Source organism: Paenibacillus cymbidii (assembly GCF_004764705.1).
In the GTDB taxonomy this organism is placed as follows: Bacteria; Bacillota; Bacilli; order Paenibacillales; family NBRC-103111; genus Paenibacillus_AN; species Paenibacillus_AN cymbidii.
Genome location: NZ_SHLX01000022.1, coordinates 115,343 through 157,619, shown reverse-complemented (window position 1 = coordinate 157,619; position 42,277 = coordinate 115,343). Strand labels below are relative to the sequence as shown.

General features: G+C 58.5%; 30 protein-coding genes (1 of these 30 only partly in view). 26 read left to right on the top strand and 4 right to left on the bottom strand.

Annotated features, from left to right (window positions below; translation table 11 throughout):
• Nucleotides 1-1,033 precede the first annotated feature (1,033 nt).
• From EXY20_RS26310 to EXY20_RS26260, 11 genes are all read left to right on the top strand, one after another.
• Nucleotides 1,034-2,056: an ATP-binding cassette domain-containing protein gene (locus EXY20_RS26310; protein ID WP_135555105.1), complete on the top strand. Its 1,023-nt coding sequence runs from the start codon at nt 1,034-1,036 to the stop codon at nt 2,054-2,056.
• Nucleotides 2,053-2,862 carry an ABC transporter permease gene (locus EXY20_RS26305; RefSeq protein WP_135555104.1) on the top strand — a complete coding sequence of 270 codons (810 nt, stop codon included), beginning with the start codon at nt 2,053-2,055 and terminating at the stop codon, nt 2,860-2,862. Before EXY20_RS26310 ends, EXY20_RS26305 begins: the two co-directional genes overlap by 4 nt.
• A 154-nt stretch (nt 2,863-3,016) precedes the next feature.
• Nucleotides 3,017-3,904: a fructose bisphosphate aldolase gene (locus tag EXY20_RS26300; RefSeq protein ID WP_135555117.1), complete on the top strand. Its 888-nt coding sequence runs from the start codon at nt 3,017-3,019 to the stop codon at nt 3,902-3,904.
• 739 nt (nt 3,905-4,643) lie between these two features.
• Entirely contained in the window at nt 4,644-5,831 is a 1,188-nt protein-coding gene (locus EXY20_RS26295) for a PQQ-dependent sugar dehydrogenase (RefSeq protein WP_167859537.1), read from the top strand.
• A gap of 98 nt (nt 5,832-5,929) precedes the next feature.
• Nucleotides 5,930-6,529 (top strand): TetR/AcrR family transcriptional regulator, encoded by a 600-nt coding sequence (locus tag EXY20_RS26290; RefSeq protein WP_135555102.1) that lies wholly within the window; start codon nt 5,930-5,932, stop codon nt 6,527-6,529.
• Between the two features lie 210 nt (nt 6,530-6,739).
• Nucleotides 6,740-9,850: an ATP-binding protein gene (locus EXY20_RS26285; protein WP_135555101.1), complete on the top strand. Its 3,111-nt coding sequence runs from the start codon at nt 6,740-6,742 to the stop codon at nt 9,848-9,850.
• 3 nt (nt 9,851-9,853) lie between these two features.
• Nucleotides 9,854-10,213: a LytR/AlgR family response regulator transcription factor gene (locus EXY20_RS26280; protein ID WP_135555100.1), complete on the top strand. Its 360-nt coding sequence runs from the start codon at nt 9,854-9,856 to the stop codon at nt 10,211-10,213.
• Between the two features lie 17 nt (nt 10,214-10,230).
• Nucleotides 10,231-13,293, top strand: coding sequence for an ATP-binding protein (locus tag EXY20_RS26275; protein ID WP_135555099.1), 3,063 nt, complete (start codon nt 10,231-10,233; stop codon nt 13,291-13,293).
• A 3-nt stretch (nt 13,294-13,296) separates the two neighbouring features.
• Entirely contained in the window at nt 13,297-14,259 is a 963-nt protein-coding gene (locus tag EXY20_RS26270) for a response regulator (RefSeq protein WP_135555098.1), read from the top strand.
• Nucleotides 14,260-14,656: 397 nt separating this feature from the next.
• A complete protein-coding gene (locus EXY20_RS26265; protein ID WP_167859536.1) occupies nt 14,657-20,029 on the top strand; it encodes an Ig-like domain repeat protein in 5,373 nt (1,790 codons plus the stop codon).
• A 118-nt stretch (nt 20,030-20,147) separates the two neighbouring features.
• Nucleotides 20,148-20,525: a LytR/AlgR family response regulator transcription factor gene (locus EXY20_RS26260; RefSeq protein WP_135555096.1), complete on the top strand. Its 378-nt coding sequence runs from the start codon at nt 20,148-20,150 to the stop codon at nt 20,523-20,525.
• Between the two features lie 145 nt (nt 20,526-20,670).
• On the opposite strand, the gene EXY20_RS26255 is transcribed toward EXY20_RS26260, so the two are convergent.
• Together EXY20_RS26255 and EXY20_RS26250 are read right to left on the bottom strand one after the other, a co-directional pair.
• Nucleotides 20,671-21,306 (bottom strand): response regulator, encoded by a 636-nt coding sequence (locus EXY20_RS26255; protein ID WP_135555116.1) that lies wholly within the window; start codon nt 21,304-21,306, stop codon nt 20,671-20,673.
• 49 nt (nt 21,307-21,355) lie between these two features.
• The gene (locus EXY20_RS26250) at nt 21,356-22,501 is read right to left on the bottom strand and encodes a sensor histidine kinase (RefSeq protein WP_167859535.1); all 1,146 of its coding nucleotides are present in this window, start codon (nt 22,499-22,501) and stop codon (nt 21,356-21,358) included.
• Between the two features lie 220 nt (nt 22,502-22,721).
• On the opposite strand from EXY20_RS26250, the gene EXY20_RS26245 reads away from it, so the two are divergent.
• The 3 genes from EXY20_RS26245 (at nt 22,722) to EXY20_RS26235 (ending at nt 25,160) form a co-directional block, all read left to right on the top strand.
• Complete coding sequence (locus EXY20_RS26245) at nt 22,722-23,234, top strand: hypothetical protein (RefSeq protein WP_135555094.1); 513 nt, start codon at nt 22,722-22,724, stop codon at nt 23,232-23,234.
• 43 nt (nt 23,235-23,277) lie between these two features.
• Nucleotides 23,278-24,138: a helix-turn-helix domain-containing protein gene (locus EXY20_RS26240; protein ID WP_135555093.1), complete on the top strand. Its 861-nt coding sequence runs from the start codon at nt 23,278-23,280 to the stop codon at nt 24,136-24,138.
• A 110-nt stretch (nt 24,139-24,248) separates the two neighbouring features.
• On the top strand, nt 24,249-25,160 hold the full coding sequence (locus EXY20_RS26235) for a haloalkane dehalogenase (RefSeq protein ID WP_135555092.1): 912 nt from the start codon (nt 24,249-24,251) through the stop codon (nt 25,158-25,160).
• Nucleotides 25,161-25,162: 2 nt separating this feature from the next.
• Here EXY20_RS26235 and EXY20_RS26230 read toward each other — a convergent pair whose 3' ends face one another.
• A complete protein-coding gene (locus EXY20_RS26230) occupies nt 25,163-25,969 on the bottom strand; it encodes an alpha/beta fold hydrolase (protein WP_135555091.1) in 807 nt (268 codons plus the stop codon).
• A 149-nt stretch (nt 25,970-26,118) separates the two neighbouring features.
• Between EXY20_RS26230 and EXY20_RS26225 the strand changes: the two genes are divergently transcribed.
• The 11 genes from EXY20_RS26225 (at nt 26,119) to EXY20_RS26175 (ending at nt 41,459) form a co-directional block, all read left to right on the top strand.
• On the top strand, nt 26,119-26,802 hold the full coding sequence (locus EXY20_RS26225; RefSeq protein ID WP_135555090.1) for a response regulator transcription factor: 684 nt from the start codon (nt 26,119-26,121) through the stop codon (nt 26,800-26,802).
• A complete protein-coding gene (locus EXY20_RS26220; RefSeq protein WP_135555089.1) occupies nt 26,795-28,180 on the top strand; it encodes a sensor histidine kinase in 1,386 nt (461 codons plus the stop codon). The genes EXY20_RS26225 and EXY20_RS26220 overlap by 8 nt, the downstream gene beginning before the upstream one ends.
• 85 nt (nt 28,181-28,265) lie before the next feature.
• The gene (locus EXY20_RS26215) at nt 28,266-31,346 is read left to right on the top strand and encodes an efflux RND transporter permease subunit (protein ID WP_167859534.1); all 3,081 of its coding nucleotides are present in this window, start codon (nt 28,266-28,268) and stop codon (nt 31,344-31,346) included.
• Between the two features lie 92 nt (nt 31,347-31,438).
• Entirely contained in the window at nt 31,439-31,918 is a 480-nt protein-coding gene (locus EXY20_RS26210; RefSeq protein WP_135555087.1) for a DUF6530 family protein, read from the top strand.
• Nucleotides 31,919-31,947: 29 nt separating this feature from the next.
• Nucleotides 31,948-32,337, top strand: coding sequence for a GIY-YIG nuclease family protein (locus EXY20_RS26205; protein WP_135555086.1), 390 nt, complete (start codon nt 31,948-31,950; stop codon nt 32,335-32,337).
• Nucleotides 32,338-32,552: 215 nt separating this feature from the next.
• The gene (locus EXY20_RS26200; protein WP_135555085.1) at nt 32,553-34,409 is read left to right on the top strand and encodes an assimilatory sulfite reductase (NADPH) flavoprotein subunit; all 1,857 of its coding nucleotides are present in this window, start codon (nt 32,553-32,555) and stop codon (nt 34,407-34,409) included.
• A 28-nt stretch (nt 34,410-34,437) separates the two neighbouring features.
• Entirely contained in the window at nt 34,438-36,162 is a 1,725-nt protein-coding gene (gene cysI / locus EXY20_RS26195) for an assimilatory sulfite reductase (NADPH) hemoprotein subunit (protein ID WP_135555084.1), read from the top strand.
• Between the two features lie 152 nt (nt 36,163-36,314).
• Complete coding sequence (htpG, locus tag EXY20_RS26190) at nt 36,315-38,195, top strand: molecular chaperone HtpG (protein ID WP_135555083.1); 1,881 nt, start codon at nt 36,315-36,317, stop codon at nt 38,193-38,195.
• 355 nt (nt 38,196-38,550) lie between these two features.
• Nucleotides 38,551-39,687, top strand: coding sequence for a DGQHR domain-containing protein (locus EXY20_RS26185; RefSeq protein ID WP_135555082.1), 1,137 nt, complete (start codon nt 38,551-38,553; stop codon nt 39,685-39,687).
• Nucleotides 39,687-40,856 carry a DNA sulfur modification protein DndB gene (locus EXY20_RS26180; RefSeq protein ID WP_135555081.1) on the top strand — a complete coding sequence of 390 codons (1,170 nt, stop codon included), beginning with the start codon at nt 39,687-39,689 and terminating at the stop codon, nt 40,854-40,856. The genes EXY20_RS26185 and EXY20_RS26180 overlap by 1 nt, the downstream gene beginning before the upstream one ends.
• 177 nt (nt 40,857-41,033) lie before the next feature.
• Entirely contained in the window at nt 41,034-41,459 is a 426-nt protein-coding gene (locus tag EXY20_RS26175) for a flagellar protein (protein WP_135555080.1), read from the top strand.
• A gap of 93 nt (nt 41,460-41,552) precedes the next feature.
• On the opposite strand, the gene EXY20_RS26170 is transcribed toward EXY20_RS26175, so the two are convergent.
• Complete coding sequence (locus EXY20_RS26170) at nt 41,553-41,813, bottom strand: hypothetical protein (protein WP_135555079.1); 261 nt, start codon at nt 41,811-41,813, stop codon at nt 41,553-41,555.
• 140 nt (nt 41,814-41,953) lie between these two features.
• Here EXY20_RS26170 and EXY20_RS26165 point away from each other — a divergent pair, with 140 nt between their 5' ends.
• A protein-coding gene (locus tag EXY20_RS26165) for a tetratricopeptide repeat protein (RefSeq protein WP_135555078.1) crosses the window boundary here: on the top strand, nt 41,954-42,277 show its 5' portion. Its footprint extends 342 nt past the window's final position; only the first 324 of its 666 coding nucleotides appear in the window; its start codon is at nt 41,954-41,956; its stop codon lies off the right edge, out of view.

Genomic DNA, 42,277 nt, shown 5'->3' with positions numbered 1-42,277 from the left:
CGCGGATGTGGACACGAAAGCCGCGCTCGAACAAATGTTCACCGCGCGCTACGGAGCAAAAAAATAACCTCCCGCGCCTTCGCTTGGGCTACGGCCGCCCACAACCTTTTACACCAAACAAATGACCCCCATCGTCCCGATGGAAGAACCTACTACACAAACTACTTGACGGCACCGTGAAAACACTGGTTATTCCCGCCAATCGGCGCTAAAACAGCTCTTTCCCAAGGAATAGCCAGCGATTTCACTGGCTATTTTTTGGTGGGCGGCCAATTTTAGCGGAATAGCCAATAAAATAAGGTTGTCGATTAACTGTGGATCGATTGGCGAGAACGAATGGATGCGGAGATTATAGATGATTTTTCACATATAATTTCGAAAATGAGGCTAAAATCGCGAGTTGTGTATGAAATTTCGCATATAATCGCTGGAATTGGCAGGTCCAACCTTTATTATAGATGATTTTTCGCCTATAATTTCGTGCGCCTCGCAGATTTCACAAGTGATAAAAAGTTAATCGACAGCTATAAAATAGGGCTTATTTCGATACGCTCCTTTTCGAAAACAGAATTGGGGGCGTCTTTTTTAACTTATCACTTCGTTCTGGTCCCACCGCCGGCGAGTGGTGGGCGAAGGCTGAAATCAGCCTTGAAGTGGCGTTTCGGCGAGTGGTGGGTAAAATAAGGCTGAAATCAGCCTTGCAGCGGCGTTTCGGCGAGTGGTGGGCGAAATAAGGCTGAAATCAGCCTTGCAGCGGCGTTTTGGGTGCGTGGTGGGTGAAATAAGGCTGAAATCAGCCTTACAGCGGCGTTTTGGTACGTGGTGGATGAAATAAGGCTGAAATCAGCCTTACGCTCCGCCGCTGCAGCGCATGAAACATGCGCTAAACGCCCGCGAGAGCCCCCGCACCGCCGCTGCAGCGCCTGTGGCGGAAATAATTTCCTCCCGCTTGCGATGCCGTTTAAATTGAGTTTACATACGTAAGCTACCATACAACATGTGAACGACAAACGGCACGCAAGGAGGAACCACAATGGAACAACCATACAGAAAAGACATGAAACCGGCTAACGGGGACTGGGCCGTCGAAGCGAACGGCCTCGTCAAAACATTCGGCGACAACCGCGCCGTCGACGGCGTCGATTTGCGCGTGCGGGCCGGCTCGATTTACGGCGTGCTCGGCCCGAACGGCGCCGGCAAAACGACCACTATCCGCATGCTGGCGACATTGCTGCGGCCGGATGCCGGATCGGCGCGCATTTTTGGCCGCGATGTCGTCAAAGAGTCGCAGGTCGTGCGCCAACTGATCGGCGTTACCGGCCAGTACGCCTCCGTGGACGAATCGCTCAGCGCGACCGAAAACCTGATTATTTTCTCGCGGCTGCTCGGACTCGGCCGCGCCGAAGCGAAGCGCAAAGCGGCGGACCTGCTCGAGGAATTCGGGCTGTCGGAAGCCGCGCGGCGGCCGCTGAAAAATTTCTCCGGCGGCATGCGCCGGCGGCTCGATCTTGCGGCGAGCCTGATCGCCCAGCCGCCGCTCATTTTTCTCGACGAGCCGACGACGGGGCTCGATCCGCGCACGCGCGCGCAGATGTGGGAGACGATTCGCCGGCTGGTCAAAACCGGCTCGACCGTGCTGTTGACGACACAGTATCTCGACGAGGCGGACCAACTGGCCGACCGGATCGCGGTCATCGACCTTGGCCATGTTGTCGCCGAAGGCACCGTGGACGAACTTAAGGCGTCCGTAGGCACCTCTTCGCTGCATCTTCGGGTGCAGCGAACGAACGATGTGGCGGAAGCGCGGCGGATCATCGAGCGGGTGCTGAACGTCGCTTCGAGCGTAACGTCGGAAGCCGCCCAAATTACCGCTCCGATGGCTAACGCCGATCTGGTTACCGATCTGCTGATCGCCTTGCGCGCGGCGAACATTCCGCTTGCCGAACTGAGCGTGCAGAAGCCGACGCTCGACGAAGTGTTCCTGACGATTACCGGACACGGCGTGAAGGAAGCCGAAGAGTCGAACGCAAACGCGATGGAGGAGGTCAAACGATGAGCCGATCAACCGTACACCCGGGCGCCCAATTGAAAAATCATACGAGTTTAACCCAATCGATTCGCCACTCGTTTACAATGGCGTACCGCGGTTTGCTGAAAATTCGCCGCACGCCGGAGCAACTGTTTGACGTCACGCTGCAGCCGATCATTTTTACGCTGATGTTTACGTATATATTCGGCGGCGCCATTTCGGGCGACGTGCAAAGCTACTTGCCCGTCATCATTCCCGGCATTCTTGTACAAACCGTTATTACCACTTCGATCGTGACCGGAGTTCAATTGCGGGAGGATATGGACAAAGGCGTCTTCGACCGCTTCAAGTCGCTGCCGATCGCCCGCATCGCCCCGCTTGCCGGCGCGCTGCTCGCCGACACGATCCGCTACACGATCGCGACGACGCTGACGTTCGCCATGGGATACATCATGGGCTACCGGCCCGGCGGCGGCTTCGGCAGCGTGGTGCTCGCCGCGGTGCTTGTCATCGCTTGCGCCTGGGCGATAAGCTGGATCTTCGCTTTCTTCGGCGTCATTGCCCGCACGGCTTCGAGCGTGCAAGGCATTTCGATGCTGGTGCTGTTCCCGCTCACGTTCCTGTCCAACGCATTCGTGCCGGTCGACACGATGCCGAACTGGCTGCAATGGTTTGCCAAAATCAATCCGGTCTCGCACCTCATCTCCGCCGTCCGCGAATTGGTGAACAACGGCAATGTAGGCTCGGATCTGGGCATTTCGCTGATCGGCGCCGCCGTTGTGGTGCTCATCTTCGCACCGATTACCGTACGCGCTTATATGCGCCGGACGTAAGACGCTCGCCCCTGGATCGCCCCTCCGCATCGGCCCGTTCGGCCGGCAGAGGGGCGATTTTTCATATGGACGTGTGCTTTGAAGACGAAATTGGTGTACAATAAAGAACATTCAATCCGCATTCATTCCACGAATCAGGAAGGGGCTAATGGTGTTGAATCAGGAACAATTGACACGCATCCGCACGGGACAAGGGTTTATCGCGGCGCTCGACCAAAGCGGCGGGAGCACGCCGAAGGCGCTGCTGCAGTACGGCATTGCGGAAAACAGCTATTCGGGCGAAGAAGCGATGTACGCGCTGGTGCACGAAATGAGAACGCGCATTATCAAAAGTCCGGGGTTCGACGCGGCGTCCATTTTGGGCGCAATTTTGTTCGAGAACACGATGGACCGGACGATTGACGGGCTGTTCACCGCCGACTACCTCTGGGAGAAGAAAGGCATCGTGCCGTTTCTGAAAGTCGACAAGGGGCTGGCGAACGAAGAGAACGGCGTGCAGTTGATGAAACCGATGCCCGATCTGGACAGCTTGCTGACGCGGGCGGTGGAGCGGCATATTTTTGGCACGAAGATGCGTTCGGTAATTAAAAAAGCGAGCCCGGAAGGCATCCGCGCCGTTGTCGACCAGCAGTTCGCCGTCGGCAAACAGATCGCGGCCAAAGGACTCGTGCCGATCATCGAGCCGGAAGTCGACATTCACAGCGCGGATAAAGCGGCTTCGGAGCAATTGTTGAAGGCCGAGCTGCTGAAGCAGTTGACCGCCCTGGACCCGGGCGTCATTGTAATGCTGAAGCTGTCCATCCCGACGGAGGACAATTTCTACCGCGAATTGATCGAACTGCCGAACGTGGCGCGAGTGGTCGCCTTGTCGGGCGGCTACGACCAGGCGGAAGCAAACGAGAAGCTCGCGCGCCATAGCGGCCTGATCGCCAGCTTCTCCCGCGCTCTGGCCGAAGGGCTGTCGGCGCAGCAGTCGGACGAGCAGTTCAACGCGACGTTGTCCCGCTCGATCGCTTCCATTTACGAAGCATCCATCGCCTGATTGGCGCCCGCAGTTCTGCTGCGACAACGGAAAGCTGTCCCGTTCATGCGGTATCCCGCTGCCTGGGCGGCTTTTTTGTTTATCATGCCGGGCCGGGAACGAAAATAGCCCTTAAAAAATGGCCTATTTTCCCGATTTGGCCTGCCGCCTCGGAAATAGCCAGTGAAAACACTGGCTATCTCGACCCTGAAGCCCCAAAATCGACCTTTTCAAAGAAATAGCCAGTGATTTCACTGGCTATATTGGTGAGGCTGCCCTTTTTTGGCGAAATAGGCCATAAAACATGGCCTATTATCAGGATGCTTCATCGGAGCGGTACAAAAAGCGAATTTGTTAGTTGGCGGAGGGGAGAATGCCCGATTTGTGCAATGTGTCTGCTTGGAGATGGTTCAAACAGGGCAAGGGACGGGAGCGGAGAGCGGGGGGTGGTATGGAGAAGCGGCAGCGTTCGCCTTTGTTTTCCGGATTCCCCCTTGGATTAATCGTTCGAAGAATCCGGAAAACAAGAAGCGATCGGAATACCACCCCCCGCGCGCAGCGGGAGCCGGTTTCGCCGGTTGAGGTGACTTTCCAATAGGCAGGAGAAGTTACCGCTAAAGCCGGCCGGGCCAGCTTTTCGCATTGCAGTTTCCGGAAACGGCGGCGGACGTCGAAAGCGAATCCGTAGCAGCAAGGCGATGGAGCAGGCTTGTCCTGCCGCTTATCCTGTGAGATGATCGGGATAAGGAGGTTGATGACGATGAAACTTTACAGCGCAGCCGCAATCGGCTTGATTCTGGTGCTGCTGCTCAGCGCCTGCTTCGGCTCCAAGGACGCCGCGCCTTCGCCCGCTCCCGGAGCCGGCGCAAACCAAGGAGACCTTCAACAAACCGCCCTGATCTTGTTGGACGTATTCAAACCGATCGCGTTCGAGAAACCGATCGGCATCGAGCATCGCTCCGGCGATCCGGACGCCGTTTATGTGGTCGAGCAGCCGGGGCGAATCGTCAGGGCCAATCTGACCAAGCCGGATGCCAAACCGAAGCTCGTCCTTGATATTGCCGATCGCGTCAACGACAAGGGCAACGAACAAGGGCTGCTCGGGCTTGCTTTCCATCCGAAGCGTCCCAATCAGGCGTACGTCAATTATACGACCGACACGCATACTGTGATCGCCCGGTTCGATGCCGATCCGAACGATCCCGAACGGCTCGATCCGGCCAGCGAGAAGGTGCTGTTGACGTACAAGCAGCCGTATACGAATCATAACGGCGGGCAGCTGGCGTTCGGTCCCGACGGGTATTTGTACATTGCGTCCGGCGACGGGGGCAACGGCGGCGATCCGCAAAACAACGCGCAAAACCTGCAATCGCTGCTGGGCAAAATCCTGCGGATCGACGTGGACAAAGAAGCGGACGGGCGCGCTTACGCGATTCCGCCGGACAACCCGTTCATCGCTTCCGGAGCGCCGGAAATATACGCCTACGGGCTGCGCAATCCGTGGCGGTTCAGCTTCGATTCGGCGACCGGCAAGCTGTGGGCCGCGGATGTCGGGCAAAGCACGCTGGAGGAAATCGATCTGATCGAAAAAGGAAAAAACTACGGCTGGCGGGTCCGCGAAGGAACGGCTTGCTACCAGCCGAAGACGGGCTGCGAAACGGCCGGGTTGACCGAACCGATCCACACGTACGGCCGCGACCTCGGCATTTCCATTACCGGCGGTTATGTCTACCGCGGCAGCAAGCTTCCCGCGTTAACCGGCTGGTACCTGTATTCGGATTACGGCACCGGCACCTTGTGGGGGCTGATGCAACGCAGCGACGGGACGGCCGACAACCGCACGCTGCTCGAAACCGGCGAAAACATCACGTCCTTCGGCACGGACGCAGCCGGGGAGCTGTACATCTGCACGCAATCCGGGCGTATTTTCAGACTCGCGCAAGCGTGAATCCGGTCGAAAGTCGCCTCGTTTCCTGCTATAATCGGGGAAGCCGGGAACAGGCGCCCCACCCGGGCGCCTGCGGCTTGCGACGGGGGCGAGAGCGGATGACGGTCAAGAACAAGTTTCAATTGAAGCGGGAGGCCACGTACCGGAAGCTGCTTGAAGCCGGCATGGCTAGTTTTGCGGAGAAAGGGTACGCATCGACGACCCTGTCGGATATCGTTGCCCGCACGGGACAGACGAAAGGCGCGTTTTACGGCCATTTTCCAAGCAAGGAACAGCTGTTTCTGCATGTGCTAGATTACCAGATGCAGCTGACCGCCGGTTGGATGAACGTTCCGAAACAATACGATCCGCGGGAAACGACGCTCTCGGAAGTGCTGGCGATTACGCTGGAGCGGCTTTCACAGATGCTCGGCGGCGCCGAGAACTGGATTCTGGTGCTGATCGACTTTCATTTGCAGACCAAACAGGATCCGGAGATGCAGGACAAGCTGAAAGCGAAATACGGCGAATGGCTTGGCGGCATCGAGGAACTGATTGCGGTGCTGCAGGAGAAAGGCTGGGTGGCGCCGGACAAAGATGCCCGGGAGATCGCCATGCAAACGATTGCTTTTAACGAAGGGTATACGATCTTCTCGGCGTTGTTCGGCGGAACGAACAGCCATGCGCTTATACAAGGGCTCGTCAAGCTGATGGAGTGAGGCCGGCCGCATACGGCCCGGAACAAACAAACAAACAACCATCCCAGACCGGGATGGTTGTTTGCTTTGGGTAGAATTCGCTGCGGCCCTAAAAAGTGGATGTCAAAGCCGGGGGCGGGATGATATAGTGAAGAAGCGTCAATAAGAACGATTCGTCATGCGGCGATGCCGCATTGGCATGAGTAGATTTGCCGGGAAGGAGCCGATCGGGTGCTGAAACGACATTTGCTGCTTGGTCTGATCGGACTGGTTTTCTTTTCGTTCCTTCCGCTCTCCTTTGTGATGGACCGCCTGGAGCGAAACGACGGGCTGCGCGTGCAAGCCGGCGTGCTCGATCTGGCCGCCCGGGAGAATGCCTTGCAGCAGCGGATCGGACTGGACGGAGAGTGGGAATTTTATTGGGACCGGCTGCTTGATCCGGAAGATTTTCGCCAGACGGGCGCCGGCAAGCCGAGCCCTTCAAGCTACATGCAAGTGCCTTCGCAATGGAACGGCAAGCTTGTGGAAGGCATCACGCTGCCCGCACACGGCGCCGCCACCTACCGCATGGTGATCCGCAACTTGCCGGCAAGCGGCGTATACGCGCTCAAGAAAACGAACATTCGGTTCGCGAGCCGCATCTTCGTTAACGGGCAGCCGCTGTTTGCGGACGGTGTCCCTGCCTTGTCGCGATCGTCGTACAAGCCCGGGAACGTGCCGCAGATCGGGCTCTTCAGCGTCGAGCGGGGCGATGTGGAAATTATTGTGCAAGTCGCGAACTACGATTACGTAAATGCCGGCATCCCCGTATCGCTTTATTTCGGCACCGAGTCCGCCATCCTGGAGAATCAGCAGAAGGTCATGGCCCGCGAATTTGGCACGCTTGCCGTTCTTGGCACACTGGCGATGATGTATGTGATCTGCTTCGCCGCAACGGCCCTGTACCGCAGAAGGGATTATTCCTTGCTGCTGTTCGCGCTGTTCTGTTTCCTTTACGCGGTATACCAGGGCCTGTACGGCGAGCGGGCGCTTGCGCTGCTGCTGCCGAGCCTGTCGTTCGAGCTGCTGTACAAAACGAAGGATGTCGTTTCGATCGCCGCCTTTATCGTCCTTGCCGTGCTGCTGCGCCAAGTTCAGAACAATATGCTGTCGCTTCGTCTGACCCGGATCATCGGCGTCGGACTCGGCATCGTGCTGCTGGCGATTGCGGCGGTGCCGATTCATTTCTACACGTATTTCCAGCCTGTCGTCGCGGGGTTGTTCGAACTGCTGCTGCTCGGCCTGTTGTGGCGGTCGGCACTGCTTTACTTGCGGGGCGAGGCGGCGGACCGGTGGAAACATTTGCTGCTGTTTCTGGCGATCCTGTTCATCAACCTGTATTCGGTCGATTTGCTGCTGTTCGGTTTGGCGTTGAAAGAGAGCTTGTGGCTCGGCCAGCTGTATTTTGTCGTGTTCAACCTGATTATGATGGCGGTGATCGTGCTTCGTTTCTTCGAATCGTACCATTCGATGGATGCGATGAAGAACCAACTGCTGCAGCTGGACAAAATCAAGGACGATTTCCTGTCCCATACGTCGCACGAGCTGAAGACGCCGCTGAACGCGATCGTCAGCATTACCGAATCGCTGCTGAAAGGCGTGGCCGGGGAAGTCAACGACAGGCAGGCGCACAACCTCGCCGTCGTGCTCGGCAGCGGCCGCAGGCTGACCCACCAGGTCAACGAACTGCTCGATTATTCGAAAATGAAATATGGCGACATCTCGCTGCATCGCAGCAGCACGGACTTGAAGGCGGCTGTCGATTCGGTCATTCGCGTGCAATCGTTTCTGCTTGGCGGCAAGCCGGTCGCGCTGCTGAGCAAGGTGCCCGAGCCGTTCCCCGCGGTATACGCGGACGCGAACCGGCTGGTGCAAATTTTGCACAATTTGATCGGCAATGCCGTCAAGTTTACCCGCCAGGGCAGCGTGACGATTACCGCGAAGGTACAGCGGTCGATGGTGGAGGTGCGGGTGGAAGACACCGGCATCGGCATTGCTCCGCATCTGCACGACCGCATCTTCCGGGCGTTCGAGCAAGTGGACGACGAGACGCACGCGCATAGCGGCGGCACGGGGCTCGGCCTCAGCATCACGAAGAAGCTGGTCGAACTGCACGGCGGCACGATTCGCGTCGAATCGTCCGAGCGGGAAGGGGCGGCGTTCCTGTTTACGGTGCCGCTGGCGGAGGAGTCGGCAGCGCAAACGGCGGCAGCAAGCGCGCATCGGCCGGAGGCGCCGGGAGCTTCGATCGTGCCGGCGCAATACCCGCTGTATATCGATGGGGAGATCGGCGAGCCGATTCTTGTCGTTGACGACGATCTGGCCAATCTGCAGGCCATGATCAATTTGTTCAAGCTGGAGCGCCATTCGATTGTCGTGGTCAATCGCGGCCAGTTGGCGCTGAAGGAGATCGTTCGCAATCCGGGTTTTTTCCTGGTCATTCTCGATATCACGATGCCGGACATGTCCGGCTACGAGGTGCTGCGCGATATTCGCGAACGGTTCTCGCCTTTCGAACTGCCGGTTCTGATGCTGACGGCGCGCAACAGCGTGGCCGAAATGCAGCATTCGATGGAGAACGGCGCCAACGATTTTGTCGGCAAGCCGTTCGAGTCGGAGGAGCTGCTGGCTCGGGTACGCAGCCTGACCCAGCTGAAGGCGTCGGTAAAAAACGCGCGAGACGCCGAAATCGCCTTTCTGCGCTCGCAGATCAATCCGCATTTCCTGTTTAACGCGCTGAATTCCATCGCCGCCCTGTGCGCGGAAGCGCCGGAGGAAGCGGAGGAACTGACGCTGCAGCTATCGCTCTATTTGCGCAGCAGCTTCGACTTCAAGCACCTCGATTCGCTCACGACGCTGGCCAGCGAGCTGGAGCTGGTCAAGGCGTATCTGAACATCGAAAAAGTCCGGTTCGGCGACCGGCTGCAGGTGGAATTCGATGTAGACGCCGACCTGCACACCCGTATCCCGCCTCTGGTGCTGCAGCCGCTCGTGGAAAACGCGATCAAGCATGGCCTGATGGCCAAACGACGGGGAGGCACCGTGCGCATTTCCGTACGCAAAGACGCGTCGGAAACGATTCGTTTTACGGTGGAGGACGACGGCGGCGGCATGAGCAAGATGCGGCTGAAAGACGTGCTGAAGGCCGACGCCAACAAGATGGGCGTCGGGTTGTGGAATATCAGCCAACGCCTCCGGCTGTTGTACGGCAGAACGATATCGATTGAAAGCGAGCTTGGGGCGGGAACGAAAGTATCGTTCAGCATACCGCCGCAGCTTGCAATGCTGAGAAATGGGGAATAGTCCATGCAACGTGCCATCATCGTTGACGACGAACCGCTTTCGGTGAACCGGCTGAAGCGTTTGCTCGAGGAAAGCGGCAAAATCGACATTTGCGGGACGTTTCTGCACCCGCTCGACGCGATCGATTACGTCCGGGAGAATCCGATCGATATCGCCTTCCTCGACATTTTTATGCCGGACATGAACGGCATTCTGCTTTCCGGCATGCTGCGCAAGCAGGATGAGGCGATCGGCGTCGTATTCGTGACCGGATATGACGACTACGCGATCGATGCGTTCGAAATGAGCGCCATCGATTATTTGCTCAAGCCCGTCACCGCGCAGCGGCTGGCGATTACGCTGAGCAAGCTGGAGATGATGTGAAGGCGGGGCAAGGTGCGATGAACCAATGGTTTGGCCGACTCGGATTGGCCGTCGTCATGGTCGTTTTTTTGCTGATCCAGCTCGCGATGCTGCTCGATTCGGAAGTGACGAAGCCAACGCCGCCCGTACAGGACGGGGTGCTCGATGCGACGGCATGGAATTTTGACGACAACGGGATGATGCGCCTGGACGGGACGTGGCGGTTTTATCCGAATGTGCTGGCGGAACCGGACCGTTTGCAGGCAAGCGGCGGCAGCTATATCCGGGTGCCGGACAACTGGGCGAACAAGGAGCTCGGCCAGCCGGTTTACGGGAACGGCACGTACGAGGCGGTGGTGCGGCTGTCCCCTGCCGCTCCGCCGGTCATCGGCATCAAGGTGACGAACATCCGCATGTCGCACCGGCTCTACGTCAACGGCCAGCTCGTTCACGCAAGCGGTGTTCCCGCGGAAACGAAAGCGGCGCATCGCCCGGGCAACACGCCGTATACCGCTTATGTGCCGGTCGTCAATCACGAGCTCCATTTTGTCATCCAGGTGTCGAATTTCAAATATTACCAGGGCGGGATCGCCCAGCCGATTCTGATCGGCACGACCGAGCAGGTGACGCGTTATGCACTGCTCAGCTTCGGCGTCGGGCTGGTCGATTTCATGATGACCGTGTCCTTCGGCCTGTACTCGCTCGCCATCTACCTGATGCGTTCGCGGGACAGCATGTATTTGTATGCCGGCCTGTTTTTCCTTGCGGTGTCGCTTGTCGTCGCTTGCGCCGACGAGAAGGTGCTGATGGTCGTGCTCGACTGGCTGCCGTTCGATCTTGCGTACAAGCTGCAGGACTTGACGCTCAGCGGCTCGCTGCTTCTGCTGCTCGCTTTTTTCCGCCAGGTGGAGCCGGCGTTTGCGCCTAAGAAGGCGTACCTCGCCATTACGCTGCCGATGCTGATTTATTTTACCGCCGTGCTGGTTATGCCTTACGAATCGTACATTTATGCCAAAATGTTGTTTTCGCCTTACCAACTGATCGTTTGCCTGATATCGATCGTGCGCTGGTCCTTGCTGTTGTTTCGGGCCCGGACGCGGGAAAGCCGCGGCGAGCGGGCGTTGATGCTGGCGACGGCGCTGTTCCTGACCGGCAGCCTGCTGTTTCAGTACTTGTACCTGGATCAGATCATGTCCAGCAAAATGCTTTCCTTCGTGTCGTATTTCTCTTTCATCTTCACGATGAACTTGTATCTGGCGTTCTGTTCGACCAATGCGATGAGAAGGAGCGAACAACTGTCGAATCAGCTGTGGCAAGCCAACGTGGTGAAGAACGAGTTTCTGCAGCGCACGTCGCACGAGCTGAAAACGCCGCTTCACGGCATCCACAACCTGGCGGAGCACGTGCTGCGTCGAACCGACCCGCTGCCGGAAGAGTCTCGCCGCCATCTTGGTTTCGTTGTCGATACGACGCAGCGGCTGTCCTACATCGTCAACAATTTGATCGACGCTACGCAGCTGCGCAACATGTCGCTGCAAGTGAAGCTCGCTTCCGTCGATTTGGCGGCCGTCGCCGAGCATGTGTTCCGGATCATTTCGCTGCAGATTGGGCTCAAGCCCATGGCGCTCGTCAACCGGGTCGCAGACCGCACGTTTGTGGAGGCGGACGAGCAGCGGCTGTCGCAAATCATTTACAACGTGCTGTCCAATGCGGTGAAGTATTCGAACGCCGGCAGTGTCGTCGTTTCCGCAACAAGGGAGAACGACCGCGTGACGCTGCAGATCGCCGACGAAGGCATCGGTATCGCGGGCGAGGAGCGGGAGTCGGTGTTCGAGGACCGCTACCGCTCGGATACGCCGGGCCAGCCGCCGGTCGACGGTTTGGGCCTCAGCTTGTTCATCAGCCGCGAGTTGGCGCGCCAGATGGGCGGGGAGCTGTACATCGCCACCACGGAAGTCGGGCGAGGCACCGTGATGGCGCTCGAGCTGCGAACGGCGGCGGCGCCGCCCGCGAACCCGCAGCCGTCCGTCCGGCGAGAAGCGATGCACCAGGTTGCCGCCGCGCTGGCGCCTCCCGAGAAGGAGAGGGAACGCGGCGGCCGCCGCTCGATTCTGCTCGTCGACGACGACCCCGCCAATCTCGAAGTGCTGCGGCTGATTCTCGAGGACGACTATGAGCTTGCCGTCGCCTACGGCGGCGAAGAAGCGCTCCAGCTCGTCGATGGGCGCCGCTTCGACCTGATGATCGCCGATTTGATTATGCCGGGCATGTCCGGCATGGAGCTGACGAAACGCGTGCGCGAGCGGTTCGCCGCCATCGCTTTGCCGATCGTTATTGCGACTGCGGCTTCGCGCGACTCCGATATCCAGCTTGGCTTTCAGGCCGGAGCGACGGATTACATCGCCAAACCGTTCTCGACCGACGAAATCCGCAAGCGGGTGCAGCTGCTGCTGCAGCTGTCGGGCACGATGGAGACGGCGCTGCAGCACGAGCGCGCATTCCTGGCTGCGCAGATCAAACCGCATTTTCTGTACAACGCGCTGAACAACATCATTGCCGTCTGCTACGAGGAGCCGGCGCAGGCCGCCGAGTTGCTGACGCTGCTGAGCCGCCATCTGCGGCGCATGTTCCAGCAGGAATCGACGGCCCATACGATCCCGCTCAAGCACGAGCTCGATCTTGTCCGCGACTATGTAGAAATCGAAAAGCTGCGCTTCGGCGACCGCCTGCAGTTTGCGGTGGAGATCGACCCCGGCTTGCCCCTGGAGAAGCTGCACGTCAAAACGCTGCTGATCCAGCCGCTGGTCGAAAATGCGATCGGCCACGGCGTGTTCAACAAGAAGGGGACGGGGACCGTTACGCTGCGCATTCGGCAGGAGGAGCATCAGCTGCGGATCGAAGTGGAAGACGACGGCACGGGCATGGAGCCGGATACGGTCAAGAAGCTGCTTGGCGGCGAAGGCGGGCGGGGCGTCGGCCTGACGAACGTGCGCAAACGCGTCGCGTCGGTGGCGGGCGCGGAATTCCGGCTGCACTCGCAGCCGGGACGAGGTACTTTGTGCACGGTCATACTGCCGCAGCAATTTACGGCCTGGGGGTAAACGATGCGTTATTCCGTGATGATTGTCGAGGACGAGAAAAAAATATTGTCCTACATGAAAAACAAGCTTGCCGGATACGCCGAGTTTGACGTGCTCGGCTGCTACGACGATCCCGAAGATGCGCTCGACGCATTCGGCGGCTTGCTGCCGGACGTGGCGTTTCTCGATATCCAGATGCCGCGAATGACCGGGCTGGCGCTGGCCGAACGGCTGCTGGCGATCAAGCCGGACGTCAACATCGTTTTTCTAACCGCATTCGAGCAGTATGCGCTTGACGCGTTCCGCGTCGAGGCGATCGACTATTTGCTCAAGCCGATCCGCAGCGACGACATCGACCGGGTGCTGCAGCGCTTGCAGAAGAAGCGGCCGAAGCCGGCCAAACCGTCCTCTGAGCCGTTCAAACCGCTGATTCGCTGCCTCGGCACTTTTGAAGTGGCCGGACCGAACGGTGAGCCGGTCAAGTGGCCGACGAAAAAAACGGAAGAGCTGTTCGCCTGCCTGTGGATGAATCGCGGCCATTCGCTTGGCAAGTGGGCGCTGGTAGAGCTGCTCTGGCCTGACGTGCCGGAGGATCGCGGCGTACATAATTTGTATACATCAATCTATCGTGTCAAGCAGGTGTTGCAGCAGCTGCCGGGCGCGTTCGTGATCGAACGGAGCAATACGATGTACCGGCTGCTCGGGCCGGAGCGCATATCGGATCTGGAGGAATTGCGGCTGCTCGGCGCCGACCAGAAGGAAGTGGAGGCGCACCCGGAGAGGGCGGAACAGCTTTATTTGAACTATCGGGCGCCGCTGTTCGGCGACCGCGGCTACGCCTGGAGCGTACCGGCTGACGCCGCAGCGGAGCGGCTGCTGGAGCGGCTGGGCGACATGCTGCTGGAGTGGTGCCGCAAGACGGGGAACGACAAGCTGGCGCAACGTTTGCGCGAGACGATGGAGGCCCGGCAGCAGGAGGCGATCTAAGGGGGGGTTGAAAAATAGCCTATGAAAAATGGCTTATTCGCTTCTTTTTGCTTGGTTCATCGAAAATAGCCAGTGAAAACACTGGCTATTGTGATTAAATCCCCCCCCCAAATCGGCCTTTTCTGCGAAATAGCCAGTGATTTTACTGGCTATTTTGTTGTTGGAGGCCATTTTGGACGAAATAGCCAATCAAACATGGCTTATTTGGAAATGCTCCTTTTCGAAACAGGCAAGTCCCCGCATGCTCCCGCCGGTACCCGACAAAGAAAGGTATAGTTGTGGCGGTATTTGGTCGGCTTTTGTCGCTTGGTGTCGGCTTGTGAAATTTTTGTGAGGTTGGCTTGTTATAATTCCTCTCGGTGCAGGTTTAGGAACGAAGCGACGGGAGGAATTTATGATGAGGAAAGCTAAAAAACCGGTTGCGGCGCTGCTGGCGCTTCTTCTTCTGCTGCTGGCGGCCGTAATCGTCGGTCCGCGGCAAGCAAACGCAGGCGGGCCGAACGAGTTTGCAGGCGGTGCCGGTACGGAGCAGGATCCGTATCAAATCGAATCGGCCGAGCAGCTGGACAAGGTGCGAAATTACCTGGAAAACAGTGCGGTATACTTCAAGCTGACGCAAGATATCGATTTGACCGATTATTTGTCTACGAACGGAGCCGGATACAACACCGGCATGGGCTGGGAACCGATCGGTCACGAAACGATGGAGATGGTTGGCACGATGATAACCTTCGTGAAGCATCCGTTCATCGGCCATTTTGACGGCGACGGACATACCGTTAAAGGGTTGAAGATAACCAATAGAACCACTTCCAATCAGGGGTTGTTCGGCGTCATCGGCTACGAGGGCAGCATCAGCAATGTGGCGCTCACGGATGCATCGATCGCGACGGGGAATGTCGGCTACGCCGGCGTTTTGGTCGGCTTCAATAGCGGCACCATTAAAAACAGCTTTGTTACGGGTTCTGTTGCAACACAGGGCATGAGCATAGGCGGGATGGCCGGCTTCAGCAGCGGAACGATTCAGGATTCGTATGCCAACGTTTCCGTTACCGGAGCCAACTGGGTCGGCGGGCTCGTCGGCGACTTCGAAACTCCCCCTCCCAATACGCTGAATTCGCCCGATACGCTTATATTGCGGGCTTATGCCGTCGGACATGTTACGGCAACAACGATGGAACCTGGCGGATTGGTCGGAAGAACGATCGGGCAAGTGACGGTCACTGATTCCTATTACGACAAAATGACAAGCGGGCAGTCGGATACCGGCAAAGGCACGGGGCTGACGTCGGCGAACATGAAATTGGCCGCTACCTACACCAACTGGGATTTGTTGAATCTGTGGGTGATCGATGCGTACAACAACGGCTACCCGCGGCTGAGAATGTTCGATACGGCGCCGATGGCCAGTCCGACCATAACCGGTACGATGAAGGTCGGTGAAACAATCACGGCGACGTCCGGCTACGCGGATGCGGAGAACGATCCGGAGGCCGGTACGACCTATGCGTTCTACCGATACGACGATGCGGCCGGTACGGTGAACGAGACGGTGGCAAAAGCGGCATCGGCGGAAAATACATATGTCCTTAAAGGGGCGGATGCCGGCAAATATTTGCGGGTCAAAGTCGTGCCGAAAAACAGCAAGGGGACGGGGATGCCGGCAAGCAGCCAACCGACGCAGCAAATCGCGCGCATGTGGACGCTGATCGGCACGCTCAGTCACGGCGGCTCCCTGCAATATTCCTTTTCCCGCTTGCAATCTTTTCAAAATTCGATTTACGCGCTCTGGTATGAGAACGATCAAAATTCGGATGTAAAAACATACCTGAGCCGGTATGCCGGATCGGGCACGAGCTGGGATTCGGTAACCGACGGCGGCGACAATGCGATCAACGCGCTGAAGAGTCCCTATACCGCGTATACGCCCACCTCGGCAACGTACGATAACAAGCTCATTATTGCGTATGCCGGCGACAAACTCAATGTTTCGGATCCGAACCAGATTCATGTCAGGCAGTTCGACGGCCTTTCATGGGAGACGATAGATGGCGGCGGCTTGAACTACAATCCCGGCAAATCGGGCCTGACGCCAAAGCTGGCCGTGCTTGGCAACGAGCTTTATGCCGTCTGGTCGGAATCGAACAATAACAGCAAGACGCAAATCCGGGTCAAGAGGTACAAGGGCAACAACGAATGGGAGCAGGCAGAGAAACCCGGCGGCGTCACTGCTGACGTGTATGGCATCAATTACAACACGGGCAATAACGTGGTCTTCATGCCATACGTCGCCGTGTATCAAGGCCGCCTGTATGCGGCCTGGTCCGAAATCGACAGCACGGACAACTATAATTACAATTTGCGGGTGAAATCCTTCGATTCGGCAACCAACGAATGGCGCAACGAAAACGACGGATTGAAGCTTAATGGCAGCGACACGAGCGCGCAATTGTTCGATTTGACTGCGGATGCTCAAGGGCTGTATGCGGTATTTGTCGAAACCAAAGGAGCGAAAACCCTCGTTCGTGTCATGCGGTACCAAAACGGCAGCTGGGCGGCGATTGACGAAACGGGAGCGAACAGCGGCACCTTCGGCCTGAACCTCCAACAGTCAGCGCCTGTAACTTCGGCGACGGCAGCTTTTTACCATGGCGCGTTGTACGTCGTCTGGTCGGAAAAGGAGAACAACACACAAGTTTTGCACGCCAAAAAGTATAAATCCGGCACATGGACGATAGCGGACGGCGAGGTCGGATTGAACGCATCGCTCACCGTTGATGCCAACAACCCGGTTCTGGCCGCTAACAACGGCAGTCTTTACCTCACCTGGATCGAAAACAGCCTCGTGCAGAATGCGGTGTATTGGGAGAAAGAACCGACAACGACGACGCTTGCCGTTACGGCCGGTGGCCAGTCGGTTACGGAAATCGTCTATGGCGGACAAGTGACGCTGACAGCGACCGTAACGCCGGACAGCGGCAGCGGAACGTTGGCGGGAGGCATCGTGACGTTCAAACATGAATCTTTTGTCATAGGCACGGCATCGATCGATGCCAACGGCCAAGCGACGCTGACAACGGACAAACTGCCGGAAGCGGTCCTGCCGGGCACGAAAGTTTCCGGTTCGATTAAGGCGACCTACGACGGCGATTCCGTTTATAGTTCCAGCAGCGCTTCGTCGTCGCTGACGGTATACAAAACCATCGTCACGACGACGAGTTTGACAAACAGCGTCAATACAGTCGTGTATGGGCAACCGATCACCTTCACGGCACAAATCACGCCGGAATCGACGGTTGGCGGCGTTGCCGGGGGCACGGTCGATTTCAAGCAGGCCGGTGTTACGCTGCACAGCGAGACAGTCGATGCGAACGGCACTGCCGTTTGGACGACGACTACACTGCCGGCCGACAGTTATTCGATCACGGCGAGCTATAACGGGCAAGGGGTCCATCTTGCCAGCGCTTCACTCGCCCAATCGGCGACGGTAAGCAAAATCGGCACTTCCTTGCAGCTGACGACACCGGTGGCGGAAATCGTCTACGGCGAGCAAATCAAGCTGACGGCCACCGTCACGAAGCTGATCGGCAGCGATACGACACCAACCGGCAGCGTCACGTTCAAGCACGGTACGTTCGTGATCGGCACGGCAACGCTCGAGGCAAACGGTCAGGCGACGCTGCAGACCGATAACTTGCCGGAGGCGGTGCTGAATCGGAAAGTCCCCGGCGATGTCACGGCGGAGTATAGCGGAGACGACGTCCACACTTCTGCCACTTCGGCCCCGTCGTCGCTGACGGTGTACAAAGAGATCGAAACCGCAACGAGTGTGACAGGCGATGTCAGCGCGGCGGTATACGGGCAGCCGGTAACGTTCACGGCGCAAGTCACGCCGGAAACGACAGTTGCCGGAGCCGCTTCCGGCACGGTGGATTTCGTTCTGGGCGGGGCGACGATCGGCTCCGCAACGCTGGACGGAAATGGCCAAGCGGTCTGGACGACGACCACGCTGCCGGTGATGTCGAATTCGATTTCGGCAAGTTATAGAGGGGCGAACGCTCATCGCGCCAGCGTCACGACAAGCTCGTATTCGGTTGAAGTTGGCCAGGCGAGCAGCACCATTCAATTAACTTCATCGGTCACATCGACTGTATACGGCAGCCAAGTGACATTGACGGCAACGGTGGCGCCGGCTGCTCCCGGCGGCGGCACGCCGGACAGCGGGTCGGTGACGTTCTACGACGGCACGATTCAGCTCGGCACCCGCACGGTTGCGGCAGTTGGCACGGCAACGCTGACGACGGACGCGCTCCCGGTCGGCGATCATGCGATCATGGCTGTGTACGACGGCAATACGAATTATTTGCCGGGCACTTCGACAACCGCGTTGTTGCTGACGGTCACGCCGGTTCCGGTGGTCGACGATCCGCCAATCTCGCTGCCGACGCCGAAACCGGACACAACACGCGAAACGATTCCGATCGACGTGCAGAACGGCAGCGGAAGGAACAATGCTGTCGTTTCCCAGGCGGTTATCGTCAGAACGACGGATGCCGCCACGGGGCGCAAAACGGACGACGTTCGCCTGACGCCGGAGCAAGCGGCGCAAACGGTAGCGCAGCTGCAAGCGGCCGGCTCGAGTCTCGCGAAGATCGTCATCCCCGACAAAAAAGACGAAGTGGCGGAACTTAACGTAACGCTGCCGAAAGCGTCAACGACGCTGCTGGCGGAGGCGAACGTTGGCATGGAAATCGACACGAACGGCGTGCGGATCGGCATTCCGGGCGAATCGCTGCGGGAGTTGAACGAAGATACGTATTTCCGCGTCATTCCGGTCAAACAGGAGGACGAACGCAAAGAAATCGAGCAGCGGGCAAAAACCGAACAGGCGGCGCGACTGACGATCGGCATCGAAGGCGTTGCCGTCGTCGGCCGGCCAATGGCGATCGAAACGAATTTGCAGAGCCGTCCGGTTACGCTCACGCTGCCGCTCGGCGACGAATCGCTTGGCGAAGCGCAGTTGAAGGATCTTGGCATCTTTATCGAACATAGCGACGGCACGAAGGAGTTCGTACGCGGCGAAATCGTCGCTTACGACGAAACCGGCAAGCTTGGCATCCGCTTCAGCGTCAGCAAGTTCAGCACGTTTACGATCGTGCACCTGGCCGGCTGGAGCGCGGCGACTGCTGCACCGGAAGAAACGAAGCACGAAGCGTATATGTTCGGCTACGAGGACGGCACGTTCCGGCCGAACAACAGCGTCACCCGCGCGGAGCTGGCCGCAATCATCGCCCGCGTGTTCCACAAGGAAGCGGGCACTCCGGCAGACGACTTCTCCGACGTGACGGATTCGCATTGGGCGCAGGCCGACATCGCGCAAGCGGCGCGGATGGGCGTGCTGGACGGCTACCCGGACGGCAGCTTCAAGCCGGAGCAGCCGATCACGCGCGGGGAGATGGCGACCGTCGCCGTGCGGCTGCTGAGCGGTCAAACAACCGGTCAAGCCGCGGCATTCGCGGATGTTGCCGGCCACTGGGCGCAGACGGCGATCGGGCAGGCAGCGGCGGCAGGCGTCATCGACGGCTACGAGGACGGCACGTTCCGGCCGGATGCGGCGCTTACCCGCGCGGAAGCGGTGGCGATGATCAACAAGCTGCTCGGCCGCGCGCCGTACCTGGACGCGCCGGCCCAATGGCCCGACGTGCCCGCAAGCAATTGGGCGTTCGGCGCCATTCAGGAAGCTTCCGTCGCGCACGGAAGCAAGCATTAAATCATAACCGGCAAGGACAAAGACGAGGGCTTCTCTTCAAGGGACGGTTTCCCGGAATAGAGAGGCCCTCTCTTTTCAGGCTTCGGATCAGTACCAGTTGGAAGGATGGTGGGCGGGCATGGCTTATTCCGTGATGATCGTGGAGGATGAAAGGAGAATATTGCGGTACATCCGGAACAAGCTTGCCGGCTATGCCGAATTCGACGTTTGCGGCTGCTTCGACGATCCCGAGCAGGCGCTGAGCGCGTTCGGCGAGCTGCAGCCGGAGGTCGCTTTTCTCGATATCCGCATGCCGCGGATGACGGGAGTGGAGCTAGCCGAGCGGCTGCTCGTCATCAAGCCCGATATCCGGATCGTGTTTATGACCGCTTATGAACATAGCGCTACCGAGTCGCTTCGCGGCCGGGTCATCGATTCGATATTCAAGCCGGTTGTCGGCGAAGATATTCAGCGAGTCATTCGCTTACTGGGCCCGACCTTCCCTGAAAGCACATAGCGAGCCGCAAAGAGTCGAAAAATCATACAGAACGGGGAGCACCCACACCAAGCCAATGATTATAGTCGAAAAATCATACAGAATGAGCAGCAACTCGCACGAATATCGTTTTAACTAATGGTAGATTATATATTTACAACGCCGCTCACTTCGCCAGGCCGCCGCGCAGCGCCAGCACGACCGCCTGCGTCCGGTCTTCGCAGCCGAGCTTCTGCAGGATGCGGTGCACATGCGACTTGACCGTTCCTTCGGCGATATACAGCTTGCGCGCGATTTGGTCGTTGCGCAGGCCATACGCCATCTCCTGCAAAATCTCCCGCTCCCGTTCGGTCAGCGGCTCGGCCAAGCTCGGCGTCGCTTCCTGCGCCGCTTCCGCTCCCGCGGCTTGGGCAACGTCCGCCGCAGCCCTCCTCAGCGCCAACGCCGCATGGCCCGATTTGTACACCGCTTCGCCGCGGCAGGCGGCGCGAACGGCGCCCAACATCTCCTCCACATCCGCATCCTTCAGCAAAAAGCCCACAGCGCCCGCGCGAATGCTTTCGTAAATGTAGTCCTGGTCGTCGAAAGTGGTCAGAATGACCATTTTCGTTTCCGGCTGCGTTTGCCCGATGGCCCGAATCGCTTCAATGCCTGTCATCCTCGGCATCTGCACATCCATCAAAATGACGTCCGGGCGCAGCCGCCCGGCCAACTCGACCGCCTCGACGCCGTCCGCGGCTTCCCCGACCAGCTCCAGATCGGCTTGCAGCCCGATGACGTAGGCGAATCCTTGGCGGATCATCGTCTGGTCGTCGGCTAGCAGCACGCGTATTTTGGATGGCAATGTCACGTTACATCTCCTCCTTCGGCGCCGGAATCGTTGCCGTCAGCTCGAAGCCGTGCGGCGCAAGCCGCCGGTAGCTCAAGCTGCCTTGATGCGCTTCGAGTCTGGCTTTCATCACGTTCAATCCGAAGCCTGCGCTGATCGGCTGCCCATCGCTTTCGCCGTTGTCGCGTATGCACAGAACGAGCAGGTCCGCTTCCTTTTCGAGCGACACATCCACCTGTGTTGCCCGGGCATGGCGAATGACGTTGGTGACCGCTTCCTGCAGCACGCGAAACAACGTTTCCCCGGCTTCGGCGCCAAGCTCGTCGTCGCTCAGCCCGCAACGAAACGTGCAGCCGATGGCCGCCGACGTCTCCGTTCGCATCTGCAGCGATTTCATTGCGGCGATGGCGGGAAACGAGCGGTCGTCCGCCAGCGCGTGAACGGAGATGCGAATATCCTGCAAGCCGCGGCGGGCAATGTCCAGCATGTCGTCGACCGATTGCCGCGCCTGTTCGGGGTTTTCCTTCAGCTTGTAGCGCAGCGCCTGCAGCTGCACGATCAGCGACGAGAAGCTGTGCCCGGCGGCATCGTGAATATGGCGGGCGATTCGCGTCCGTTCTTCGAGCACCGCGTTTTTCATCGTGGCCGCGGTAGCTTCCTGCAGCTGCCCGTAAGCGACCCGCAGCTCGGCCAAATGCCGTTCGTTGGCGGCATGGAACTCGTTGCGCTGGATGCGGTTGCGGATGAAAAAGTAAAGCACGACGGCCGAAACGACGAAGGAAAGGAAACTGAACAGATCCGCGTGGCCGAACCGGTAATAAAGCGCCGCCATCACGATCAGCACGGTGATTGCGGGATGCAGGCTGCGTGCAAACGACAGGCGAAGCGCCGCGGCGAACAGCACAATGGCGATGAAGTACAGCAGCTTTATTTCGTCGTAATAAAAGATGGCGCATGCGCTCTCCGCAGCCAGCAGCAGCGCGGCGACTCCGAGCCGTGGTTTGGTCCGCCACGACGGCGGCGCGAACAGGATGGCGGTGAAGGTGGCCCATATCGCGAGATGCAGCGCGATCCTGGCGGGCGGCCCGGCAAACAGCCGGTTGGCATCCGTCAAAAAGAAGAAAAGGGCGACGCTGGCAAACGGTTTGCCGTATGGACGACGCTTCATCGGTTTCCCACTCCCCGTTTCTTCCTTATCCGTTTTACGTGGGCATTGCATCTTCATTTTAGCTTGTCCATTCGGCAGCGTACAACGCCAACCGGTCCGGTTGCCCGAATTTCTATCTGCAGATATAGACGCGGCCGCGGCACAATCGATCTCCGGCTAGACGAGCCGCGGCTGCATTTGCCGTATGATGGTGGCAAACGAAACGAAGGAGAGAGAAACCATGAACATACAAACGATCGTCATGCTGCTGTTGGCCGGTTGGATCGGCTACCGGATTTATTTGCGGGTAAAGCGGACATTCGTCTGGCAGCGGCTGAGCCAAAAGAAGTTGCGGACGAGCGTCTATATTTTCGGGGCGGTCGGTCTGCTTTTTTTGCTCGAGGGGGCGTTTCATCCGGTCAGTCTGGTGTCCGATATCGTCGGCCTGGCGGCAGGCGCATTGCTGGCGGTTGCCGGTGCCGCCTTCACCCGGTTCGAGCGGCGGGACGGCCTGGCGCATTACCGGCCCAGCGCATGGATCGGCGGCGCCGTCACCATGTTGTTCCTCGGCCGGCTGGCGTACCGCTTCTACACGGTGTTCGCGGCGGACGGCTCCGCGCAGCATTTGGGCGCGGCCGAACGGCTGACGGCGATGGGCAGCGGCTGGACGTCGGGGCTGATGCTCGTCATGTTCGCATACTACGTCGTGTACAATGTGCTGCTGATGCGCCGGGCGGCGACGGAAGTGGTATAATAGCGGCAAAAGAAACGTTTGCGGAAGAAAGCGGGATGGATGCATGCTGTTGCAGTGGTTTCGCCCTCACCCCCGGCTTGGCGCCTATGTCGACAGCTTGTTGCTGCAGGAAGACTTCGCTTCCGTCAATTTCGCCAATCGTCAACCGGTCAAAGTACTGCCGTCCGCGCTGGCGGTGATCGGCATTCAATACGGCAGTCCGATGAAAGCGATCGGTCCCCGCCATACGGAGCTGCTCGGGACGAGCGGCATATCGGGACTGCAATCGACGTTCCGCGAATATGTCGCCACCGGCGGAATCGGCACGATTATCGTCCGGTTCAAGCCGGGCGGCTTGGCCGCCTTCACGCCGTATGCGGCCGATGAGTTTCAGGATGCGAATGTCGGGCTGGAGCTGCTGTTTCCGCGGCGGCTCGTTGCCGACATGGAAGAGCGGCTGCGGGAAGCGGCAACGGCTGCCGAACGGATCGACATTGTGTGCGGCTTTCTGCTGGCCTTGCTTCGGGAGCCGCGCGCTGCCGACGCCTGGCTGCCGGATGCGGCCGAACATATTCAGCGGCATCGCGGGCTCGTTTCGATCGAGCAACTCGCCCGGCACTACTATGTCAGCCGGCGCACCTTGGAGCGGCGCTTCAACGTCATCATCGGACATACGCCCAAGAAGTTTGCCGGCATCGCCCGCTTCCAGCACGCCATCCAATTGAAAAAATCGGGCAGCGGCTACCTGGATATCGTGGAAGCGTGCGGCTTCGCCGATCAGGCGCATTTTGTCCACGAGTTTCGCACGTTTGCGGGCAGCAGCCCCGAGGCGTTTTTTCGCCGGGCCCGGCAGCCCGAACTGGCAGCTACGTTCAATGAAGCCGCCGCTGCCGATACGGGCGTTTCCCAGACGATGTATCAGTAACCATTCCCGCTCTGCCCGGCCGCTCGGATTGTCGCATTTTTACAAGGAGCTTGCCGCCCGGGTCCTGTACAATGACGTCAGATTCCGAATCGAGAAGGAGATGACGTCCGATGACCGTCAACGAAATGCCGCCCGTCGGCAGCGAATATCCGTTTCCATCCAGGTATGCCGAAATCAACGGCAGCCGGCTGCATTACATCGAACAGGGTGTCGGCACCCCGATTGTCATGCTGCACGGCAACCCGACCTGGTCCTACATGTACCGCAACATTATTCCGTATTTGTCCCCTAACGCAAGATGTTTGGCGGTCGATTTGATCGGCATGGGGCTTTCCGCCAAACCCGATATCGGCTACACGTTCCGGGAGCATGTCGACTACATTGGCAAGTGGGTCGATCGACTGGAGCTGCGCGATTTTATTGTGGTTGGGCACGACTGGGGGGCGACGGTCGGCTTGCAGCTCGCATCCGAACGCCCGGACCGGGTGCGCGCGGTGGCGATGCTGGAGCCGCAGGCGCTGGTGCCGAAACCGTCGTGGGCGCAATTTTCGCCGCCGGAATCGGAAGGATTGTTCCGCACGCTGCGCGATCCCGAAGCGGGCTGGCCGTTCATGCGGGACAACAATGTGTTCGTCGAAGGAATGCCGCGCATCATCGTCAACCGGACGTTTACGCGCGAGGAGCACGAGCGGTACCGGGAGCCGTTCCGCAATCCCGCCGACCGCAAGCCGATGTGGGTATTCCCGAACCAGATTCCGATCGGCAGCGAGCCGGCGGAAGTGGCGCAAGCGGTGGAGGAGCGCAATCGTTGGCTCACGGCGACGGACATTCCGAAGCTGCTCCTCTACGCGACGCCGGGCTGCAGCGTGCGCGAGCCGGAGCTTGCCTGGTGCCGGTCGCAGCTTGGGCAATTGACGCTGGAGCACATCGGCCGCGGCTTTCACCATTTGACGGAGGAGAATCCGCATGCGGTAGGCGAGGCGCTGCGCCGCTGGTTGGTTGCCATGGAACGACCGGCGTAAGGTCAGTCAAGCGATGCGAAAAAGCGTTCGACGAGCCGGTTGAACGCGTCCGGCGCGTCCGCATTGGCGCAGTGGCCGGCGCCCGGTACGAGCGCGTAACGCGAGTGCGGTTCGAGCTCGTGCAGCCGGGCGGCCGCCTCGCGGGCCAGCGGCAAATCGTGTTCGCCGACGACGATCAGGAGCGGGTAAGGCACGGGGGCCGGATTCGGGCGGTAATACCGGCTTGTGCCGGCCATGGCGGGAAACGAGCGGAAACGGAAACGGCCGATTCCTTGCGCGAACAAGCTTCGTCCTTCTTCCGTGGCGCAGGATACGGAAACGACATATCGTTTGAATCGTTTCATGGACGCGAGCATGTAGAACGACCACTTGATTCCTTCCTTGCGCTGGGCTTTGACGATGCGTTCGTAATCCTTGTGGATGGAGTATCCTCCGACGATCGCGACGCTTCTCGTCAGTTCCGGATATTCGGCGGCGAACGCTTGCGCCGCGAGCGACCCGAGCGAAACGCCGAGCAGATGGCAGGCGCCCAGGCCGTGTTCGTCGACAATCGCGCGTATGATGGCCGGCACATCGGCCATGGTTATCTTCGAGCCTTTCGTCAAATTGTTTCCATGCCCCGGCAAGTCCAGCACGACCAGGCGGTACGAGTTTCGGAAGCGCTCGATTTGACTTGCGAACAGCGTATGATCGGCAAATGCCGCATGAAGCAGCACAATCGTTTCCTTCCGACCGTCGTCGATCAAACGGTAGTGGAACGGATAACTTTTTACTGTTACTTGCCGCAATGTTTGCGTCAGAGTCGTCATTTTCCATCTCCTCCAATTCCAATTTTATCATATCCTGCAGATCGACAGAACGGTTGAAACACTCCGCCGCCGATTGTGCGGCACCGGTTTTTGGCATATATTGAGTATGTCAATCGAAGGAATTGTTCGTACAGAGGAACGGTGAAGAAATGCCGAAGCTGTTAGTGGTGGACGACGATTTGCATATTCGCGAGCTGATCCGTTTTTATTTGGCGGACGAAGGATTCGAGGTGGCGGAAGCCGGCAACGGGGAAGAAGCGTGGCGGGCGATCGAAGCGCAAACGCCCGATCTTGTCGTGCTCGACATCATGATGCCGAAGATGGACGGGTGGGAGCTGTGCCGCCGCATTCGCGCCTATGCCGACATTCCGATTCTGATGATTACGGCCAAAAGCGAGACGGATCACCGGATCAAAGGATTCCGGCTCGGCACGGACGACTATTTGACCAAGCCGTTCGATCCGACGGAAATGGTGCTGCGGGTGAAAGCGCTGATGAAGCGGTACCGGATCGCCACCTCCGGCCAAATCGCGCTCGGCGACCTGATCCTCGACCGCACGACCTTCCAGATCGTCGACCGCCGGATGAAAAGCAGCCTGACGCTGCCGCTGAAGGAGTTCGAGCTGTTGTACCGGCTGGCCAGCTATCCGGGGCAGGTGTTCACCCGCAGCCAACTGATCGACGCCATCTGGGGAGCCGATTACGAAGGCGACGAACGGACGGTCGATGTGCATATCAAAAGGCTGCGGGAGCGGTTCGAGGCGCACGAGTCGGCGTTTCGCATCGCGACGCTGCGCGGGCTCGGTTACCGGCTCGAGGTGAGCCGTGATTAAGTCGCTTAACGTCCGCGTCGTGCTGGTGTTTATCGGGGCGGTGCTGATCAGCCTGATCGTCGGTTTTTCCGTGTCCGGCCGTTTCTATATCCCGAAAGTCATTTCGCTGGTTGAACAGGATACGACGGCTAACGGCGAACGGCTGCTGCAGCTGCTGGAGCAATCGCCGCAAGACGATTTGCGTATGTATATGGAACAGGCATCGGCGCTCACCAATTACCGGATCGAAGTGTACGACGCCGCCAAACGGCTCGTGTTCGACAACCGCGAAGGCTCCGATTCCATCCTGAAAGGAAATTCGTCGGATCCGATCCAGATCGTCCTGGACGGAGAAGTGTTCAGCGGCTTGTCGGACGCGGGGGAAAAACAACGCGGCCCCACGATCCTGCTTGTCGGATTGCCGTTCGACTTTCACGGCGGCCATTACGCCATGTTTCTCAAGCCCCGGATCGGGACGATTCTCGAAGTGATTCGCGGCGTTATTTTGACGATACTGGTTATCGTGCTGCTCGTCGGCAGCCTGCTCATTCTGATCGCCGCCCGTTATGTCGTCCGACCGGTGCGCGTGCTTACGCAGGCGACGCGGAAGCTGGCGGCCGGCGACTTCGACATCGACGTGCAATCGAATCGCCAGGACGAAATCGGGCTGCTGTCGAACAGCTTCCACCATATGGCGATGGAGCTGAAGACGCTCGACCGGATGCGTACGGACTTCGTCAACAACGTCTCCCACGAAATCCAGTCGCCGCTCACCTCCATCTCCGGCTTTACGAAGGCGCTCCGCCGCATGCAGGTCGACGAGGCGCAGCGCGAGCGCTACCTGGCGATCATCGAAGAAGAGAGCGAACGGTTGTCGCGCATCGGGCAAAATTTGCTGCGGCTGTCGCTGCTGCAAGCAGGCCGCCAGCGGGTCGAGCCGCGGAAGTTTGCGCTGGACGAGCAGCTGAGGCACATCGTCATCGCGCTCGAGCCGCAATGGCGCGGGAAGCGCATCGACGTCGAGCTGGCGCTGGAAGAAGCGACGGTGGAGGCCGACGAGGATTTGCTGCGGCAAGTATGGACGAACCTGCTGCAGAATGCGATCAAGTTTTCGCCGGAAGGCGGGTTTGTCCGGCTGACGCTGGCGGCTGACGCCGATCGCGCCGTCGTTGCGGTAGCCGACAACGGCATCGGCTTCGAGGAAGAGGAGCAGGCGCGCATCTTCGCGCCATTCTACAAGGTCGACCGCTCGCGCGACGCCGCCGTGGCGGGCAGCGGGCTTGGGCTGTCGATCGCCCAGCGGATCGTCGAGCTGCACCGCGGCACGATTGTCGCCCGCGGCGAACCGGGCAAGGGCGCCAAATTGAACGTTTCGCTTCCGCTGCGTTACCGGGCGTAAGCGGGACGTTTTTTTTGCCCGCCCCTGTTCATACTGAGTTCAAATTCGCTTGGTATTCTCCAACTAAACAGGGAGGAGAATGCAAGTGAGCTACTTAAGTCGAATCAGTTTGAGGAACGGCACGGCCGTTATTATTTTGTGCCTGCTGGTGACGCTGCTCGGGTTTTATTCCGCCGGGCAAATCAAGCAGGAGACGTTCCCGGACGTGACGTTTCCGGCCGTATTCGTGCAAGCGTCCTACCCGGGCGCTTCGACCGAAGAGATCGAAGACGGCGTCACGAAGCCGATCGAACAAAGCTTGCAAGGGATCAAAGGCTACGACGCGCTGACAAGCACAACGCAGGAAAACGGCGCGAGCATCTTCATCCAGTTTCCGTTTGGCGAAGATATGGACAAGGCTACATCCGCGGTGGAAGCCGCCGTCTCCAAAGTGCGCGTGCCGGATCGGGCGAGCGTCAACATCCAGCGGCTGTCGATCAATGCGCAGCCGATTTACGTCGCTGCCGTTTATTCGGACGGCGGCGACAGCGCGGCGCTGCAGCAGCGGCTGGAGAGCGACGTTGTGCCGCAGCTGGAGAAGCTGAACGGCGTCAGTTCCGTCGAAGTGCGCGGCACGAAAACGGAAAGCTTGCGCATCGTCGTCGACAAGGAACGCGCCGCGGCCAAAGGCATAACGCTGAACGCGGTCCAGAGCGCGATTCAGGCGCTGAACTATGCGGTGCCGCTCGGTTCGGTCAGCCAGGACGATACGACCATCCCGATCCGGCTGTACGGGGCGGTGGCCGGCGTCAGCGAGATCGAAAACCTGAAGCTTGCGCCGGGCGTAGCCGCAGCGGCCGGACAAGCGGGAGCGGCTCGCGCCGCCGAACCGGTGCGTTTGGCCGATATCGCCAGCGTGACGACCGTGTCCGAACAGAACGAAGTGTCCCGCTTCAACGGCAAAGAAAGCTTCGTGATCCAGGTCGTCAAAAACCAGGACGCCAATACGGCCGACGTGTCGAACGAAGTCAAGGATTTGCTGGCGACCTACGGCGGGGCAGGCGGCCTGGACGTTCACGTCATCAGCGACCAGGGCGTCGAAATCGAGCACTCCGTCTCCGGATTGATTCGCGAAGGGGCGTATGGCGCACTGTTTTGCGTCATTATCATCTTCCTGTTCCTGCGCAACGTGCGCGTGACGATCATTTCGATCCTGTCGCTGCCGATCTCCATCTTCGCCACGATCGCGCTGCTGCATCAGATGGGCTACAGCCTGAACATCATGACGCTCGGCGGCATCGCCGTGTCGATCGGGCGGATCGTCGACGACAGCATCGTCGTGGTCGAGAACATATACCGCTGGCGGCAGACGCAGGGCGCCGGTCTGAAAGGCAAGGAGCTTGCTTTCCGCGCCACGAAAGAAGTGATCAACGCGGTGGCTTCGTCCACGCTGGCGATGGTTGTCGTGTTCCTGCCGCTGGCGTTCGTGTCGGGCATTATCGGCGAATTTTTCCGCCCGTTTGCCGTGTCCGTCGTCATTTCGATTCTCGTGTCGTTGTTCGTTTCAATGATGCTGATTCCGGTGCTCGGCGCGAAATTTTTCAATAAAGTAAAAGGCCATGGCAAAGAAGGCGCGCTCGTCCGCTGGTATGAACCGGTGCTGCGCGGCGCCCTGAAGCGCAAGGCGCTCGTGATCCTCGTTGCCGCCGTGCTGCTGGTCGGGTCGCTGGCGACGATTCCGCTGCTCGGCGTGTCGTTCCTGCCGTCCGGTTCGGCGCAATCGCTGAGCATCACGGTGACGCTGCCGCCGCAAAGCACGATCAAACAAACGAGCGACGCCGCCGCCAAGGCGGAAAGCTTCCTGCAATCGGCGCAAGGGATCGACAACTACCAGGTTTCCGTCGGCACCGGCGGCGGTCGCGGCCGCGGACCGATGCAGCTGATGGGCAGCAAAACGAACGTAGCAACGATCAACGTTACGCTGCAAGAGGGGGCCGATGCCGAGGCGCTGATCGAGGCGGCGAACAAGGAAGTGCTAGCCGCGGTGAACGCCGTGGCGCCCGGCTCGACGGTCGACGTCAAGGAAGCGGCCGGCGAAGGGCCGCCAACCGGCAACAACGTCGACGTCAGCCTGTACGCTTCCGATACAGCTGCGCTGGCGCAGGCGGCGGGGCAAGTGGAGCAGGCGATGCTGGCGCACGCCGATCTGAAAGACATTACGAACAATCTGAAAGACGTGACGCCAAAATGGGAGCTGACCGTCAATCAGTCCGGTCGGGACGCGAACGTATCCTCTTTCCAGATCATGCAGGCGGTCAGCGAGCAATTGCGGCCGATCGATGCCGGCACGTACGTGCTTGACGGCAAGGAGCGCGATTTGACCATCGCCTATGCGCAGCCGATCAAGAGCAAGGCCGAGCTGGAGAGCGTAACGATCGCTACCCAGGCAGGGCCAAAGAAGCTTGGGGAAATCGCCACTGTCAGCGAAAAAACGGCCCCCGTCGCAATCAATCACGACGAAGGCAAAATGTATGCCAAGGTGAGCGGCACCGTCAAAGGAGACAATACGGCGGCGGTGACGAAGCAAGTGAAGCGGGAGATTGATGGCTTGACGCTGCCGGCGGGAGTGGAGCTCAAAATCGGTGGCGGCCTGGACATGATCAACAGCGGGTTCCAGAGCATTTTGCTGGCGATGGCCGGCGCGATCGGCCTCGTCTTTCTGGTCATGAGCGTCACGTTCGGCGGCTTGCGCACCCCGCTGATTATTTTGTCCTCACTGCTGTTCGTGCCGGTCGGGTCGCTCGGCGGCCTGCTGGTAACCGGACAATCGCTGTCGATGAGCGCCATGATCGGCATGCTGATGCTGGTCGGCATCGTCGTGACGAACGCCGTCGTGCTGCTCGACCGGGTGGAGAAAAACGCCCGCACCGGCATGGAGCTGAAGGAAGCGATCGTGGAAGCGGGCAAAACGCGGCTGCGTCCGATTCTGATGACCGCCTGCGCCACGATACTGGCGCTGCTGCCGCTTGCCTTGTCGCAATCGTCGACGAGTCTCATTTCCGGCGGTCTGGCCGTCACTGTCATCGGCGGCTTGACGACGTCGACGCTGCTTACGCTCGTTTTTGTCCCGGTGCTGTATCTGATTACGGGCCGCAAACGCAAATTTGCCGAGGAAGAATCGTTTTGACGCGGGACGCGGGTTGACTAATCGGCGCCAACAGGTTATGATTCAGTAAATTACTAATTTACTAAATCAAGATTTTGGAGGCAACGATTCCGATGAAAATCCCGACAACGTTAAAGCATAAACCTGTCATCGTCTCCGATAATTACGGCCAGATCGACGGCAGGTACGCGAACCATACCGACGCCCAGGGGCTGTCGCTCGGCCTGGCGCAGTGGAATGACAGAGGCAAGGTTGACATTTCGGCCAAAGTTTGGCGCTATACCGGGGAGAAGTGGTCCCGCCAGTCGGAAGAGCTGCCGCTTCACCGCGTGCTCGACCTTTCCATTCTCGTGTGCAGAAGCTTGGCTCATTTCCAGGATGCGTACCGTTACGAGCATTTATACGATCCCGAGAAGCCGGTCATCGACCGCGTCGGTTTGCAGGGTAGCGCGATGACTGTAGCGGTATGCACGGACAACGAGAAGATCAACGAAGACATCAAGCTGTTCAGCCAGGCGCTGAGCGACGACCATGAGCTGATCGGCGAGCGGCTGCGCACGCTTTCGGCGATTTTGAAGGAACTCGGCTACTGAAGCGGCAGCTGGAATGGGAGGGCAACGAGATGGAAACGGGCAAGCAGCGGAAAAAAGAATTGGCCGCGGCCTACACGCAAACGATCCGGCCGGTGGGCGTGTACCAGATTCGCAATACGGCGAACGGGAAAGTATGGGTCGACGGCACGATGGATTTGGGCGGCGCAAGCAATCGGTTCGACTTCATGAAACAAACGAACATGAATACGATATTCGAACTGAGGGAAGATTGGAAGACGTTCGGTTCAAGCTGCTTCGTGTTCGAAGAGTTGGACCGGCTGAAGCCGAAGGAAGAGGCGGCCGGCGATCCCGGCGAGCGGGCCAGGCTGCAGGGCGAGCTGGACGTGCTGCTGGCCTTGTGGCTTGACAAGCTTCAGCCTTACGACGACAAAGGATATAATAAACGTAAACGGCAGTAATTGGCATATTAGCGGAAGCCGGGCCCGGAGAGCCCGGTTTTTTGTCGGAATATGGAAGGAAAACCGCGGGGCTATAACCATCTCGCATATAGTCAATCAATAATTCTGATAAGGATTGTCGCCATTTTACTTTATAATGAAGCGTAGACATACTTGCGCTCTCATCGCGCCCGACAATGTATGCATATCAAACAAAAGGTTCGAGGTGGTCATCTTTGCAGCTTCACGTGACAAACAGTCCGTTTCGACAAGAGCAAGCCGATCTGCTTAACCGCTTGCTGCCCGAGTTGACCGAAGCGCAGCGCATGTGGCTGTGCGGGTATTTGGCCGCTTGGTCCGGCAGTTCTGCTTCGGCGGAAACAGGCGCGGCATCGCTCTCCGCCGCCGCGCTGGCCGTGGCGCCATCTCCCGCCGCTGCGCCGGCTGTCGCCAGCGTACCGCAGGAAGCGACGATTCTGTTCGGCTCCCAAACCGGCAACTCGCAGCGGCTCGCCAAAGAGCTGAAGCGCAAGCTGGACGAACAGGGCGTTCAGACGACGCTGTCGTCGATGAGCGATTACAAACCGGCCAATTTGAAAAAAACGCGCAACCTGCTGATTGTCGTCAGCACGCATGGCGAAGGCGATCCGCCGGACAACGCGCTGACGTTTCACGAGTTTGTGCTGGGCAAACGCGCGCCGCAGCTGGAAGATTTCCGGTTTTCGGTGCTGGCGCTCGGCGACAGCTCCTATGAGTTTTTTTGCAAGACGGGCAAAGATTTCGACCAGCGCCTGGAAGAGCTTGGCGGCAAACGCCTTGCGCCGCGCGTCGACTGCGACGTCGACTACGACGAACCGGCGGCGGCCTGGATCGCCAGCGTCGTTGACGCTTTCCGCGCTACCGGCGGCGCGACGGCTTCGGCCGCACCGGCTGCCGCGGCTGTCGGCACGGCGGCTGCGACGTCTGCGTACTCGCGTTCCAATCCTTTCTACGCCGAAGTGCTCGCGAACGTCGATTTGAACGGACGCGGCTCGCAGCGGGAAACGCGCCATCTCGAGCTTTCGCTCGAAGGCTCGGGACTTTCGTTCGAGCCCGGCGATTGCCTCGGCATTTATCCGGAGAACCATCCCGAGCTTGTCGATCGGCTGATCGCCGCGATGGGCTGGCAGGCGGAAACGCCTGTCGTAGCGAACAAGAACGGCGACAAAGCGTCGCTGCGCGAAGCGCTGCTGCGCCATTACGAAATTACCGTGCTGACGAAACCGCTGCTGGAGCAGGCGGCGAAGCTCGGCGGCGGCGACGCGCTGCGCGATTTGCTGCAGCCGGAGCGCGAGCATGAACTGCGCGCCTACCTGAAGGGCCGCGACTTGCTCGATCTGGCGCAAGACTTCGGGCCATGGCAAGTGGCCGCGGCGGATTTTGTCGCCATTCTGCGCAAGCTGCCGGCGCGTCTGTATTCGATCGCCAGCAGCAGCAAGGCGAATCCGGACGAAGTCCATGTGACGATTCGGGCGGTACGATACGAAGCGAACGGTCGCGAGCGGTTCGGCGTCTGCTCCGTGCACAGCGCGGAACGGCTCCTGGAAGGCGACAAGATCGCCGTTTACATCAACGAAAATCCGAACTTCAAACTGCCGGCAGATCCCGAAGCGCCGATCATCATGATCGGACCGGGCACCGGTGTAGCGCCGTTCCGTTCGTTCCTGCAGGAGCGCGAAGAGACGGGAGCGGCAGGCAAGTCGTGGCTGTTCTACGGCGACCAGCATTTCCTGACCGATTTCCTGTACCAGATCGAATGGCAGAAGTGGCTGAAGGAAGGCACCTTGACGCGCATGGATGTTGCGTTCTCGCGCGATACGGACCGCAAGGTTTACGTCCAGCACCGCATGCTGGAGAAGAGCCGCGAGCTGTATGAATGGCTGCAGCAAGGCGCTTATGTGTACGTTTGCGGCGACGAGAAGCATATGGCGCACGACGTTCACGCCACGCTCGGTCAAATTCTCCAAAGCGAAGGCGGTCTGTCCGCGGAGCAAGCGGCGGCCTATTTGACCGACTTGCAGCAGCAGAAGCGCTACCAGCGGGACGTTTACTAAACAGAACGAAAGCGAGGTGCCCTCTTCGATGGCCCATCATAAACCGCTCCCGCCGCAAGGCCCGCCGAGCGATGTCGAAGACATCAAAGTCCGGAGCAACTACTTGCGGGGGACGCTTGAGGAAAGTTTGCTCGATCCGATCACCGGAGCGATTTCGCACGACGACAACCGGTTGATGAAATTTCACGGCAGTTATATGCAGGACGACCGCGATTTGCGCAACGAGCGGCAGAAGCAGAAGCTTGAGCCCGCTTACCAGTTCATGCTGCGCGTCCGCGCCCCGGGCGGCGTCGTGACTCCGGAGCAATGGCTCGTGCTGGACGGCATGGCGCAGAAATACGCCAATGGCCAAATCCGGCTGACGACCCGCCAGTCGTTCCAGTTTCACGGTATTCTGAAGTGGAACATGAAGAGCTCCATCCGCGAAGTCAACGACGTCCTGCTGACGACGCTTGCCGCTTGCGGCGACGTCAACCGCAACGTCATGTGCAACCCGAACCCCTACCAGTCGGATGTGCACGGCGAAGTATACGCATGGGCATCGAAGCTTAGCCAGCATCTGGAGCCTGCAACGAAGGCTTATCACGAAATTTGGCTCGACGGCGAAAAAGTGCTTCCGACCGAAGAAGAAGGCAAAGAGGTCGAGCCGATTTACGGCAAAGTGTATTTGCCGCGCAAATTCAAAATCGGCGTTGCCGTCCCCCCGTCGAACGATGTCGACGTGTTTTCGCAGGATCTCGGGTTGATTGCGGTGTTAGGTGGCGACAACAAGCTGCTTGGCTTTAATGTTGCGGTAGGCGGCGGCATGGGCATGTCGTACGGCGATCCGAAAACATATCCGCAGCTTGCCCGCGTCATCGGCTTCTGCAGGCCGGAGCAGGTGCTCGAAGTGGCCGAGAAGACCGTTATGATCCAGCGCGACCACGGCGACCGTTCCGTGCGCAAGCATGCCCGCTTCAAATATACGATCGACGACCGCGGCATCGAGTGGTTCATCGAAGAATTGCACGAGCGGCTCGGCTGGAAGCTCGAAGCAGAGCGTCCCTACAAGTTCGATCACAACGGCGACCGCTACGGCTGGGTCAAAGGCAACAACGGCAAGTGGCACCTGACGCTGTTTCTCGAGAACGGGCGAATCAAGGACGAAGGCAGCGCCCGGCAAATGACCGGCCTGCGCGAGATTGCCCGCGTCCATACCGGCGATTTCCGGCTGACGCCCAATCAGAACCTGATCATCGGCAACGTCACGACGCAGAAGAAGAAAAAAGTCGAAGCGCTGGTCCAGGAATACGGACTGACCGGCGGCGAGCACAACTCGGTGCTGCGCAAGAGCTCGATGGCATGCGTCGCGCTGCCGACCTGCGGCCTTGCCATGGCGGAGTCGGAGCGTTATATGCCCGATTTGCTCGGCAAGCTGGAGCCGGTTTTGGCCGAAGCGGGCCTCGGCGACGAATCGATCGTCATTCGCATGACGGGCTGCCCGAACGGCTGCGCGCGGCCGTTTCTCGGCGAAATTGCCTTCACCGGCAAAGCGCCGGGCAAATACAACCTGTATTTGGGCGCCGGCTTTGCGGGCGACCGGCTGAACAAGATGTACAAGGAAAACATCGGCGAAGAAGAAATTTTGTCCACCTTGACGCCGATTATTAATCAATATGCGCAGGAGCGGCACGACGGCGAGCATTTCGGCGATTTCGTCATCCGCGCCGGCATTATCGGCAAAACGTACGACGGCACCAATTTCCACGATTGATTTTCCGTTCCGGCGGGCAGCCGCGGCGACATTCGCTGCGGCTGTTTTGCCGTGCGCCGTATTGACATCAAATTGGACGAATGGTATAAAAAAAGAGAGACTGGCACTCAAACATCGAGAGTGCTAATAACGGATCGCAAGGAGAGACCACAATGGAGAAAAAGCCGTTTCAGGCCGAATCGAAACGACTGCTCGAAATGATGATCAACTCGATTTATACGCAGCGGGAAATTTTCCTCCGCGAGCTGATTTCGAACGCCAGCGACGCGATCGACAAAATTTATTACAAAGCGTTGACCGACTCGAATCTCACGTTCGACAAGGACAGCTACTTCATCAAGGTGACGGCCGACAAAGCGAAGCGCACGCTCACGATTCGCGACACCGGCATCGGCATGACGAAGGAAGAGCTGGAGAGCAACCTCGGCGTCATCGCGAAGAGCGGCTCGCTGGCGTTCAAGAAGGAGAACGAGTCGAAGGACGGCCACGACATCATCGGCCAATTCGGCGTTGGCTTCTACTCCGCGTTCATGGTCGCCGACGAAGTGACGGTCGTCAGCCGCGCCCTGGGCGAAACGCAAGCTTACCGCTGGCATTCCACCGGCGCGGACGGCTATACGATCGAACCGGCCGAGAAGGACGAAGTGGGCACCGAAATTACGCTGCAAATCAAACCGAACGGCGAAGAGGACAACTACGACGAATTTCTCGAAGAATACCGGCTGAAGGCGATCATCAAGAAGTATTCCGACTTCATCCGTTATCCGATCAAGATGGACGTCACCGCAAGCCGCAAGAAGGAAGACAGCGAAGACGAGTACGAAAGCTACACCGAAGAACAGCGCGTCAACAGCATGGTGCCGATCTGGCGCAAAAACAAAAGCGAGCTGAAAACCGAAGACTACGAGCAATTTTACGCGGAGAAGCATTACGGCTTCGACAAGCCGCTTAAGCACCTTCACCTGAGCGTCGACGGCGCCGTATCGTACAACGCGATTCTGTTCATCCCGGAAAACATGCCATTCGACTATTACTCGAAGGAATTCGAGAAGGGGCTGGAGCTGTACGCAAACGGCGTGCTGATCATGAACAAGTGCGCCGACCTGCTGCCGGACCATTTCAGCTTCGTCAAAGGCATGGTCGATTCCGAAAGTCTGTCGCTCAACATTTCGCGCGAAATGCTGCAGCACGACCGCCAACTCAAGCTGATCGCCAAAAACATTGCAAACAAAATCAAAAGCCAGTTGCAAAGCATGCTGAAGGACGAGCGCGAGAAATACGAAACGTTCTACAAGGCGTTCGGCCGCCAGCTGAAATTCGGCGTCTACAACGAGTACGGCATGAACAAGGATGTGCTCCAGGATTTGCTGCTGTTCCACTCCTCGAAGGAGAAGAAGCTCGTTTCGCTTGACGAATACGTCTCGCGCATGCCGGAAGAGCAGAAGTACATTTATTATGCCACCGGCCCGTCGATCGAACGCATCGACAAGCTGCCGCAAACCGAAGTGGTTGCCGACAAAGGCTACGAGATTCTTTACTTCACCGACGATATCGACGAATTTGCAATCAAAATCCTTACTTCCTACAAGGAAAAGGAGTTCAAGTCGGTTTCGAGCGGCGATCTCGGCATCGACGCTGACGCGAATGAGAAGACGGATGACGAAACAGGCAAGGAAAACGAGGATTTGTTCGAGCAGATGAAGACGCTGCTGGCCGGCAAGGTGAAAAGCGTCAAAGCGTCGAAGCGGCTCAAGTCGCATCCGGTCTGCTTGTCCGCGCAAGGCGATCTGTCGATCGAGATGGAGAAAGTGCTGAAAATGATGCCGAGCGGCCAGGATGTGCAGGCGGAGAAAGTGCTCGAAATCAACGTGAACCATCCGGTGTTCGTTTCGCTCAAGGACGCGTTCGAGAAGGACAAGGAGAAACTCGGCCTCTATACGGCGCTGCTGTACAACCAGGCGCTGCTGATTGAAGGCTTGCCGCTTCAGGATCCGGTCGAATTCACGAACGACATTTGCAAAATTATGGTGTAGAGGCTCCCGCCTGCCCCCCCCCCGGAATCGGGGGGATTTTTTTGAAAAATCGCCATTTACCGGGAAGGTGAGGGCGGTTGTTGTTCGTTTTTACGAACATTTGGCGTCGTTGTGACGGGCAAACAAGATTTTATTTCGAAAAATGATGGAAAACGGAGCCGCATTCTTGTAAATTGGCGGAAGATCATTCAAAATAGTAATCATCTGTGTGTTCGTTTGTTTTCGCAAATATGAGAGCGCTTTGACGTCTGGTGAATTTTACCTGGCTAATCTGTGTATACTTAACTATACGTGATAGACCGAATATGCGATGCAACGCGCAACACACTTACCCATCTATACTGGAGGAATGAAAGTGGATAAAATATCCTCGCTATCGGAACTGCTCGCCGGGCAGAAGTCAAGCTCCTACATCGAGATCCCCGGCAAAGTTTCTCGCACGTTCGGCCAGTCGACGTTAACAACGACGCTGCCGATCAGCAAGCTGTTTTCTATTTATGAAGTGGACCTGGAAGTGCAGCGGACCATCGTGCCGCAAAATTTGTCCAAACTGGTAGACTACATCAATTTGTACCTGGAGAATCAGAAGGGGATTTATTTCCCCGGCATCATTTTGTCGGCGCGTGGCGCGGGCACGGTTGACGAGGACCAGCAGGTGTACCGGTTGACGGCGATCGAGAAGCTGTATGTCGTCGATGGCCAGCACCGGTTGGCCGCGTTCCGGCGTTTGGCCGAAATGCTGCAGGGGTTGATGGCGCGCGCCAAGGACCAGCGCGAATACGAACGAATGGACGAAATTTCCGAGAAGCTGAGCCGGCTCTACGAGTTCCCGATGTCGACGATGATTTATCTCGATATCGACGCGAAGCAGGAGCGCCAGCTGTTCTCCGACATCAACAAGCTCCCGCGCAAAATCGGCGGAAACCTTGCCGTGCTGCGCGAGCAGCGTCGTTTCTACCATGTGTTGGCCAGCAAGCTGGTGCAGCAGGATCCGGCGATGGAGCGCATCTCGATCGACATGTTTACGGAGCGGGGCAAGGCGCCCGATTATTTGATCAGTTATCATGTGCTGATTGAAATTCTCGTCGCTTTGATCGAAGGACGATTGAAATCCGGCGCGCGCAATAACAGTTACGAGTTTGCTCCCAAAGAGCTGGAGGAGCACTACGCGCTCGCATCGCATTATTTCAAACAGCTGCTCAACCATTTGCCCGAGCCGGCCATCGGCCAACTCAGCTGGTCGGAGAACGTGCAGATTGCGCTCGCCTTGTTCCTGCACGGCGAAGCGACCAAAACCGGCAAGTTCAACCGCTACGCGCTCGATCACGCGGTCAAAATATTGCCCCATATCGAGTGGGACGCGATCTTCACCGGCGACGAAAAAGACCGCTTGCCGCGCCGTTCGCGCATCATGAAAGCATACCAGTTCGTACATGATTTCTACGAAGAGAAGCATCTGTTTCTGATTAGCGACAAGGAGGACGCGGTATAATGGAGGGCTTGCGGCTTAACGTTTCGATCCATCCGTTCTGCGGGCAATTCGGTTTGGCGACCGTGCCGGTGCAGGTGCAGGATTTGCTCAATTATACGACCATCGATCCGATGGTGCAGCGGAAGCTCAGCAATGGGCAACGCCGGAAAATTGGGAATTATTTACAAGAACGCGAGCTGGATCGGGTGTTTTTCGGACCGGTGACGCTGTCTTTGCGCGAAGTCGGCCAACTGGCCAAAGGCGATGAAGGGCTCGTGCTGCTGCCGGGCTCGAAGCTGAGCATTCTGGACGGCCAGCACCGGATCCTGGCGCTCGGTTACGTCAACGAACAAATGATCAAGGAAGTGCGCGCGCTGGAGCGCAAGGTGGCGGCGCTGAAAGTGAAGCATCGCCGGTTTCCGGACGACAAAGAGCTGGCCGACGAACTGGAGCAAGCGGAAGGCACCGTGCTGCAGCTGGAGAAGCGGCGGCTCGAGCTGATGGAAAGCGAGCTTGCCGTGCAGCTGTATATCGGCCTGAACGAAATCGAGGAGCAGCAGCTGTTTGGCGACATCAACTCGAAGGTGCAGCTCGTCAGCAAGGAGCTCGGCCATTCGTTCGATTCGACCGATCCGATGAACCTGGTCATTCAGCAGGTTGTCGATCATAATGTATTCCTGAAGGGCGCCGGCGTGGAGAAACGCGCCAACCTTACCGCCTTCAACAAAAACTTCACTTCGTTCAGCTGGTTGTATTCCACGGCGACGATGCTGTTTTCCGGCAAAATGCAGCGGTCCTACGAGCTGGCCCGGCAAATCCGCAAAGAACCGACGATTTACGTCGAAATTTTGCATCAGTTTTTCTCTTCGCTGCTGCCGTACATGCCAGAGCAGCCGGGAACGCCGGTATACACGTCGTCCAACCGGGCGATGCAGGAGAGCATTGCGCTGTACGCACACCAGCACCTGTTCCGCGACGGCGTATACAACAAGGAATGGACGAAATGCCTGCGCATCTTCGAAGGGTTCGACTGGTCGCACAACAACGAGGAATTGGTGGAGCGCTTCGGCTTGATGGACAACGGCAAGCTCAACCTGATCCACGAAAAGTCGCTGCGCAAGCACGGCCGGCTGGTGGAACTGTTCGAGCAGATGCTCGGCGAACAGGCGAAAGCCGCTTCAACCGCTTAGAGCTTCTTATTTCGCAGTGAAAATAGCCCTTGCGGACTGGCGTCCCAAGGACTATTTTTTTGTGCCGCGTACTCCCTAATCGGGATGCGTTGTGGTATGATGTAGGCATTAAGTACCAGCAAGGAAAGGGAGTCTCGCTTGGGTCGAAGCCGGCCGAGGCGACGGGGTGAATAGACGATGGCGCTTGAACTGAATGTAGCCAATTGCCCGAACTGCGGTTCGGTTTTTCAAAAAAATTTGCGCAACCTGTGCACGAAGTGTACCCGCCAATACGACGACGAGTTGAACCGCTGCCTGAGCGCGCTTCGGCACGATCGCCGCATCACAACCGACAAGCTGATCGAAAAGTCGGGCGTCGGCATCGCTTCGATTACGCAATTTTTCCGCGACAACAAAATTTTGCTCCGCGAATATCCGAACTTGTTCTATCATTGCGAGTTGTGCCGCAAGCCGATCCGTACCGGCAAGCTTTGCCCGCCTTGTACGACCGGCATCAACAGCGACATTCACCGGATGAACGAAGAAGAGAAGAAGCAGCAGGAGAAGCTGGTTCGGGAGAACCAGATGAGCTTCCGCATCAGCGACAGGCTGTCGCGCAAATAGTCGCCGCACGACCTGACGCAAACGCTCCGTTCCGCTGTCCTGGATGGACAGGGGGACGGAGCGTTTGTTTGCGTGCGGTCGGGTGCATTGCCGCTATTCGTGCAGCTTGCCGGCTTCGGCGGGGAAAAACTTGCGCTCCAGCGCATCCCAGCGCGACGCGAACCAGATGAGGCCGATGATCGGAAACAGCAGCAATCGGATGACGAACAACGTGTAGTGAAACGTTCCTTGCGTCACGAGCTCAAGCAAAGTGAGCAGCAGCGCGATGCCGAAGCCGAACGTCAGGATGCCGTAGCGCAGGACGTATTTTTTGCGGCCGATCGTCCGCCGCTGCGACCAGGTTTCAGCTTTCATTCAGAAGCAGCTCCTTTTGGAATTTTCGTTGCGGACAGCTTGTTCTTTCCCATTGTAGCGGGTCCTCGTTCCATGTGCAATCGATCCTCGGAAACGCGGCTGCTCCTGTGGTATGATGAACGTAGTGGGGGTGGAAACCGGTGGGGAAATTTTTGTTGTTCGTGCTGCTATGGCGGTTGCTCGGCAATCCGTTCCTGGCATTGCTGGTCATTATTGTTGTTATTTACGTGCTGGATCGCCGCTTCGTCGGCTTGTTCCCCAGCATTTCGGCGCCGCTGAAGCGGAGCGGCAGGCTGGCCAAACTGCGGCGGGAGCTGGCGCTCAGCCCGCACCAGACGAGCAGCCGCCATGAGGCGGCGCGGATCTTGCTGGAGAAGAAGCGATATGCCGAAGCGGAAAACGAACTGCGCAAGGTTCAAGGCGTGATGGACGATTCCGCGGACGTGTTGTGCGAGCTGGGGCTG

Excerpts from the sequence above, each read along its gene's own strand:
- EXY20_RS26290 (WP_135555102.1), top strand. The coding sequence starts at position 5,930 with ATGACGGTCAAGAACAAGTTTCAATTGAAGCGGGAGGCCACGTACCGG.
- EXY20_RS26245 (WP_135555094.1), top strand. The coding sequence starts at position 22,722 with ATGAACATACAAACGATCGTCATGCTGCTGTTGGCCGGTTGGATCGGC.
- EXY20_RS26175 (WP_135555080.1), top strand. The coding sequence starts at position 41,034 with ATGGCGCTTGAACTGAATGTAGCCAATTGCCCGAACTGCGGTTCGGTT.
- EXY20_RS26295 (WP_167859537.1), top strand. The coding sequence starts at position 4,644 with ATGAAACTTTACAGCGCAGCCGCAATCGGCTTGATTCTGGTGCTGCTG.
- EXY20_RS26235 (WP_135555092.1), top strand. The coding sequence starts at position 24,249 with ATGACCGTCAACGAAATGCCGCCCGTCGGCAGCGAATATCCGTTTCCA.
- EXY20_RS26205 (WP_135555086.1), top strand. The coding sequence starts at position 31,948 with ATGGAAACGGGCAAGCAGCGGAAAAAAGAATTGGCCGCGGCCTACACG.
- EXY20_RS26265 (WP_167859536.1), top strand. The coding sequence starts at position 14,657 with ATGAGGAAAGCTAAAAAACCGGTTGCGGCGCTGCTGGCGCTTCTTCTT.
- EXY20_RS26240 (WP_135555093.1), top strand. The coding sequence starts at position 23,278 with ATGCTGTTGCAGTGGTTTCGCCCTCACCCCCGGCTTGGCGCCTATGTC.
- EXY20_RS26270 (WP_135555098.1), top strand. The coding sequence starts at position 13,297 with ATGCGTTATTCCGTGATGATTGTCGAGGACGAGAAAAAAATATTGTCC.
- EXY20_RS26260 (WP_135555096.1), top strand. The coding sequence starts at position 20,148 with ATGGCTTATTCCGTGATGATCGTGGAGGATGAAAGGAGAATATTGCGG.
- EXY20_RS26310 (WP_135555105.1), top strand. The coding sequence starts at position 1,034 with ATGGAACAACCATACAGAAAAGACATGAAACCGGCTAACGGGGACTGG.
- EXY20_RS26170 (WP_135555079.1), bottom strand. The coding sequence starts at position 41,813 with ATGAAAGCTGAAACCTGGTCGCAGCGGCGGACGATCGGCCGCAAAAAA.
- EXY20_RS26180 (WP_135555081.1), top strand. The coding sequence starts at position 39,687 with ATGGAGGGCTTGCGGCTTAACGTTTCGATCCATCCGTTCTGCGGGCAA.
- EXY20_RS26255 (WP_135555116.1), bottom strand. The coding sequence starts at position 21,306 with ATGATCCGCCAAGGATTCGCCTACGTCATCGGGCTGCAAGCCGATCTG.
- EXY20_RS26305 (WP_135555104.1), top strand. The coding sequence starts at position 2,053 with ATGAGCCGATCAACCGTACACCCGGGCGCCCAATTGAAAAATCATACG.
- EXY20_RS26280 (WP_135555100.1), top strand. The coding sequence starts at position 9,854 with ATGCAACGTGCCATCATCGTTGACGACGAACCGCTTTCGGTGAACCGG.
- cysI (WP_135555084.1), top strand. The coding sequence starts at position 34,438 with ATGGCCCATCATAAACCGCTCCCGCCGCAAGGCCCGCCGAGCGATGTC.
- EXY20_RS26275 (WP_135555099.1), top strand. The coding sequence starts at position 10,231 with ATGAACCAATGGTTTGGCCGACTCGGATTGGCCGTCGTCATGGTCGTT.
- EXY20_RS26250 (WP_167859535.1), bottom strand. The coding sequence starts at position 22,501 with ATGAAGCGTCGTCCATACGGCAAACCGTTTGCCAGCGTCGCCCTTTTC.
- htpG (WP_135555083.1), top strand. The coding sequence starts at position 36,315 with ATGGAGAAAAAGCCGTTTCAGGCCGAATCGAAACGACTGCTCGAAATG.
- EXY20_RS26210 (WP_135555087.1), top strand. The coding sequence starts at position 31,439 with ATGAAAATCCCGACAACGTTAAAGCATAAACCTGTCATCGTCTCCGAT.
- EXY20_RS26230 (WP_135555091.1), bottom strand. The coding sequence starts at position 25,969 with ATGACGACTCTGACGCAAACATTGCGGCAAGTAACAGTAAAAAGTTAT.
- EXY20_RS26225 (WP_135555090.1), top strand. The coding sequence starts at position 26,119 with ATGCCGAAGCTGTTAGTGGTGGACGACGATTTGCATATTCGCGAGCTG.